Source organism: Corynebacterium sputi DSM 45148, from assembly GCF_000427865.1.
Lineage (GTDB): Bacteria > Actinomycetota > Actinomycetes > Mycobacteriales > Mycobacteriaceae > Corynebacterium > Corynebacterium sputi.
Genome location: NZ_ATYV01000017.1, coordinates 1 through 56,158 on the forward strand (window position 1 = coordinate 1; position 56,158 = coordinate 56,158).

Genomic DNA, 56,158 nt, shown 5'->3' on the forward strand with positions numbered 1-56,158 from the left:
TCGACTCGTAGTCTGCGGTTTTCTGCTTCCAGGTCGAGGGATTCAGCGGGGCTGTCGGCGCCGGATTGTTTGTGGTTGCGGACCCAGACGCGCAGGGATTCTTTGCTGAGGCCGAGCTCATTGGCGATGCGGGTGACCGCGCCGTGGGCGGTTGCCGGATCGGCTTGGGCGCGGAGCACGAGTTCTACAGCACGCTGCTTGAGCTCCGGGGTGTACTTGACGGGCATGTGAAGGTTTCCTTTTCCAATTTCTTACCCTCCATTAAACCCGGGGCGAACCAGTGGACGTCGGGAAGCGTCCGGGGCACCACCCTGTTCCGCAGGAACAGATCAATGCACTGATTGTGGAACGGGCGCTGCGAGGACTGAACGTCGTAAGGCTTAAAGGTGGAGATCCCTTTGTCTTTGGCCGCGGTGGCGAAGAGGCGCTGGCATGTCGGGCTTTAGGGATTGATGTTGAGGTGGTCCCTGGCATTAGCAGTGCGATCGCGGCGCCGGCGGCAGCGGGTGTGCCCGTGACACACAGAGGTATCGCTGATGCCGTGCACATAGTCAACGGAACCCACGCCCCAGGCGAGGCAACACTGGCGGCACTGAGGGATCCGACGGTGACTGTCGTGCTTCTGATGGGAGTTGGCTTCTTTCCGACGTTCGCGGACACCGCACTGGCAGCTGGAGTTCCCGGCGAGATCCCCGTGGTCTTCGTAGAAAACGCTCACCACAGCAATCAGCGGACTACCTCAACGGTCCTGGCCGATGCAGCCCAGGCGCTTGTTGAACAAACGGTGAAGAGCCCGGCTGTCATTGTCATCGGTGACGTTGCGGCGCTAGTAGACTCTGGATTGAACAACCTGGTTAGCAGTGGAACCAAGGCTGGGGCCCATAACCACGAAACCGCAGAAACGGGACCGCGGTGAGGGCGAAGCGCACTAGGCTGCGCGAGCAACGAGGCTCGGGAGCTCGGCAGATCTCCGAGGCGCTCTCTGGGTGTGACATCCTGCTACCGGTCGACCGCCGCTCCAGTGAACTGGCAGGAGCCTTGCAACGACACGGGGCTCTGACCACCGTGGCACCGGCGCTGACAATCATCCCGCACTACGATGATCGCGAATTGTTAGAGACAACCCGAAGCATCATCGAAGATCCACCAGACATCGTCATTGCCACAACGGGCATCGGATTCCGTGGATGGATGGATGTCGCCGAAACTGACGGACTTGGCGAGGACCTTCTCGACGCCATCAGCATGGCCCAAATCGTCGTCCGCGGTCCGAAAGCACGAGGAGCAGTCCAACAGGCGGGCCTGGACGTGGACTGGGTCGCAGAATCGGAAACCTCCCGTGAACTGGTTGAATTCCTCATCACCGAAGGTGTCGCTGGATGCAACATAGTCATCCAGCACCACGGGGATGGCGACACCCGGATGGAAAAGATGCTCACCGACGCCGGAGCACAAATCCGCGGGCTGACTATCTATCGCAACGGCCCACCCGCAGATCCTGACCTGGTGGGACGTACCACCGGGATGGTCGCAGCTGGAGACTTCGATGCGGTGCTGTTCACCTCCGCGCCGGGCGCGAAGTCCTGGCTGCGTCACGCCGAAGAGCTCGGGACACTTCCACAGGTTGTGGAGGCCGCCGCTGATCGCACGGTATTTGCAGCCGTAGGCTCGGTAACCGCTGATCCCTTGAAGCTCTGCGGCATTGAACCAATTACACCGGAGCGCTTCAGGTTGGGCGCGCTGGTGCGAATCGTCGTCAGTCACTTGGCTGGCGAGGAGACCGGCACCGCGACCCAGTTCGGACTGATGCACGTCCGAACAGGTGGGGTCCTGTTGGACGGTGCTTTCTATGAACTTGGCCGGACAGCGACTGATCTACTCCGACTGCTCGCCGAGGATGCCGGTGTGGTGCTCTCCCGGGGTGATCTCGCTGAGCGTGGGGGCCTGACTGAGCGGGCGGTGGAAGTAACGATCGCGAGAATCCGGGAAGCTCTGGGCATTCCAGAGATCATCGAGACTGTGTACAAGCGTGGCTACCGGCTGGCGGCAGAAGAACGTCCGTTGACGGCAGTGGGATAAGTAGAGAGCTGCGGCCACTCCTTCAGATCGACGAGCATTTTCCGGTCGTGAGTTGCCACGATGACCGCGACACCGGTGTTCTTCAGGCCGTCCGTTAGATCGTCGACGAGGCTGGTGGACAGGTGATTTGAGGGCTCGTCGAGGATCAGCAAGTCAGGCGAGCCGGCGAGCAGCTCGGCGATCTGCAGTCGCCGCCTTTGGCCTTCGGACAGACGACTCACTGGAGTTCTCATTGCGGTGGAATCCAGCAGTCCCATCGATGATGCGGCTGGGCAGATGGTGCGGGGTGTGGCATCGGAGTTCTGTGGGTCGGTCCAGTTAGGGGCTTCCTGGGTGAGGTAGGCGATCTGGGCGTCGGGCTGGCGGGTGATGGAGCCGGAGGTTGGATCTAGCCGTCCGGTCAGCAGGTTCAGCAGCGTGGACTTGCCTGAGCCATTGGGGCCGACCAGGAGGAATTTGTCTCCCACAGAGATGGATAGGGAGATGGGTGGGGTATCGGGGTGGAAGTGGGCGTCGGAAAGCAGGTTGGAAGCGGTGACCACGGACTTTCCGGTGCGCGCTGGCAGCTCCGGGAAGCGGAAGTCAAGGGGAGGCGGCGGCACATCGACCGCGTGTTCTTCCAAGTCGCGGACTCGGCGGTTGAAAGCTTGCACGACACCGGCGGTGCGGTTCGCTCGCTCGTGTCGGCCGTGACCTTTCTCTGGACGCCAGCCGGTGCTGAGCCGGCTGCGGGCGTCGTCAACTGCTGACTCCAGGCGCTGCGACTCGGCTTGTTGGTCCGCGAAGCGTTGCTCCCAGTCGGCACGATCGCGACGTCGGCCCTCGCGCCACCCGTCGTAGCCACCGGAGTAGGACCTGGGTCGCAGGTCGATTGAGGGGTCGAGGTCGAGGAAGGTGAGGGGGACGTCGTAAAGCAATTGGCGGTCGTGGCTGACCACAGCGACGGCTCCTGGGTGCTCGCGCAGGCGCGCGGTGAGGAAATCGATTCCGTCGGCATCAAGGTGATTGGTCGGCTCATCGAGCAACAGGATGTCTGGGCGGGCGCCGAGCACACACGCCAGGCGCACGCGGTAGCGCTGCCCGACGGACAGGGTCGTCAACACACGCGCACGCTCCGTGCAGGCATTGAGTCTGGCCAGCGCAATATCGACGCGTCGCTCGGCATCCCAAGCGTCGAGGCGAGTGGCGTGGTCGAGGGCGTGAGAATAGGCGTCGTCGGAACCAGGAGTGCCCTCGGTGAGAGCAACAGTGGCGTGGTCGAGAGCGATGAGAGCGTCGAGAGACTCGCGGATGTGACTACTGATCAGATCGCCCACGGTGCGGGCGGTGCCATCGAAAGAGTGGGAGCCCAGCTCCTGCTCGGCGACGGCGATTGAACCTGCTCGGGAGACGGTTCCGCTGTCTGGAATCAGTTCGCCAGCAAGGACTTTGAGAAGTGTGGATTTGCCGCGGCCGTTCTCGCCGACGATGGCGAGTCTGGTCCGATTCGCCGCAGAAACGGTGACACTACTGTCCGTGAGCACCTGTCGATCGCCGAGCATTACGTTGATGTTGTCGGCCCGGATGTGGGCGGCGCTGGAAGTGGGTTCAGTGGGCTTGGGGTGGGTGTTTCGCATGGTGTCCTCGTGGGATGAGGACGGCAGGGGGCGACTGCGCGCTATCGCATGGGCCGAAGATCATTCGGGCATGCGGAAACTGCCGTCCGGAATGGATGTTTTTCCGGGACGGCTGGCGAACTACAAAAATGTACGAGTTAGAAGATCAACGTATGGTCCGCCGCCGTCAGCGGAGGGACCAGATACGGATCGCGGGGTTCGTTACCCAGATGTTGCACTGCATGTCAGTGACCATAGGCAGGGACGAGGGAGCAGCGCAAGGTCCTGATCATCCTCGTGGCCTCCTACGATGGCAGCCATGACCAGTTCGAATTCCACCGCCCGCACCAATCAGCCACGCATTGTTGCGGATGTCGACACCGGTATCGACGACATGCTCGCCCTCATCTACCTGGCTAAACGTCACCTCGCGGGGGAAATTGAACTCGTCGCGGTCACGTGCACCGCGGGCAACACCACGGTGTGCCAGGCGGCTCGGAACTCACAGTGGATCCTCGATCTGTGCGGCGCGAGCGACATCCCCGTCGCCGCCGGTTATGGAGCGCCGCTGTCCGTGCCGTTGACCACCACCCCGGAGACTCATGGCGAGTTCGGCCTCGGCTTCGCCCGCCCGCCGTCAGCCAGCCTGGGCTCCTGCGACGCCGTCGGCGCCGCGCCAGGGTTGTGGAAAAACTCGCTTCCCGACGCCTCCCTCCCCACACCTCACCTCCTCATCACCGGACCCTTGACCACAGCTGCCCGGCACCTGGACCTTGCCAGCGAATTCAGCGGAGTGACAGTGATGGGAGGTGCGGTGAATCACCCAGGGAATACGACTCCCACCGCCGAATGGAATTTTTGGGTCGACCCGGATGCTGTGAAAACCGTGGTGGATTCAGACCTGGAATTCACGCTGTGCTCGCTGAAAGTGACCGAGCAGGTCACGGTTGATCCCACAGATGTGGAGGCCTGGGCCATTCCTGGTGAACTTGGCGAGGTGGTGGAGCAAGCCCTGCGCTTCTACTTCGGGTTCCACCGCTCGCAGGGCGAAGGTTATTTAGCGCAGGTCCATGACCTGTATGCGGCGATGGTGGCGTCGGGTGGGGTTGGGGACGTCGGGAAGCGATCTCGTCTGGTTCGTTTGGAAAGCGTTGAGGGCGCGCGCGGAACAGTGCAGGTGGCGGAGGTCGTTGAAGGCGAGGTTTCACGGGGAACAAACGTGAGACTCATCGAGGACGTGGATCCGGCAGAAGTCCACGAAGAGCTGAGGCGGGTCCTAGCGTTGTAGCTCGGTGTGGAATGCCGTGACCAGCGGGAATCCGGACGATCCTCGTTTTCCGGTAACCTCCGGCGATCTAACTGTTATTCAAAGTTTCAGGACAACTTCAGGAGGATATGGACCGGTGAAGGATCAGATCAAGATATCGATGGCATTCCTGGGACTACTGGTCGGTGCGGGCTTTGCCACCGGCCTCGAGGTGATCCAGTACTTCGTGTCCTTCGGTTTCTATGGTCTGTGGGGCGCGCTGCTATCCGGCGTGGTGATGGCGGTGGCCGGCGCGGTGATCCTGCACTTGGGCAGTTACTTCCTCGCGGATGAACACAACAGCTTCTGTCGGCGGATCTCGCACCCGGCACTGTCCAGGACGCTTAGAGTCCGGACATCGCGACATCATCAGAGACCTCACCGAACAGCGAGAAAACGGCGATGACTTCAGCAGTGACGACGAAGACAAGCTCAGCCATGAACTCAACGAATCCGACGCAGATTCCGACGAGCTAGGGGTGCAAGTCTCCGGTGAAATCAACGGGAATTCATGAGTCCCGTTCCACGGGGAGCCAGAGCTCGGAGTGGGTGTGGTGGCCGTTGGCGTCGAGAAGCGTAGTGACAATCTCTGGGCCCGGCACCGTGCTGTACGGGTTCGCAGGGAACCACTTTCCGTAAGCGTCAACCCATAGCTGCTCGATCTGCTCGGTCTCCGGACCGTCGGAGGTGAGCACGAGCCAGGTGTGGGCGGGGACGTTAAGGACGTCGAAAGGCTCATTTCCAGCCTGCGGGTTCGCAGGCGCTGCGTCGGTCGCGGCGCCAATCCAGTACTCGAGAGTACTGCCCTCGGCGCGGTCCTCCGCGATGTCCGTAGAGACGCTGAGAACTCCGGCCGGTTCGATCGTGGAGAAACCCGCGATCGCGCGCGTGGTGTTTAAGCCGACCTCGCGGTGGAACTGGATCATCTCCTGATTTGGCCCCTCGCACACCAGATGGATGCGCCGGCTACGTCCGACCACGGTGAATGGATCTTTGGTTTCTAGGCGGTAGTTCACTTGTTCTGCTCCGTCGATGGTGAGTGTGATGATCAGGCGAGGTTGCGCCCACAGCGTGGCCCCGGTCTCCCGGGCCTGGGTCGGGCCGATTCCGTGAATGACACGAAAAGCCCGGCTGAACGCATCGGCGGAGGAGTACCCGTACTTCACGGCGATGTCCTGAATCGCGTCGTCACCGTCGACAATCTCAGCGGCGGCGACCGTCAGCCGACGACGCCGGATGTACCCAGACAACGGCATCCCAGCAAGAGACGAGAACATGCGGCGGAAGTGATGCTCCGTCGTGAAAGCGGTGCGGGCAAGATCGTTAATGTCCAAGTCGCCATCGGCAACCGTGAGGTGTTCTTCGATGAGCCCCATGGCGGTGTTCCAGCTGTCCATTGACACTCCCTCGTCGCAAGCGGCGTGCTTGACGCGGTACCTGATCATCATCGGGGCGTTTGTCCCCGATGCACCAAAACTACGATCAAGCCTAGGGGTGATGTCCGACTATTCGTGCGCCGTTCTGTCGGGTGCTCCTAACGGCTGCTGGGCCTCCTCTGGCCAGGCATTTCCCCTGGTAAAGTCGCTTTTATCGGAACCGTTCCACCAGCCAGGTTGAGGACGCGACTTACAGTTCCTCGCGGGTCTCGATCACCGTGAGTGTGCCGTCGCCTCGCGCTTCCGCCTCGGGAATGACATCGTCCGGGTCGATCAGATAGACGTCCTTGCCGTCCGCGCAGAGTCGTTCGAGGATTTCCAGAATCAGGGTCTGCGCCGCGATGTCGATCGCATGCACCGCCGTCAGGTCGAGCGCAATGCCCTTCTCCGTGAATTCACCGTCGTTGACTCCTTCGTAGACCTGCCGCACCAGCCGCTCAGCGCCAGAGAATCGGATGCTGCCCTGGACCTCGACGACACGAACTTCACCGCTCGACCCTGATGCGCCTCCGCTCGCGTCGATCACGGTGATGTCGCGAATCACCGAGCGGTCCATCGCCGGGACGTGCATCAGGTGAAGTCCCAGATCCGCGGACATCCGCTCGAATAGTGCGACGCCGCGCACGCTGTTGCCGTGTTCGTCGAGACGCGGTGAGAACGTCGCGATGCCCAGCTGTCCCGGTAGCGCGCCGATCACACCGCCGGCGACCCCGCTTTTCGCAGGGATACCAACCTGAGTCACCCAGTCACCCGCCGCGTCATACATGCCGCAGGTGGTCATCACGCTCAAAACCTGCTTTACGACGTCCCCTCCAATTACCCTCTCTCCCGTCACCGGATTCACCCCGTCATTGGCAAGCGTCGCTGCCATGACACCCAGATCGCGAGTGGTCACGAGCAGAGAGCTTTGTCTGGTGTAGCCCTCGACAACGTCGGTGGCTTCTTCCTCGAGAGCTTCATATCCGCTGAGCATGTGGGCGATCGCGAGGTTGCGGTGCGCGTGGTCAAGTTCAGAGCCACAGACTCGTTCGTCGATTGATAGTTCTCGCCCGGCGAACGCGGATAAGCCCTTGATGACCCGGTCGAGTTTCTCTTCGGGGGAGGCCTCTGGTCCCACCAGCATCGAGTGCACGGTGATGGCGCCGGCGTTGATCATCGGGTTGTAGGGGCGGCCCTCGCAGTCCATGGAAAGTTCGTTGAAGGCTTCGCCGGAGGGCTCCACGCCCACCTTGGAGTGGACTTCGTCCCAGCCGCGGTCCTGGACTGCCAGCGCGTAGGCGAAGGGTTTGGCGATGGACTGGATCGAGAATTCTTCGTCCGAGTCGCCACAGGCGTAGATCTCGCCATCGGTCGTCACGATTACTGCGGCCAGCCGGTCTGGTTCTGCATCAGCTAGTTCCGGGATATGGTCGGCCCGTTCACCACCGTCGCCGTCAGCGCGAATGTCGACGAGGACTTTGTCCAGGTAATCGGGTATCGGTGACTTCATGTGACATTGGTACCAGAGTTCGGGGAATACACCGCCACCACATGTTGTTGACATGTCATGTAAATGGAAGAGTAGTTTCAGCGGTACCAACCACGGCGGTACCAACCAGGAAAGAGAGCGCAATGGACTTCGGAATCTTCACCATCGGCGATGTCACCCCGGACCCCACTACAGGCCGCGCACCCAGTGAGCATGAGCGCATCGCCGCGACCGTCGAGTACGCAAAGAAGGCGGAAGAGGTTGGCCTCGACGTCTTCGCCACCGGCGAGCACCACAACCCGCCGTTCGTCGCTCCGGCCAACCCGCCGATCCTGATGGCGCACCTGGCCGCCCAGACCGAGAAGCTCCGCTTCTCCACGGCCACAACCCTCATCACCACCAACGACCCTGTCCGCCTCGCCGAGGACTACGCCTACGCGCAGCACCTATCTGGCGGCCGCATCGACCTGATGCTTGGCCGCGGCAACACCGGGCCGGTGTACCCGTGGTTTGGCCAGGACATCCGACAGGGGATCCCGCTCGCAGTGGAGAACTACCATCTGCTGCGGACTCTCTGGCGGCAGGAGAACGTTTCCTGGAAGGGGCAGTTCCGCACGCCGCTGCAGGGATTCACCTCGACGCCGCGTCCGCTCGATGACACCCCGCCATTCGTCTGGCACGGCTCCATTCGGTCTCCGCAGATTGCTGAGCAGGCTGCCTATTACGGAGACGGCTTCTTCCACAACAACATCTTCTGGAACATCGAGCACACTCAGAAGATGGTCAATAGCTACCGCCGTCGCTTCGAAGCGCACGGCCACGGTGCCGCCGACCAAGCGATCGTCGGGCTGGGCGGTCAGGTCTTCATCGGCGACACCGAGCAGAAGGCTAAGGAGTACTTCCGCCCCTACTTCGACAACGCCCCCGTCTACGGCCACGGACCGAGCATGGAGGAGTTCTCCCAGATGACTCCGCTGACTGTCGGCACCGTCGACCAGGTCATCGACCGATACCTCGGATACGCCGATGCCGTCGGCGACTACCAGCGCCAGCTCTTCCTCGTCGACCACGCGGGCCTGCCCAAGGAGGTTGTCTTGGAACAGATCGAGATCCTCGGTACCGAGGTCGTCCCGGTCCTGCGCAAGGAATTTGAGGCCCGTCGCCCCGCGCACGTCCCCAGCGGCCCGCCGACGCACACCTCCCTCGTCGCCGACGGCCCGCACACCCCGTACCACCTCATCGAACCGGCAAAGAAGGAGAACTAACTATGAAGAACCTCGTCATCGTTAACGCTGGCCTGAGCACCCCATCGACCACCTTCGATGTCGCCTCTGGCGTCGCCGCTGCCGTCGAGCGTCAGATGAACGTCCAGGTCGAGGTCATCGACCTGCGCTCCCTCGCAGGGGATCTGGCCACCTTCATGACCACGATGATTCCCTCTCAGGCGCTCTCCCAGGCCCACAGCCTCCTTGAATCCGCCGACGCCATCATCGCCGCGACCCCCACATTCCAAGGCAGCTACTCCGGACTGTTCAAGATGTTCTTCGACACCGTGGACAAGACCGCCATCGCGGGAATCCCGGTCACCCTTGTCGCTACCGCAGGAACCGCACGCCATTCGCTGGTCTTGGATTTCGCTATGCGACCGCTGTTTGCATACCTGCAGGCCACAGTCCTCCCGACCGGTGTTTTCGCCGCCACCGACGATTTCGGTGGCGCGGACAGCCTCACCACACGCTATGAGCGCGCTGCCACTGAGATCGTCGCTGCCCTTGCTGGTGCCACTGGCTCGTCGGCAAGCAGTGCCACCTCGGCCTCGCCGTCGCTGTCCCCGGGGCCGAGCCCGGACACTGACTCAGCAGGTGCCTTCGGAGCTGCCTTCGACGACGCCTTCGAACTCGACGGCGACACATTCCACTCGCTCCTGAACAACCACACCGGCGCCACCTCCTGACCTGACCCGGCCCCGCTACTTCCTGTCCCGCCCCTGACTCCCCGACATCTCGACGATCCGATACCTCAGTTCGTAGCTGGGTAGGAGCATTTCCCCAGGTAGCGCCTACCCATCAGCTACGGGACGAGGTACCGCCTCCTACGGAACAGGGGTCAGCGCCCTACGGACTCCATCAGGGCGACCAGTACCTCTGGATCGTTGTTCTCGACGAGCATCCCGACATATCCAACTGGGTGTGCTCCCGATTTTTCGAACCTGACCGAGAACCTCAGAGTTCGAGTCATCGGGGCATCGCCCTCAGTAATGAGGACCCTCCACCGGCCGTTGTGTTCCCGGATCATCCCCTCGCCTAGGAACGCGCCTAACTCTTCGATCGTGAACTCGACGTCGTCATCGAGGTAGCGGGCCCCGACCGACCGTAGAGATTTCGCACTCCAAGGCGAGTCAGAGTCGATCCCGTAGTGCTCGGCACGGGAGATCATCCAGTCAACGGTCGTCCGAGCTTCTGATGCGAAGTCTTCGAGGATTTCGCTGATGTCAGGCAGATCAAACATGACTCCCTGGCTACCAGAGGTGACTGATCCCGATCGCTCGGATTCGCATTTCCCCAGGTCGCGGAATATCGAAGTGATCGGAATCAGTCATCACTGGGGCGATGAGTGTCCAGCGGAGGTTCCGAGCAGGCAACCGCGAAGCATCGGCCGCTGCGGGCCCGATGAAATGGTCAGAAGAACCCGACCAGCGCATCGCCCCATTGATCCCAACTGAGTTTGGCGGCCATCACCACAACCACGGCCAGCAGCACGATCCGGACGAATCCCGCGCCTCTGCCGATCACCATCCGTGCTCCGATCTGAGCGCCGGCGATGTTCGCCATCGCCAGCGCTAGGCCGAGCAACCACAGCACGTGACCGCCGAGTGCGAAGACAATGAGCGCACCGAGGTTCGTGGCAGTGTTTGCGACCTTCGCCAACGTCGAGGCCATGAGGAACGTCCTCCCCAGAATCGCGGTTAGGGCGAGGATGAGGAAGGTGCCGGTGCCAGGGCCGAAGAAGCCGTCGTAGGTTCCGATCGCGGTAGTGGCCAACGCGGCAAGCGCGACCATTCGCCAGGTCAGAGGCAAGGAATCGTCGCCGGTAGTGCCGAAGCTCGGGGTGAAGGCCACGAAGATTCCGACTGCCACTAACAACACAATGACGGCGGGGCGGAGCATGTCGCTGGACATCAATGTCGCCAGCAGCGCGCCGAAGGCAGAGCCGATACCGGCGACGGCGGCCAATAGAACGACCAGTCGCGGCTCCGGTCGAACCTTCCGGACAAGTGTTATTGCCGCGCTTCCGGTGCCCCATACCGCAGCCAATTTGTTCGTCGCCAGGGCATTAACCGGTTGGAATCCCGGGGCTACTGCCGGCCCAAACATCATCAGCAGGGGGACCAGAATGAGTCCGCCACCTCCGACGATTGCGTCGACCCAGCCGGCGAAGGCTGCTCCAAATAAGAGGATTGTCCAGTCCACCTCGACCATGATCCTCCCGGAAACCTGTTGGCGCCAGCCATGTTGACTAGTGTTTCTAAGGAAAGGGCGTGGATTGAAGGCGCCGTCGTTAAGCAAAGTCTCTGAGGGAGCTCAGGAATGTTCATTCCGACAACCACGGGCACGCCGTACACCGAATCAGCGCTGCGGGTGCTGCTACTGGGGTCCGGTGAGCTCGGCAAGGAAGTCGCGATCGCGTTCCAGCGCCTCGGGGTTGAGGTGCATGCGGCGGATCGGTACTCGCACGCTCCGGCGCAGCAGGTCGCGCACCAGTGGTACCAGGTCGATATGACCGATCCGGAGGCGTTGACCGCGCTGGTGGAGGAGGTGCAGCCGCACTTCATCGTCCCGGAGATTGAGGCTCTGGCGACGGACGCCCTCGTCGACGTTGAGGCCGCCGGCACTGCCACGGTTGTTCCGACCGCTCGCGCTGCTCAGCTGACGATGAACCGTGAGGGCATCCGGCGTCTTGCCGCCGAAGAGCTCGGCCTCCCGACGTCCCGGTTCGGCTTCGCCTCCACTTACGAGGAATTCCGTACGGCAATTGACCTCATTGGACTGCCGTGTGTGGTCAAGCCGGTGATGAGCTCCTCTGGCAAGGGCCAATCCACGATCAAGACCGAGGACGAGATCGACGCCGCATGGGATTACGCGATGAGCGGTGGGCGAGTGGCCTCCGGTCGGGTGATCGTCGAGGGCTTTGTCGACTTCGAGTACGAGATCACCTTGCTGACGGTTCGATCCATCGACCCGTCCACCGGTGAGAGTGCCACCTGGTTCTGCGAGCCGATCGGGCACCGCCAGGAGAACGGCGACTACGTGGAGTCCTGGCAGCCGATGCCAATGTCCAGCATTGCGCTGGATAATGCCCGCTCCGTCGCAGCGCGTGTCACCGGTGCACTGGGTGGGCGCGGACTGTTCGGTGTGGAGCTCTTCGTCCGTGGTGATGACGTGTGGTTCTCCGAGGTCAGCCCCCGTCCGCACGACACCGGTCTGGTCACTATGGGAACTCAAAGGTTCTCTGAGTTCGAGCTGCATGCCCGTGCGATCCTTGGACTTCCGGTTGATGTCACGCTGACCTCCCCGGGTGCCTCCGCTGTGGTTTACGGCGGTCGCGACATCGACGCCCCGGCGTACGCAGGCCTGGCCGCAGCGATGGAGGTTCCGGAAGCGGATATCCGGTTGTTCGGAAAGCCCTTTGGGTCTGAGCGTCGTCGATTGGGAGTTGCAGTGGTGACGGCCGAAGACGTTGAGTCGGCGAGAGTCCGCGCTGATCAGGCGGCATCTTCCATCGAGGTGCTGACCCACGACGAGGCACGTGATCGTGCCTACGCAGCAGAGGCCACCGAGGACCAGTCTGCGGAGTCCTAAGACTCCGCCGCCGGCGTCCCCCTACGTCGACACTAAGGCGTCGGCAGTGCTCTGAACAGTTACTAGGGCCGTTGTCGCCATGCTGACCAGCGTGAATGCGTTGTCGCCGCCGGCGCTGCGGTTTGCGCTGAGTTCGCCGCAGGACAGGCATTCGTGGATGATCAGCCATTTGCCATCGGCCCGTGAGCTAAGCGCGATCGGAGCCATTCGGCCTCGGCAGTCTGATGCGCGGTCGCCGGGTACACGTGCATCCACGTGGAGGCTGGTCAGGCAGGTCGGGCAATGGTTGCGGTGGGTCGTGCCTGGAGCCTGCCAGGGGATCTCCAACTTGCACCCGACGCACCGGAAGTTCGCTCCGCTTCCTGCTATTTGGTGCCGCAGAGGCGTTGTTGTCCGTCGCCGGCTCCCTTTGCTGTGATCCGGATGGTTTTTGCGTGGCATCGATTTTCTCCTTTCTTTAGGGTCGGTCGAGCATGTCGAGGGGGAATGGCGGATTCGACATCGGGCCGATCGCCGTGCGGATGAGGATGTACCGGTTGTCGTCCTCTCGCACTGGATGGGCCCTGAGCTCATCGCAGGCGGTGCATCGGTGGATGAGGTTCCACCCTCCGCTTCTCGACGGAGCGATAGCTATGACGATCGTCTTGCCGAGACAGGCACTGTCATCCGGGGCGTGCGGGTCGACGGCGTGGACGCCGTCGAGGCACGAGGGGCAGTGGGTGCGCGCGTGCGCGCTGTGCTCCATAGATTCTGGCGTGAAGCCGCACCATGGGCAGATGAATGAATGGTCGTGTGGTGTGTAGTGAGACACCTGTGCTCCCGAAAAAGAACATTGAATTAATGGCAACGAGAGCAGGCCGAGTGGGTTCGCCTGATGTCTCCACCCGCGCGTGGATGGGGGTCCGCGTTAGACAGCGGTTGTGTGGAGCGCACTCGGCGCTAGCCGGGACATCAAACACCTTTTCGTGAGATCACCATGGGGAAACCACATGGTCGACAAGATTTTATGCACATCACGGTAGCAGGTGCCCCCGATGAGGAAAAAAGCTTTCGACCGACGCGACGAGCCGTAGTGAACGGTGTATGCAGCGTACGCGGTACTTCTTGTGACCTGGGAGAATTTTGGATTACACCGGAGTTTGTCAGATATTTCACAGGCGCTAATCAGGTGTTGTGTATGTTACGTCACACCAGGTAGGTTTGAACCGGAAAGCGAACGATCGTGCGCATTGCGAACAATCGTTGTTGGTTGAGACCGAAGGACACGTCAATGAGTGGACAGATCCCAACGCAAGTGACAAGGGCGGGCGCCGGAAGGGTGAAAAGACGAGCTACAGCGGCGGTGGTATTGACCAGCGCACTAGTGCTTGCTGCTTGCTCCGACGAGGGCTCGCAAGGAGAAGAAGGCGCATCAACGGCAGGTGGGGGGCCGATTAACCTAGTCGTTCCCTTCGACCCGGGTGGATCGGCGGATGGCACAGCCCGTCAGCTGGCCGTGTACGCGGAGCAGGCCTGTGGCAGGGACATCATCGTTCGAAATGAGTCCGGTGGCTCCGGAACCGTGGGATTCCAGTCTGTGGCGTCATCGCCGGCAGACGGAAACACCATCGGGATCGCGACGATCGAGCTATCGATCCTCCCGCACCTCGGAGTGTCCCCGATTGGCCCGGATGACGTCCGCGGAATCATGCAGTACAGCGAGCAGCCCGTCGCCTACGCGGTGCTGCCGGATTCCTCCATTGAGGACATCGACGAGCTGTTGACGACGGACGAAGATGTTCCGTTCGCGACCTCTGGTACCGGTTCGATCTACCACATGGGATTCGCGGGCATGGCCCAGGAATCAGGTCAGGACGAGAACCTTCGCAACGTGCCGTACGGCGGTGCAGCCGGAGCGCTCCAGGCAGTGCTCGGTGGTGAGACTCGTGCAGTCTCCGTCGGTGCTGCCGAGATGGCCCCATTCGTGGAGAGCGATCAGCTTCGCGCCCTCGCCATCGCAGGTAACGAGCGGATTGAGGAATTCCTCCCGGGTGTGCCCACCTTGCAGGAAGCCGGTCTCGATTGGGAGAGCTACGAGATCCTAGGCCTGTTCGCGCCGGCCGGAACTCCGGATGCGGCGATCGAGGAGCTCAATGAGTGCTTCAACGAGGCACGTCAGTCAGAAGGGTTCTCCAACTACATGCAGAACCTGGGATTCACCGAAGAGTACAAGGACGCCGCCAGTTTCGATGAGTTCCTCTCTGAGGAATACGACCGATACCAGGCAGTGGTCGACGCAGCTGGTCTGGGAGGAAACTGATGACACAAGCATCTGACATGAAAAACGGCGGGGATGCGACAGGTACGGAAGTGCCTGATGCCGCTCTCGTCGACGGCACCGCAGTGGAGTCTGACACGCAAGGAACGAAGCTGGGTGACCGCATCATCGCCGCGGTGTCCGTCGTCCTCGCACTGATTCTCCTCTATCTTGCATTCGGCTTCCCGGATCCAGGCCAGCCCGAGGATCCGGGCACTGCAGCACTGCCGCAGCTGATCGGTTTCGGCCTGTTGGCCCTGGGCATCATGCTCTTCTTTAATGCGGAGAAAAATATCTTCCTCCCGGAGAAGGGTGCCAGGACACGCACCGCACTCATCGTCGTCGCCGGCATTGCTTACGCGCTGGTCTTGACGCCGCTGGGCTTCTTGCTGTCGACCTTGATTTTCATGGTCGCCGGTCTGCTGATCATGGGAGTCCGTAGCGCACTGCGACTTGTTCTTGTCCCGCTCGCGGTGTCAATCGGTGTCTACTACCTGTTCACCGGAGCGTTGGGCGTGTACCTGCCCTCCGGCATCATCGAGGGGATCATGCCATGAACAACTGGATAGAAGGTTTCAACGCCCTGGCGGACCCCCAGGCGATAATCATGCTGGTGCTCGGCGTGCTGGTCGGAATCGTGGTCGGTGCCCTTCCGGGTATTTCCGCGACCGTCGGTGTGGCACTGCTGCTGCCGTTCACCTTCGCGCTTGAGCCACTGACCGGCATGATCCTGTTGCTCGGTATCTACGGTGGTGCGGTGTACGCCGGTTCAATTCCCGCCATCTTGATCCGAACACCAGGTACACCAGCCTCCGCGGCCACAGTCGCGGACGGCTTTGCAATGACCCAGCAGGGCAAGGGCATTCAGGCCCTGAAGATCTCACTGCTGGCATCGTGTCTCGGTGGTTTTGTTGGCGTGCTGCTGCTGGCGTTCTTCGCGCCGGTCATTGCAGACTTCGCCCTCGGATTCGGTTCGTCCGCCAACTTCATGCTGGCACTGTTCGCACTGACCATCATCGCCTCGATCTCTGAGGGGCGAATGGTCAAGGGCCTGGTCGCCGGCCTGATCGGTCTGGCCATCGCGATGATCGGCCTGGACACCATCCAGGGCTTCCCGCGCCTGACCTTCGGCAACTCTGATCTGATCTCCGGTATCTCGTTCATCCCGCTGATGATCGGTCTGTTCGCCGTGTCTGAGGCATTCCTCCAGGTGGAGCGCATCACCAAGCTGAACCTGAAGATGAAGCCGGAGAAGTTCCGCGCTACCCCGTCCTGGTTCCGCAAGATTGCACCCTCCGGTTTCGGTGGTTCGATCGTCGGCTTCGTCATAGGCATTATCCCCGGTGTCGGTGGAGACATCAGTGCCTTCGTTGCCTACAACGAGTCCAAGCGACTGGCCAAGGATAAGTCCCAGTACGGCAAGGGTGAGCCCCGCGGTATCGCGGCGGCGGAGTCCGCCAAGAACGCTGGTACCGCCGGCGCCATGGTGCCGACCCTGACGCTGGGTATCCCCGGCGACGTCACCACTGCCGTTCTGATCGGTGCGCTCACCGTACACGGCCTGCAGCCGGGACCGACTCTGTTCACCGGCTCCCCGGACCTGATTTACGGTTTGTTCCTTGGCTTCGCACTTGTCTACTTGGTGCTGCTGGTCTTCGGTTGGGTCGGCACCCGCTTCTGGGTCCGTCTGATCGAGTCGGTGCCGCCGCGTCTGCTGTGGCCGTCGGTTATCGTGCTCGCAGTTGTCGGCTCCTACGCAATGCGCTCCAACATCTTCGATGTCCTGGTCATGTTCCTGGCCGCGATCCTCGGTTACATCATGGTCAAGGGCGGCTACCCGCTGGCTCCGCTGATCATCGGTGTCATCCTTGGACCCATCGCAGAGAGCGGCTTCCGCCGCGCAATGATCATCAACGACGGCAGCCTCGTCTGGATGCTCGAGCCGATCCCGCTGGTTCTGGGAATCCTCACCGTGCTGTCCATTGGCTTCGCCATCTGGCAGGCCATCCGCAAGCCGAAGGTTCTTCAGCAGGCTGAGCAGGCTCAGCTTCACGCCCACGAGATGCACGAGGTGCATGAGCACGAACTGCAGGAAGCCTCCGTTGCATCCGCGGCAGCAGGCTCCACCGGAGCCTCAGCAACCTCAACGACAGTGGCGGATTCGGAGGCGGCGGCAGACACCGCGGCAGGTAGACCGGCCACCCCGGAGTCGAACGGTGAGTCTCCACCGACGGTCGACGGGCTCTCGAACGACCACTCGGACACCGACCGTAGAGACAACCCGGGCACCTAATCCCGGTGCAGGGCTGGCGATGCCGGGCGACCGGTATTGTCAGTAAAATTAACTGAGAAGGCTGCACAACCAGCCGTAGTGAAAGGGAGACAATGGGAAAGATCATCCTGACCGGAGTCGATTCAAGCCAGACGGCGATCAGCGCAGCTCAGAAGGCAGCGGAACTCGCAGATGGCATTGGCGCCGAGCTGCACGTGGTCACCGCGTACAGCACGAGTACCTCGGATACCCTCCAGTCGTTGTCGATGAGGGATTCACATACCTCGACCTCCAATGCCTATGACAACCTCACCCAGAGCCAGGCAGCAGCGGCAAAGCAGATCGCCGAAGCGGTCGCTGCGGTGCTTCGCGAAGAGAACCCGGAACTGACCGTTCTAGCCACCGGTGCGGAGGGCTCGCCCGCGAACGCACTGCTCAAGCACGCCAGTGAGGTCAAGGCCGACACCATCGTGGTGGGTAACAAGAATGTGCAGGGATTCTCCCGAGTATTGGGAAGCGTCGCTCGCAAGCTCGTCGCTGAAGCACAGTGTGACGTGTACATCGTCAACACCGCACACCAGTGATCTGACTGACCTCTGTTGGTCCTGACAACGGGGCATCCCGGCTTCGCCGCCTGGGGTGCCCCGTTCGCTTGTCTAGGTCCCCGGATGATTCGGTATTCACTGTAGATTCGAATAAGCAGGAAATGAGCAAGGCATACAGCGAAAGGGACATAATGGGAAACGTCATTCTCACGGGAGTCGATGCAAGCCAGACGGCGCTCATCGCCGCGCGTAAGGCCGCGAAGATCGCTGCGGGTACGGGCGAAGAGCTGCACGTCATTACGGCGTATAGCACCGCCACCTCGGACAGCCTCCAGGCAATGATGGTCAGGGACCGTAGCGCCTCGGCTGCCGCTGCGTACGAGACGCTGATGTCGAGCCGTGCCCAGGCCGCTCAGCTGATCGCGGATGCGGTCACCGGAGTACTCACTGAGGAATACCCGGATCTGGCGGTTGTGTCCTCAGCAGTCGGTGGACCTCCGGCTGCGGCCCTCCTGCGGAAGGCCAATGAGCTCAACGCCGACACCATCGTGGTGGGTAACAAGAACATCAAGGGCATCGGTCGCGTCTTGGGCAGCATCGCCCGCAAGCTGGTGGCGGATGCTCCGTGTGACGTCCACATTGTGAATACCGCGCAGCAGCAGGCTTAGTCCTCGCTGGGGACGTCGTTGAGCAGTTCCTTCAGCGCGGCCTTCGGGTCGGCGAGGTACTCGCGCGTGTCCTGCACCAACGGGTGCGTGGACCACGGCACTGGCCGGACGCCCTCATCATCGATCAGGAGAATGCGGGCGCCGGGCAGGGCCAGGAGGATGGGCGAGTGCGTCGCAACGATGAACTGAGCTCCCTCATCCACCAGCCGCGCCATCTCCGCCAATAATTGCATCTGCCGGGTGGGGGACAGCCCTGATTCTGGCTCGTCCAGCACGTAGAGGCCTTCGCCGAAGCGCCTGCGAACTATCTCCATCGTGCTTTCACCATGAGACATCAGATGCAGGTCGAGGTAATTCACATCGCCGAGCTCCTCGTACTCCGTGGCCACCGTATGTTGTGTCTCGGACCGGAGGAAAAATGTATCCGGCGGATTCTTCGCGCGGGTTAGTTTCAGCCGGTTATGCAGGACGGATTCCGAAGCACGGTTGCTGAAACGGAAGTTCTTCGAGCCACCCTCGGCGTTCATTCCGGCGGCAATTGCTATCGCTTCCACCAGCGTGGATTTGCCCACGCCGTTCTCCCCGGTCACAAAGGTGACGGGAGAATCGAAGGGAAAAACGGGAAAGCGCCGAAGATGCTTTACGACGCCCAGCTCCCCTACATACTCATCCTCAACCGACCTATCCGGTTCGATGAGTGTGAAGGACGTGAGAAATGGCGCCGCGGACATGCAGTTAGGAGGTCTTGGTGACCGGCTCCTCGGCCGACCACGGGAAGACGATCCACTCGTCGGTGCGCTTCCACACGTAGCTCGGGTCAACCTCAGAGGCAGACTTTGCGTACAGCACGGCGGAACGGACCTCGGCGCCGTGGGAGGCCAGCAGGTCCAGGACCAGGGCCAGGGTACGGCCGGAGTCGGCGACATCATCGACGACCAGCAGCTTCTTGTTGCTGATGGAGTTAATGTCCAGCAGCGGCTCCAGCAGGACCGGGTCCGGAAGAGTCTCGTGGACGTCGGTGTAGAACTCGACGTTGATCGCGTCCGAGAGCTTCACTCCCATTGAGTACGACAGGGCGCCAGCCGGGAGCAGACCACCGCGGGCGACGGCGATGATGATCTCCGGCTCATAACCGCTGTCGACAATGCTCTGAGCCAGTTCGCGCTGCGCCGTGCCGAAGCCCTCCCAGGTGAGAACTTCCTTCGTGTCCAGGTCTGTGGAATCCGCATGGTAAGCCATGAAGGGATCATACGTGCAGTGTTATTGACGGTGAAAAAGCGGAGGTCTGGTGGGCGGGAAGGGGCAGTGGAGATGGGGGCGTCGGGAAGCGAAAACGGCGCCGTCCCCAGAGGGGACGACGCCGCTAACGACGAAGAAAAGCGGGCTGACTAGACGGTCACGCGAGCCTCATCGTTGGAGTGCTTGACCATGTCAGCCCACTCGACGACCTTCTTGCGCTCGCGGCCCTCAGCCTCGCCAAGCTCGCGCTCGTGGGCGTCCAGGCGGTACCAACCCTCCCAGGTGGTGTACTCGATGCCCTTGTCCTCGAGGAAGGAAATGACAGCGTCATTGTCGCCCTTGCCCTCGGCCGGAGCCGGCAGCACGCCGCCCTGGAAGTCCTTGACAAGGTTTCCGACGACCTCATTGGCATCACCCTTGGTGTTACCAATCAGACCGACCGGGCCGCGACGGATCCAACCGGTGGCGTAAAGACCGGTGATAGCGGAGTCGTCCTCGCGCAGCACGCGGCCACCCTCGTTGGGGATGGTGTGGGTCTGGTCGCTGAAGGGCACGCTGTCGATGGCGTCGGAGCGGTAGCCCACTGCGCGGTAGACGGCGCCAACCGGCCAGTCGGTGAACTTGCCGGTGCCAACGACGTTGCCGTTGCCATCGAGCTCGGTGCGCTCGGTGCGGATCGCGACAACGCGGCCCTCTTCACCAATGAGCTCGACCGGGTTCTCGAAGAAGTGCAGGTGCAGCTTGTGCGGGGCGCCCTTCGGCTCGCGGATGGCGTAGTTCTCGATGATCGTGCAGACCTGGTCAACGATCTTGGAGCTGCGGCGCTCTTCCTCAGAAGCGGCGTCGTAATCGATGTCCTCCGGGTTCACCACAACCTCGATGGTCGGGGAGTGGTCGAGCTCCTTGAGCTCCATCGGGGTGAACTTCGCCTGGGCGGGGCCACGGCGGCCGAAGACGTGGACGTCCTTGGCCGCGTTCTGGGCCAGGCCCTCGTAGACGTTGTCGGAGATCTCCGTGACCTTCAGCTCATCGGCGGTCTTGGCCAGCATACGTGCGACGTCCAGGCCGACGTTGCCGACACCAACCACTGCCACGGACTCTGCAGAGAGATCCCAATCGCGGGAGAACTCCGGGCTGGAGTCGTAGAAGCCCACGAACTCACCGGCGCCGTAGTGGCCCTTGAGCTCCGAGCCCGGGATGTTCAGGTCGCGGTCGCCAACGGCGCCGGTGGCGAACACCACGGCGTCGTAGTGCTGTGCGAGCTCGTCGACGCTGACGTCATTTCCCACGTCAATGTTGCCGAGGAGGCGAATCTCCGGCTTGTCCATCACGCGGTGCAGGGACTTGATGATGCCCTTGATGCGCGGGTGGTCCGGGGCGACGCCGTAGCGGATCAGGCCGAACGGAGCCGGCAGGCGCTCGATGATGTCGACGGACACGTCCTGGCCCGACTTCAGCAGAGCATCAGCGGTGTAGACGCCGGCAGGGCCGGAGCCCACGACGGCAACCCGCAGAGTGCGAGCCGGAGTTTCAGGGGTGTTGGTCATTCGATCGCTCCTGGAGGTCGAGTCTGTCGCGTCCGGTCGTCTCCGGAACACGGGATACATCTGGTCTTTCGGGCTTCAATCATGGGCAGACCGGTGCAGAGAAGGCTACGTGGGGCGGCCCGTAACACTTCCCGGCGGTCTTCAGGGGGCACCGTGTGGCCCTCCGTTGACCGAACCGCACCGCTCAGTCTAGTGTGACAACAGCCGAATATAGACTGCCCGGTCTGTACGGTGCAAGTGCTTAGCCCAAGTACATCAAGGTAACGGTCCCTCGGGGTCGTGCGGCCCGCGTAGGCCAGTAAGACAGGTCAATCACCCGGACCGTGGAAAGGCAGCCCCGATGGAGAAAATTCTGATCTTCGTGTTCATCGGTCTCGGCGCGCAGCTCGTCGACGGCACGTTGGGCATGGCGTTCGGAGTTACGGCCACCACGCTGTTCATGCTCTCCGGCACCGGTGCTGCCACCGCGTCGGCGGTTGTGCACGTTGTGCAGGTCGGTACGACTTTCGTCTCTGGCGTCTCTCACTGGCGCTTTGGAAACGTGGACTGGAAGCGCGTCATTCGCCTGGGTGTTCCCGGTGGTGTCGGCGCATTCTTGGGAGCTACGTTCCTGTCGAACCTGGACACGGACGCCGCTCGGCCGGTGACCTCGTCGATCCTGCTGTGTCTCGGACTGTGGGTGCTAATCCGCTTCGCGTTCCTGCATGGACGTAAGCGAAAGAGCCCTGACCTGGGATCCGGCAAGCTTGGCGCCCTCGGTTTCACCGGCGGCATGCTGGATGCGACCGGCGGTGGAGGCTGGGGTCCGGTGACCACCTCGACCCTCTTGAGCGTCGAAGCCGATCAGCCTCGCAAGGTGATCGGTACCGTCTCCGCCTCGGAGTTCATCGTCACCTGTGCTGCGGTTGTTGGCTTCTTGCCGATGCTGCGCCAGGAGTTCATGGAGCACACCGCACCGATCATCGGACTGCTCATTGGCGGCATTGTCGCTGCTCCGCTGGCCGCGTACCTGGTCGGCAAGATTAATCCCCGGTTCCTCGGAATCGTCGTCGGCGGTGTGCTGGTGTCCCTGAACATCCTGACGCTCCTGAGCGACCACGTTCCGACCTGGGCTCTCGCCACGATTCTGGGCACCTGGGCGGTCATCGTCATCAGCATCCTGATTTGGGCGATGAACTATTCCACGCCGAAGTCTCTGCGTGAGCGCGTGGAACTGGCGGCCGCTGAGACTGCCGACGAGGCCGAAGATTCGGACTCGGATCGGGCAGTGCGCGCCGGTGTAGAGACCGTCGACGACGCGACCAAGCAATAAATAGTTCACCCTGATTGCAATAGACAGCTTGGTATGTCTAGGGTTGTCCACACGAGAGAATAGACTGACTGGTTCACAGGTCGGTTCATACGATTCAAGGACGTTTCATCCATGACCACAGCAACTCAGTCGGGATCCGACGAGCGGCCGGCCCGCCGTTCCCGTCCCGCACGTAAGCCGAAGCCCCAGGGCCAGTGGCTCATCGACGGCCGTGAGCCCCTGAACAACGACGAGCGGATTAAGCAGGAAGACGCTGGTCTGGCAGTCAAGCAGCGAGTTATCGATTGCTACTCCAAGGAGGGTTTCTCCTCGATTCCCGCCGAGGACCTGGCGCCCCGTTTCAAGTGGATCGGTCTGTACACCCAGCGCAAGCAGGACATGGGCCCGGAGCACACCGGTGTCGCAACCAACGCGGAGCTGCAGGACGAGTACTTCATGCTCCGAATCCGCCTCGACGGCGGACAGACGTCCACCGCAGGCTTGCGCGCTATCGGTGAGATCTCTCGCGACTTCGCACGGGACACGGCGGATTTCTCCGACCGTCAGAACGTGCAGCTGCACTGGATCCGCATCGAAGACATGCCGGCGATCTGGGACAAGCTCGAAGCAGTCGACCTGGACACCCACTTCGGTTGCGGTGACGTCCCGCGCGTCATCCTCGGCTCCCCGGTTGCCGGTGTTGCCGAGGACGAGATCATCGACGGCACCAACGCGATCCGTCGGATCAAGAATGAGTACCTTGCCGGCGATGAGTTCTCGAACCTGCCGCGCAAGTTTAAGTCCGCTGTTTCCGGTAGCCCCCGCCTGGATGTCACTCACGAGGTCCAGGACGTGGCCTTTGTTGGTGTGAACCACCCGGAGCACGGCGCTGGCTTTGACATCACCGTCGGCGGTGGCCTGTCCACCAACCCGATGCTGGCCGTCCGCCTGGGCGCCTGGGTCCCGGAGGATCAGGTTCCGGAGGTGTGGGCCGGAGTGTGCCGCATCTTCCGTGACTACGGCTACCGCCGCCTGCGCAACCGCGCTCGCCTGAAGTTCCTCGTCGCCGAATGGGGTGCTGAGAAGTTCCGCCAGGTGCTCGAGGACGACTACCTCGGCTACAAGCTTATCGACGGTCCCGCTCCCGAGCCTTGGGAAAAGGACCGCGACCACATCGGCGTGCACAAGCAGAAGGATGGCCTGAACTACGTCGGCGTTAAGCCTGCCGTTGGTCGTGTTGTCGGCTCTGACATCGTGAAGCTCGCGGACATCGCTGAGAAGTACGGTGTCTCCCGCATCCGCACCACCGTCATGAAGGAACTGATCCTTCTCGATGTTGAGGACGAGAAGGTTGAGCCGCTGATGGCAGAGCTCGACGAGCTCGGCCTGTCGGCCAATCCCTCGGCCTTCAAGCGCGGCATCATCTCTTGCACCGGCCTGGAGTTCTGCAAGCTGGCTCTGGTCACCACCCGAGAGCGCGCGATCACCCTGGTCGACGAGCTCGAAGAGCGCATCGGCGACCTGGACACCCCGATCTCCATCGCACTGAACGGTTGCCCGAACTCCTGCGCCCGCACCCAGATCGCGGACATCGGACTGAAGGGTCAGATCGTCGTCGATGACAACGACAACCGCGTCGAAGGTTTCCAGGTCCACCTCGGTGGAACTTTGGGCATGGACGCGAACTTCGGTCGCAAGCTCCGCGGACACAAGGTGACCTCTGCAGAACTCGGCGACTACGTCGAGCGCTTGGTGAGCAACTTCAAGGAGCAGCGCGAGGACGGAGAACTCTTCCGCCAGTGGCTGGTCCGCGCAACCGACGAGGACCTGCAGTGAGTGACTCCACTTCAGACAACTCTTCACCGGTAGATCTCTACAGTGCCCCGGCCGCAGATCAAGGCCTGGGCATCGGCGGCAAGTCCGCACACCCGAACCCCAACCGCGGCGCGGTCATGCACTGCCCGTACTGCGGTGGGGAGAACCTGTGGCCGGACGTTGAGACCGGCTACGCGTGGAACTGCCGCGAATGTTGCCGGGTTTTCACGGTAAAATTGCACGGCCATAAGCCCCGGAACGTGGATGTCAGCTACAGCGACAGCCGCGCTGACGATTCCGCCGATACCCGCTCGACGGATGAGCGCCGGAGCTACCAGAGCAACCGACCCGGAAAGGAGTCGGGACGATGACCAACGTCACGATCAATACGACCCAGGCGAACGCGCAGGATGATGTGCTGGGGAACCCGGACGTCGCAAAGCGTCTGATGGGCTTGGCCCTGGACTGGACCGGAAAGCTGGAGACCTACAGCGCCGGCGAGATCCTCGCCTGGGGCGAGGAGCACCTCCAGACTCCTCTGGCGGTGACCCTGTCTATGCAGGACACCGTCCTGGCGGAACTGGCGTCCCGGCACGCACCGGGTGCGGACCTGGTGTTCCTGGACACCGGCTACCACTTCCCGGAGACTCTCGACGTGGCCGACCGTGTGTCGCACCGTTACCCGAACCGGTTGCTGACCATCACCCCGGCTCGCACCCGTGCCCAGCAGGACGACGAGGAAGGCCTTGACCTGTACAAGACCGACCCCGCGCGCTGCTGTGGCCTGCGGAAGGTTGACCCGCTCAATGCGGTCAAGCGTCCGTACGAGGGCTGGGTCACCGGACTGAAGCGTGTCGACGCTCCGACCCGGAAGAACACTCCGGTTCTGGAAATCGACCGCACTGGCCGGATCAAGCTCAACCCCCTCGCTGCGTGGACCGACGAGGACATCGAGCGATACATCGAGGGCAACGACCTCATCATCCACCCCCTGACGCACGCCGGTTACCCCAGCATCGGCTGCGCCACCTGCACGGCCCGCGTTGAAGCGGGCGCCGACCCCCGTTCTGGACGTTGGTCCGGAACCGAGAAGACTGAATGCGGACTTCACCTGTGAGCACTCCCACCACCACTCAGAATGCCCCAGACGCCACCGGCGCCCAGGCAGTCCTCGATCCACGCCTGGCAGCGCTGGAGGCCGAGGCCATCGACATCATTCGGCAGACCGCCGGGCAGTTCGACAAGATTGCGCTGCTCTTCTCCGGAGGCAAAGATTCCGTCCTGGTTCTGGAGCTGGCCAAGCGCGCTTTCGCACCGGCACCTCCGCCGCTGGAGCTGCTGCACGTCGACACCGGACACAACTTTCCGGAGGTCATCGAGTTCCGTGACTCCGTCGCCGCTGAGCCGGGCATCAAGCTGCACGTCGCCGAGGTCCAGGATTGGATCGACCGCGGTGTGCTGAAGGAGCGTGCGGACGGCACCCGCAACCCGCTGCAGACCGTTCCGCTGGTGGAGACCATCGCAGACCGCGGCTACGACGCCGTGATGGGCGGCGCCCGCCGCGACGAGGAGAAGGCCCGCGCTAAGGAGCGTGTCTTCTCTGTGCGTGACTCCTTCGGCGGTTGGGATCCGCGCCGTCAGCGCCCGGAGCTGTGGGGCCTGTACAACGGCCGCCACGCTGCCGGCGAGAACATCCGCGTCTTCCCGATCTCCAACTGGACCGAGGCTGACGTCTGGGCCTACATCGAAGCTCGCGACATCGAGTTGCCTCCGATTTACTACTCCCACCAGCGCGAAGTCTTCAACCGCGGTGGCATGTGGCTCGCCCCGGGCGAGTGGGGTGGCCCGAAGGACGGCGAGGAGCTTGAGACCCGCACCGTGCGCTACCGCACCGTCGGCGACATGAGCTGCACCGGCGCCGTTGAATCTGACGCCACGACCATCGACGAGGTCATGGAAGAGCTCCGGAAGTCGAAGCTCACCGAGCGCGGTGCTACCCGCGCAGACGACAAACTGTCCGAGTCCTCGATGGAGGACCGCAAGAAGGAGGGCTACTTCTGATGAGCTCCGCCATTGCTACCCCCGGCGACGCCACCACTGACCTGGTTGATCCGTCCCGCCCGCGTCAGCGCCGCACCCTGCGTCTGTGTACCGCCGGTTCCGTGGATGACGGTAAGTCGACCTTCGTCGGTCGTCTGCTGCATGACACCAAGAACATCCTCGCGGATCAGTACGACGCAGTGAAGGCCACCTCTGAGGCCCGCGGCCAGGAAGACGTTGACCTGTCCCTGCTGGTCGACGGCCTGCGCGCTGAGCGTGAACAGGGCATCACCATCGACGTGGCGTACCGCTACTTCGCTACCGATGTCCGCTCCTTCATCCTCGCGGACTGCCCGGGTCACGAGCAGTACACCCGCAACACGGTTACTGGCATGTCCACCGCCGAGGCCGTTGTGCTGCTGATCGATGCCCGCCACGGAGTCGTCACCCAGACCCGTCGCCACGCGACCGTCGCAGCCCTGCTGGGCATTCGCCACATCGTCTTCGCCGTGAACAAGATCGACCTGGTCGACTTCGACGAGTCCATTTACCGCCAGATCGAGTCCGACGCACTGGCGCTGGCCGGCCGTTTGGAGCTCGGCAGCGTCCACGTCGTCCCGGCTTCGGCCAAGCAGGGCGACAACATCGTCGACCGCTCGGCGAATACCCCCTGGTACGAGGGCCCCTCGGTGCTGGAGCTCCTGGAGAACTTCGACATCGCCTCCGACAAGAACGAGGATGCGTCGCTTCCGCTGCGCCTGCCGATCGACTTCGTCATCCGCGACTACGAGACCGAGTACCGCGGCTACGCCGGCCGTATCGCTGCCGGTTCCGTCGCAGTTGGGGACACCGTCGAGGTCAACGGTGGCTCCACTGCGACCGTCACTGCGATTTCCATCGCTGGCGATGAGGCACAGTCCGCATCTGTCGGTCAGTCCGTCTCGGTGTCCCTGGACTCTGAGTTCGACCTGGCCCGTGGCGATCTGATCGCCGTCAACGCTCCGCAGAAGACCCGTCGTTTCACCGCCACCGCGGTGCACCTGGCAGATGCTCCGCTGGCCGTCGGCCGTGTCGTCGAGGTTCGCTATGGCCCCGCCCTGGTGCGCGGTCGTATTTCCTCCGTCGACGCCCTGATCGACATCGAGACCGGTGACTCCACCGGATCGACCGATCAGCTCAAGGTCAACGACGTCGCCGAGATCACCGTTGAACTCGCCGCCGACCTGGAGATCGAGCCGTACCGCACCGGCGGTCGCGTCGGCGCATTCCTCCTGGTTGAGCCCGGCACCGGTGATTCGCTCACCGCAGGCCTGGTCAAGTAACCAGATCGCAGTGCCACAGGACCCCGGGACCGATCCGATCGGCCCCGGGGTTCCGTTATTGCTCGGCTAGCCGAAGGCAAATAGTCGATGACCCCATTCCGTGAGAAAAAGCCCCTTGATTGGCCCGAAATGTCACCGACCGGGGTCACCTCAGGCGCTGCTGCGAGGACTGCCCGAAGTTCCACACCACATCACTGCACACCCCACCGACCGGAGGAACATGACCGCGCTTCTTCTCGTTGCCCACGGATCTAGGCATCCTGGCACCGCCGCGGTGCTCGAAGGATTGGCTACCAGTGTCCGCCAGGCGCTGTCTTTCGCGAGCCCTTCCGGCGGTCTCGCTGCCAACGGCTACGACGACCAGACACCATCTTCCGTCCGCGTCGTCTGGCTGGAACTTATCGAGCCATCCCTTGACCAGGCATGTCGTGACCTGAAGGCAGAGGGCGAAGACTCAGCCATCATCGTCCCGTTGCTGTTCACCGAGGCCTTTCATCGCACGGTCGATCTGCCGGAGCAGGTTGAGGCCGCCACCCGTGACACTGGAATCTCCCTGGAGACCCGCGATGGCCTCGGCCTGGGCGAAGGCGTCCGGCGCGCCCTCCTGGAGCGAATCGGAAACACCACCGACGACGTCCTCATCATGGCCGTAGGCTCCTCCAACGCTGAGGCCAACGGTGCAATTCATGCCTTCGCCAGAGACGTCGACTCGGTGATCCCAGGGCAGGCCACCGCAGCCTTCACCGTCGCTGCGCCCCAGCCTTTGGGCATTGATGCCGTACTCGCCGCCGCACGTCAGGCTGCCAGGATGGGCCGCTCGCTCAGGGTCGTTCCACTCTTTACTGCGCCCGGGCTGCTGTGGGACAACGTGGTCAATCGCGCTGCGGAGCAGTTCTTCCCCTGCGAGGTCACCTTCGCGGATCCCCTCGGGGACCTTCTGTCGAATGTCGTCATCAACCGTTGGAGCGCCCAATGAAAGCCGTCGTCATCCGCCACGTTCTCTTCGAGGATCTCGGCACCTTCGCGACGCCGCTGCGTGACCACGGCTATGACATCCGGTACCTCGACGCAGGCGTCGAGCCCCTCGATAAAGATCTGCTTTACGACGCCTCCCTCCTCATCATCCTCGGCGGCCCCATCGGTGTCTCCGATGCAGATTCCTATCCCTTCCTGTCGGAAGAAATGGAAGCGATTGCCCGCCGGATTGAGGATGGACGTCCGGTACTAGGTATTTGTCTCGGGGCCCAGCTGATCGCGAAGGCACTCGGCGCCGATGTCGCCGCGACCGGAAAGGTCGAGATCGGCTACAGCGCACTAACGCTCACGGCAGCGGGGGAGTCCAGCCCGTTGAAGGCTCTTGACGGGGTGCCGGTTTTGCACTGGCACGGCGACCAGTTCGAGATTCCAGACGGCGCGGAGCTCCTCGCATCGACGCCCGGCTTCCCGAATCAAGCCTTCAGGATCGGACACCGGATCCTCGCTGTGCAGTTTCACCCGGAGGTTGATCACCGTCGGATCGAGCAGTGGCTCATCGGTCATTCCGGGGAACTATCTGGACATGGGCTTTCCCCAGATCCAATCCGTCGTGATGCTCAGACATACGGACCCGACCTGGAGCACCGCTCCGCAGAGGTCCTCGGCCTTTGGTTGCAAGAAATCGCCTAGATTCTTGCCTTAACTTTCTGGACGTATCCGACTTGCGGGTGCGCTAGTGAAGAGAGGACGCGGGACGGCTTGCGGCCCACACCACTCACTCCTTGCGGGAGCGCGCGACCATCTCGTCCCACTCGACGACCTTCTTGCGCTCGCGGCCCTCTGCCTCTCCGAGTGCACGCTCATGCGCGTCGAGTATCTGCCAACCCTCCCAGTTGATGAACTCGACACCCTTTTTTCGCAGCGTCTCCTCGATGTCGTCCAGGCCAGGCGCCTCCGGGTCATCGCCACGGCCTGCTTCGTGGTCCTCGATGAGACAGGCGACGGTCTCATTGGCATCGCCCTTGGTGTTTCCGATCAGGCCAACGGGACCGCGCTTGACCCAGCCGGTTGTGTAGAGACCCTCGAGATGAGCACCTTCGGCGTTGAGAACTCGGCCGGCCTCATTGGGAATGACGTGAGTAACCGTGTCGAAGGGAACTTCAGGAAGTGCTTCGGAGCGGTAGCCAACAGCTCGGTAGACAGCACCGACCTCCCAGTCGCGGAAGGTGCCGGTACCGACGACGTTCCCGTTGCCGTCTGGTTCGGTGCGCTCAGTCCGCAGGCCGGTGACCTTGCCGTCCTCGCCGAGGATTTCCACCGGGGATTCGAAGAAGTGAATGAAGAGCCGGTGTGGAGCGCCCTTCGGTTCACGGATGGCGTACTTCTCGATGATCGTGGCGACCTGGTCCACGACCTTGGACTCACGGCGCAGAGCCTCGGACGCCTCGTCGTACTGAATGTCCTCCGGATCAACCACGACCTCGATGGTCGGGGAGTGGTCCAGTTCCTTGAGCTCTAGGGGAGTGAATTTCGCCTGCGCCGGACCGCGGCGGCCGAAGACATGGACCTCGCGGGCTTGGTTCTTCGACAGTGCCGCGTGCACGTTGTCGGGGATCTCGGTGACCTTCAACTCGTCGCCAGTCTTGGCCAAAATGCGTGCGACGTCCAAAGCCACATTGCCGACGCCAATTACTGCGACCTTCTCCGCAGACAGATCCCAGTCACGCTCGAAGAGTGGGTTGCCGTCGTAGAACCCGACGAACTCTCCGGCGCCGAAGTGACCTTCTAGTTCCGCGCCGGGCACAGTCAGGTCGCGGTCGGCGACGGCTCCAGTGGCGAAGATGACAGCGTCGTAATGCTTTTTGATGTCTTCGACCGTCAGGTCGGTGCCGAACTCCACGTTGGAGAGCAGCCGCAATTCCGGCTTGCTGAGCACTCGGTGCAAGGCGTTGACGATGCCCTTGATTCGCGGGTGATCAGGGGCGACGCCGTAGCGGATCAGGCCGAACGGCGCCGGCATTTTCTCAAAAAGGTCGATCTGCACCTCGCGCCCCGACTTCATCAATGCGTCCGAGGCATAGACACCGGCGGGGCCGGACCCAATCACGGCGACTCGGATGGGGCGGTTCTGGCGATTCGACATTGCTCGGTACCTTCCTTGCGGCTCTTTGCTTCTGGGCCTTCGTCTCCGTTTTACGCCTGGGTGGTGGCGTGGCGGGATTGGGACGTCGCGTGGTTCTCTTTCCACTGTAGATGCAGTACAGGTTAGGGAACCCATACTCGTTGCGCAGGGGTGCTTCGGGGGAGTGGTGAGCGCCGTTAACCGCTGGAAACGGCAGGTTTGTCCCCCCCCACAAATGTTTTGATCCGTGATTCATCTGTAATATCCGACACATATCCAACCGGATTATGAGCCAGCACTCACCCATGCGAATTTCCGTGTGACGACATGGTTCACGGAGGAGAGGAACTGAAGCTGTGAGCGAAACCGAAACCAGAGCCACCTCAGTACTTGTGACCGGAATCGACAGAACCGCCGTCGACGAGAACGTTATTAAGGCTGTGTCAGACGCCCTCGGTGGTGCCAACCACGTTGAGGTTGTCGGAACCCCAGGCTCTGCCACCGTCGCCGAAGCTGTGTCATCGCCCGATATCGCACTGGCTCACATCGTGGCCAAGGTTGAATCCGGCCGCGATGAGTCCAATGTCCCGCAGGTCCTCACGGCCGTTGGCTTCCTGGACTTTGATGCTCGCGTCGCCGCAGCTACCGGTTCCGGCGTCGTTATCACGGTGAACGGCTCCACCTGCGACGATCCGATTGTCGTTACCCGCCTGCGCATGGCCGTCTCTGCGGCCAAGGCCAGTCTGGCGACTCCGCTGGCAGTGGTCGTCGTCGGCGACAACGCCGCTGACTCTCTCGACATCGGCATTCCGGTTATTCAGCTCGACGATGAGGCTTCTCTGAAGGATGCGCTCTCGCGCCAGCTCGAGCCCGTCATGTCCCCGCAGCGTTTCCAGTGGTGGCTGATGAAGAAGGCGAAGGAGGCCCGTCGCCACATCGTGTTGCCCGAGGGCGAAGACGATCGCATTCTCTTGGCTGCCTCGCAGCTTCTGGAAGAGGATATCTGCGACCTGACGATCCTCGGTGATCCCGAGGACATGCGCTCCCGGGCGAAGATGCTTGGTGCAGATATTTCTGCGGCGAATCTCTCGAACCCGAAGACCTCGGAGCACCTCGACTCCTTCGCAGAAGAGTTCGCTGAACTGCGCAAGTCCAAGGGTATGACCGTTGACGAAGCCCGCGAGACGATGAACGACATCTCGTACTTCGCCACCATGATGATCCACAAGGGTCAGGCAGATGGCATGGTCTCCGGCGCCGCCAATACGACGGCGCACACGATTAAGCCGTCCTTCCAGATCATCAAGACCCGCCCGGGCGCATCGACGGTGTCCTCGCTGTTCCTGATGGTCATGGACAATCGTCTCTGGGGCTTTGCGGACTGTGCAGTCCTGCCGAACCCGACCCCGGACCAGCTCGGTGAGATCGCGGTTGTCTCCGCAGAGACCGCCGCCGCCTTTGGCATCGATCCCAAGGTTGCAATGCTGTCGTACTCCACCGGCGCTTCCGGTGCAGGTGAAGACGTCGAGCGCGTTGTCGAAGGTCTGGCCAAGGCTCGTGAGCTGAACCCGGATCTGGCCGTCGACGGACCGCTGCAGTTCGACGCCGCCATCGACAGTGGTGTCGCTAAGAAGAAGATGCCGGAGTCGGACGTTGCCGGTCAGGCCACCGTCTTCGTCTTCCCTGATCTGGATGCCGGCAACCTCGGCTACAAGATCGCACAGCGTTGCGGTGGTGCACTGGCCATCGGACCGATCCTGCAGGGACTCAACAAGCCGGTCAACGATCTGTCCCGTGGCGCATCCGTCGCGGACATCGTCAACACCGTCGCCATCACCGCCATTCAGGCTGGAGGAAACTAATATATGTCGCGCCACGCACTCGTCATCAATTCCGGTTCTTCGTCCATCAAGTTCCAGCTCGTTGACCCGGAACGTGACGCCACTGAACCTCCCTATGTCTCCGGTCTGGTTGAGCGCATCGGTGAAGAAGACGGCAAGATTGTCCTCAAGACGAACAACGAGAAATACGAGTTCACCGGACCGATCTCCGATCACGCAGACGGCCTGGACAAGGCTTTCGAGCTCATGGATGAGCACAACTGTGGACCGAAGACCGTGGACATTGCCGCGGTCGGGCACCGTGTTGTGCACGGCGGCAAGTTGTTCTCCGCTCCGGAGCTGATCAACGATGAGATCGTCGATATGATCCGCGACCTCATTCCGCTGGCTCCGCTGCACAACCCGGCGAACATTGTCGGTATTGAGGAAGCACGAAAGCTGCTTCCCGACGTTCCCCACGTCGCAGTCTTCGACACCGGCTTCTTCCACAACATGCCGCCTGCCGCGGCCCTCTACCCGTTGAACGCCGAGGTCTCTGCGGAGTACGACATCCGCCGCTACGGCTTCCACGGGACGTCCCACGAGTACGTATCCCAGCAGACGCCGAAGCTCCTGGGTAAGGATGCCGGTGACGTCAATCAGATCACGCTGCACTTGGGTAACGGTGCCTCGACTTCCGCGATCCGCGGTGGAGAGGCGATCGATACCTCGATGGGCATGACGCCGCTGGCTGGTCTGATGATGGGCACCCGTACCGGTGACATCGACCCGGGCATCATCTTCCACCTGTACCGCAATGGAATGTCAATCGATGAGATCGACACCATGTGCAACCGCCAGTCCGGACTGAAGGGCGTCTCCGGGGTCAATGACTTCCGTGAGCTGCAGCAGCGCATGGACAATGACGACCCGGATGCTTGGGCCGCTTACGAGATGTACGTGCACCAGCTGCGTCGTTACATCGGCTCCTACATGCTGGCGCTGGGTAACCTCGACGCCATCGTGTTCACTGCCGGTGTTGGCGAGAACCATGTCGGTATTCGTCGTGACGCTCTGGCAGAGCTGGAGAACTTCGGCATCAAGATGGACGAGGAGCGTAACTCCGGTCCCAACGATGGCCCGCGAGTCATCTCCACCGATGACTCCGCTGTCACCGTGATGGTCATCCCCACCAATGAGGAACTGGCCATCGCCCGCTACTCAATGGAGTACGTCGACTAGTTCGCGCGGAGCTCCCGTTACGAAAGTGCCCCCATTGATTCGAAAGAATCGGTGGGGTCATTTTTCATCGTGCTGACCGAAAGCTGCGTCTGAGGCGAAAAATCCTTTACCTTAGTGAAAAGTATCAATTAGGATAACGACCACCTAGTTTTCCTAGGCAGGATTTACTCAGTTCCACGTGATTGATCAGCATCTGGCTCCAGAAAGGGCTCTGCCATGTCGAAGACAACCACCGTTGTTCGGACCGCCGCAATCATACTTGGTTCAGGACTCATCGCTGCGACGCTGGCACCTGCTGCCGGCGCGAGCACAAACCTGGACTTCACAGACGGCGGACGGATCGCGTCGGGGCTCTCCAATATCGAATTGCCTGACGGACTCTCTGCAGGCTCCATCGGCGGGCAGGAGCTCAGCCAAGTCGACCAGTTGGATCCTGAGCGGTACTCAGGTCGCTGGTATCAGGTCGCCGCGATCCCTCAGCCTTTCTCCTTGCAGTGCTATTCCGATACGACTGCTGATTATGGAGTCCTTGATAACTCAACAATCTCAGTGACCAACTCATGTTCCACGGTGTGGGGAGGCGAGTCATCGATCTCTGGCTCTGCGAAGATCCAGGACCCTAATCAGCCCGCTTCTTTGCGAGTCGCATTCGACGACACTCCCGGTCAGTCGCTCGACGGCTCGGTGAACTACCGAGTCACCTACCTCGACGATGACTATTCGTTGGCCGTCGTCGGAGATCCCGATCGACTCTCCGGCTTCGTGCTCAGCCGAACGCCCTCGATCAGCGCTGAACAGTGGCAGAACATCAATTCCGTGGTCACCGACCGGGGTTGGTGGAGCTGCGCCTTCCTAACGACCCCGCAGACCGACGGCCGCCAAGACATCACCCCGCTCTGCCAGGCGTAGAAATCAGCGAGTTTCGGACGTAACTGGCCTCCTCATCCGTCGACCGTCTCGACGCGGGATGTAACGTGAGAAAATGACTGAGAACCAGACGGCGCTTCCCATCGACGGACAGCGAGTGGACGAGTGGATCGCAACTTTCGCCGCCCTGACCGACGAATCCGTCGTCACCCCGGGAGTGACTCGTCTGGCCTACACGCCGCTAGAGCGTGAGGCGCATGCGCTCTTCACGGACTTCATGGCGAACCTTGGTCTGAAGGTCTGGACGGACGCCGTCGGCAACACCATTGCCGAGATCCCGGGTACCGAGGATGATCATCCGGCCGTCGGTACCGGTTCTCACCTCGACAGCGTGCCGTCAGCGGGCAGGTTCGACGGAGTCGTCGGCGTTGTCGCTGCAATGCTCAGTGCTGAGGCGATTGTGCGCAGCGGCATCACCCATCGTCATCCCATTCGGTTCGTTGTCTTTGCCTGTGAAGAAGGCGCGAGATTCGGCCAGGCCTGTATCGGCAGCCGCATCGTTGCTGGTCTCACGACCTCTGCCGACCTAGAACGACTCAAGGACTCTGACGGCGTCAGTGTCGCCGAAGCTATGTCGGCCCTCGGCTTTGACTCGAGGGCCGTCGAGGAAACGCTCTGGAGCCCGGAGGACTGGGCCGGCTTCATTGAACTGCACATCGAACAGGGCTCTGTCCTTGAGTCTGAAGGCATCCCCATCGGCATCGTCGATGTGATCTCCGGAAGCAGTCGGTTCGAAGTCGAGCTGACTGGCATTGCAGCGCACAGCGGTGGAATGCCGATGCATCTGCGTCGCGACGCCCTCGCCGCAGCAGCAGAGATCCTCGTCGAGTTCGAGAAATTGGCCAACGATGAGCTTCACGACGGCACCCGCATCACCGTCGGCCGCCTGGACGTGCAACCCGGTTCCATCACGACGATCCCTGGTCGTTGTGTCTTTTCCGTTGACGTTCGCGATACCGATGAGGAGCGGCAGCAGCAAACGGTCCGCGATGCGATCGAGATTGCTACGGCCATCGCAAACAAACGATCGGTCGCGATTGCTACACGCAAACTTGCCGATGCAGCACCGCGGGAGCTCTCCTCTGAGGTCCGCCAGGTTCTGGCCGAGACGTGCCAGGATCAGTCAGTTCAGTCGCGTTCACTCCCCAGCGGGGGAAGCCACGACGCACAGATGGTCAGCACGATCTGCCCGACCGGCATGCTCTTCATTCCCAGCGGCAATGGCGGAGTTAGTCATACGCCAGATGAGTTCTCAAGCACCGAGGACATCGTGAGAGGAGCGGAGATTCTCGTCGACGCAGTGCAGCGACTTGCTGGAACTCAGCGCTGACGAAGATTGCCCCGGCCGGCAAAGAGCTTTCATGGTGGGACGGTGAGTGGTCAGGCACAGATATGGTCCCGAGCGCAGCAGATAAAGCTCCGCCCGGTACACAATCCGAAGACTGTGTACCGGGCGGAGGGGAGCCACGTGGAGGTGGCCGGGCTGATCGGATCAGCCGGAGGGATTAGTAGATGAAGACCTGGTCTCCGACCTGGAGGTAGTCGAAGAAGGTGATGGCGTCCTGCTGCTGCAGACGGACGCAGCCGGCGGACTCGCCTTCGAGGGAACCCTCGTGGAAGGCGTGGCCGTTGTTGGTGAAGTACACGGCGTACGGCATCGGAGCCATGTCGTAGAGGTACGAAACCTCGTCCTTGACCTTGCGGGTGACGTTGAAGTCGCCGCGCGGGGTCTCCTCACCGGGCTTGCCCGGCTTCATGGCGACCGGGCCGTGGCGCAGACCGTTCTCGTCCTGCAACCAGGTGCGCTCACCATCGACATCGACGCAGACCTTGGCGGTGACGGGGCAGGGGCTCTCCGGGAGGGTCGCCACTGCGTCATCGACTGCTGCCTCAGCAGGAGCCTCTTCCTCAATGACGGGCTCCGGTGCCGGCGCGGGGGCTTCCGGGGTGCCGTTCGGCAGGAAACGGTCCAGGGTGTCCTGGACGTCCTGCGGCACCTGGATGCCCGCACGCTCGAGGGCGTCGGTCGCATCGGTGTTGCTCAACACCGGCTGTGCTCCGGCAGCGGCCGGATTGGCCACGATTCCAAGTGCAACGGCGACCGGGGCCGCTGCGTACAGGGAACGACGGAGTCGGTTAGGTCGTCTGTGCTTCGCGCTCATGGAACAACCATAAAGGCTGAACACAGGTTATGAACAACGGAAAATTACCCCCGAACACAGTGGTGAACCTCAGATTCATGCCCGGAAACTATTGTCCGAGAACGTAATCGGCCGGACATGGCCGCTTAATGTGCGGCGGTGTCCGAACGAAGTTCGTGAATACCGGCTACAGCAGCGTCGCCGGGCGGATCTTGTTCGCCATATCCACCAACCGGTACCGGTGCCTGGTGAACGGCGAGGAACGAGCCAATTGCCGTAGTCCAGTTTCTAGTCCGGTGCGGAGGCCGTAGAGGGAGAAGGGGACGTCGAAAAGCGCGTTTGGGGAAGCGGCCCGATCCAAGTCATTAGCGCGCAGCCAGTTCAGCGCCGAGGTAAGTACAGCGATGCGCAATTGCTCAAAACGAGGCTCGTTGGTGGGGATTTCGCCGAGCCGTCGAGCAGCGCGGTGAATGCGCGACTCGGTGAGCTGGGTGGCAGGGCCAGAGACGAGCAACAAGATCGTCGTGAGTTTTGCCATGCGCTGGTGCCGGGAGTTCATCGGGACCCGGTTGAGCGTCGTGATGGCGGCCTCACGCTGCTTCTCGGCAGCCAACTGACGGGCAAGACCGAAGGCCGAGGAAATCGTGGTGCGGTTGGTCGTCCACACCATCGCGTACAGGCGGATCGCGTGGAATCGCACAGCAACAGGATCGTTGGCCTCCGATGTCCAGCGATCGTTGATCTTCGACAGCATCGACTCGGGCAGATCCTCGTAGGTCTGGTCTAGTTTCGCCAGCGAGTGGGCAACTGACGGCTCCAGGAGCTGGCGCTCACTGAGCCCGTCCTGCTGCAGGATCAGCTCTAGTGTCGCGGCCAGCGCCAATTTTGGAGCCGGCTCACCCGGCAGCATGCTCAGCACGTGGTTGAAGTCTTCGAGGGCGGAGGCGTAGTCGTCGAGAAGCAGATCGGTGATGCCCGAGTACCAGTCGTAGCGCCAATTCCGCAGGCCATGGATCGGCGTTTTCTTCAGCATCGCGCGGGCGTCCTCGACATCGCCGAGGTCTAGATGCGCACGAACGATGGCCAGGGGTATCTCGGTGGAACCGGAAAAGTCCGGGTTACCCATCGCCGCGGTGAGGGTCTCAATCAGTTCGCCGGGCTCGGTGTAGGACGCCGCAGACAGCAGCCGCGCGCCAGGATCGCCGTCATCGACCAGCGGCACCGGAAGGGCCGCAGTGATGTCCGGGGGAGTGATCATGACCTCGCGGGCGATGCCGTCCACGAGCTGATCGGTGCGGAACACCAGGTGCTTCGTACCGTAGGTCGAACGCTGCGGGGAGAACAGCGACCCCAGATGCGGGTACTGCACACCGTCGCGGATGGCGAGGATCTCACGCAGCACGCCGGTGAGCTGATGCGACATCTCCTCGGCAGAGTGGAATCGCTCTTCCGGATCTTCGGCACAGGCGCGCAGCAGCAGGCGGTACAGCGAGAGGTTGCGGCGGAACAGCGGCTCCTCGGTCGGCGTCGGAAGGCCGTGGTCGAAGACACCGTCGGTATGCGGCAGGTTCACCGTCAGCGACGCGAGGGTGCGGCCCACCGTGTAAATGTCCGATGCCACTGACGGTCCCGTACGAGAGACCTCCGGTGCCTGGAAACCGGGCGTGCCATAGATGTGCCCATACGCACCGATGCCGGTGACAGCACCAACGTCGATGAGCTTCACGTGATCCTCGGTGAGCAGCACGTTGTCCGGCTTAAGGTCGTTGTAGACCACGCCACGCGAGTGCAGATAGTCCAGCGCCGGAAGGATTTCCAGGATGTAGCCGATGGCCAGATCGACCGGCATCAACTTGTCGGCGTAAATCCGCTTGCGCTGGCGCATCGAGGGGCCACCGACGTACTCCATGACGATGAAGCCGGTCTCGTCCGCGTCGCTATCGACGTCGATGAAGTTGATGATCTTCACGATTCCCGGGTGGGTGATCTCCGCGAGGAACTCACGTTCTGCCTGCACGATCGTGTTGTCGCGCTGCTGCGGGCTGCCGAACAGTCCCTTGAGCACGACCCAGCGGTCGGAGACGTTGTGGTCCACGGCCAGGTAGATCCAGCCGAGGCCGCCGTGCGCGATAGGGCCGGCGATCTCGTACTGGTCGGCGACGATGTCTCCGCGGTGCAGACGCGGCGGGTTTTTCCCGGTGGAGTCGATCTGCTCCTGGGTCATCAACGCATCCCGCGGGTTCGTCGGCGGGATGTACGGCACTTGCACCATGCCGTCGGCGACGAGGCGCCCGGGGCGCTCGCGGGTACGCCGCTCGCGGAAGGTGGTCAGTGCCTGCCGGTGTGACTCGGCAGAGGGATCCGGGCGGGTGGAGGAGACGCCGAGAAGCTCGGCGATCTCGATGGACTCGGCGAATTCGTCGTCATCGTCGTCGGCGAACGGGTCATACGGCACCGCTTCGGTGCCTGGCCCGGTCGCCGCGGACATCGGTACCGAGTCCTGGTCCAACGGGTCCGGCGATGCGGTGGGTGCGGTGGCGGGGCCACCCGCGGTGGGTGCGGAATCAGGATTCTTGCTTCCCGACGTCCCCGTCCCACCCCGCACCGTCTCCGCCGTCGACCCACCCGCGACATCATCAGCCGGTGCCTGCGAATTGGTGGTTGTGTCCCGGTCAGAGGTGTTGTCGGCCATGGCTACGAATCCTCTTGGTCGGCGCTGTCACCGGAGTTGGTGCCGGACCCGGAGTCGGCGTCCGACTCGGTCTCGGTAATGAAATCTGACGGGGGCTGGGCCTTGGCTGGGAGGTAGGGGCCGAGCCAGGTGTCGAAGATGCTGTTCCAAGAACCGTCGCCACGCATGCGCTCCAACGTCGAGTTGATCTGGCGCACCAAACCCGTGTTGCCCTTCTCCACGGCAGCGGCGAAGTTCTCACTGGTCAACTGCTGATTGACGATCTGCAGGCTGGAATCTTGGGCAGCGTAGCCGGCAAGAATCACCGTGTCGGTGATGACCGCGTCAGCCTGGTGCTGCTGAATCGAGGTGAGGCAATCGCCCCAGTTCTGCACGATCAGCAGCATGCTGTCAGAGGCGATTTCTCGGGCAACCTCTTCGGAGGTGGTGTTCCCGGATACGCATACGGTGCGACCTCCCAAGTCTTCGGCAGACTCGATTCCGGAGGTGGTTGTGGACAACAGTCCAGTCGACGAGGTGAGATACGGCGTGCTGAAGTCAACGACCTCATTGCGCGAGGGCGTGGTCGTCATGGTTCGAATGACCACGTCGACGGTGCCGGATTCGATTGCTTCGCTCCGCTCACCGGAGTTGATGTACCGGAAGTCCACCCGATCAGGGTCGCCGAAGATGTCTCGGGAAATCTCCCGGGACAGATCGATCTCGAATCCGGACAGTTCGCCGGTGGCATTGCGGAAACTCATGAGGTTCAGCGAGGGGTCAACTCCGACGATGATTCGTCCCCGGTCGACGATCTCTGGGATGCGGTCTTCAGCGGTACCTGTGCCTGGTGCGTACGAAGACGTCGCTACACTCCGGTCGCCTTCCTCCGGGGCGCGGCTGTCCGCGGCTTCGTAGTACGCGCCGGGCGGAAGTGGGCGATTGCCGGAGGCGCTGTTGATGATGTCCGAGAAGGGGTCGTCGACAAGCGGCTCATTGCCAGCGCACGCGGTCAGAGCAAGTGCAGCCACGGTGATCATGGCAGCCGAGCCCGCAGCCCGACGGCGCAGGCGAGGACGAGGTCGAGGCAGCGGGCGCGGCATCACAGGTACTCCAGCATCGGTTGGCGGAACCCGAAGGCGACGCAGGTAGTGGACACGATGGAGATCAACACCACGATCGAGGACAGGGCAGCGGTAGCTGCTCGGGCGTCTTCAATTCGGGCGCGCAGGTCCGCGCGTGATTCGGCGATGGCGATCTGCAGTGATTCGTCCAGTTCAGAGAAGGCACTGGCGGAGGAATAACCCCGCAGACCGTCCCCGGAAGCGATGGTCGTGGCAGCGTCGTAATTGCCGGCGTCGCGATAGTCGACCATCTGGTTGTGGGCAGCGCGCCATTGCGTCAGGGAACTGGAGGCGTCCAAGATCGCTTGGTCCCGCAGACTCTCGCGGGTGTCGCCGACGATTCCGGCGGTGTCGGCGGCTTCGGCGATGAGGGTGTCGACACGCGTGGTGGATTCATTGAACTCACCGCCAGTGTCGCTACGGCGGTTGACCAAGTCGAGGGTCTCCGCTGCGCGGGTCTGCTGCGCGGTGATGCGCGCCTCGGTGAGGAGCTCCACCGGTGGCGCCTGCCTGATTGAGTCGGCACCGCGCCAGACGGTGACCGGCATGATGCTGATCGCCCCCAACGCGGTGATCATTAGTACCGTCGCTGAGGCTAGGCCCGGATTGACCAACCTGCGCGTGCGGCGAGTCAGCCACAATTGCGTCCCCAACAGCATCAATACAGCGGCGAACAGACCGGAGATCGGAACCCACGGCAGACTGGTCTGAATCAGTCTCTCTTCAGCGACCTGGACAGATGAGAGCCGATACAGTTCCGCAGCAGCCGGCAGGATCGAACTCTGCATCAGTTCAGAGGCCTCGATCAGATACGTGACACCGACCGGATTGCCCTGCTGAGAGTTGGTGCGGGCAGTTTCAATCAACCCTGTATACAGCGGAACCAAGCGTTGGACCTCAGTGATCGCCTGCATTTGTTCGCCAGTGACGTCATTAACTCCGGCGGCCGCACGGGTGCCGGCGATGGAGGCCTGCGCAATCGCGTCGTCGTAGTCTGAGCGCAATTCACTGTCATTGGTGCCAAGGCCGAGGCTGAACGCGGTATTCGCCGCAGCATCGGCCACCGACAATGCGGAGTACAGGTGCTGCGTGGCATTGGCCATCGGCTCTGACTGGGCGGACAGATCCGCCAGGGCAGTCTGCCGGTTGTTGGTATTGCCGGCCACAGCAAGACCAGCCGCGAGGATTGCGATCACCAGAATGAACGCCACCAATGTGATCCGCCCAGGGGAAGTCCACATGAAGGACATGACCTGACGGGGCCGCTCGAAGGCAACGAGGAACTGATTGACCAAGAGGCCGCGCTGGTGGCGCAGCCCCAAATTGTCGACGTGAGCGTCTTCCTCGGTCACTGCCGCGGGATCTTGTGGCTCAACATCAATGTCGGAAGTGTGGTTTTGGCCCACACCGGTTGCCACGGGGCTGCCCCCTGTCTCGACGGGCTCGGAAGTGCCCGCCGCAGCTGCTGCAGTGGGGGTCTGGCCGGCGGAATCAGGATGCTCGGAAAGTCCGGTGGCATGGTCTGTTCGGCCGGAGAACCTGCGCCGACGAGGTCGACGACGAGGATTCTCGCCGGAGTGGGCACCTGCCGGGTCGGCCGGGTTCGATTTCCCGTCGACCATGCCTCACCTCCGGAGCATCGGGCTGCGGTTATCGCAGCTAGTTTTGCACGGTTTCTATGCTAGACCTGTTCTCCTGTGAGGGAAAACACAGCATGTGACAGAAGTGGTCAATTGAGGTTGCAGGTACCCGTTTGCAGCGGTGACACGTGCCCCTCGACCACGGCAACCACTCGCGTAATGTGAAGGCCATGCTCAATGACGGGAATGGTTGGTCCGCAGGCCCCAACGGGCTTCGGCTGTGGGGTCGTTTCGGCGCAGCGGGCCTATTGGCTTTCACCCGGGACGGCCGGGTTTTGATGCAGCACCGCGCGGATTGGACCTCCCAGCCTTTGACCTGGGGTCTTCCCGGTGGCGCGCGTGACTCCCACGAATCTGCGGAAGAGACCGCGCTGCGCGAGTCTTTCGAGGAAACAGGGATCACCGGCGCGGATGTGACGGTCCTCCATGAGGAGGTCACTTCCGGGCCATTCCCGGAGGACTCGGACCGACCGGACCTGTCCGGCAACTGGACTTACAGCACCGTCTACGCCTTCACCGAAGATCCGGTGGACACCATCCCGAATGAAGAATCGCTCGCGCTGGTGTGGACCCCCATCGCCGAGATTGAGGCCTTGGAACTGCATCCGGGCTTCCGCATGAGTTGGGAGAACGGCGTCCGGCAGACGCTCGAGCGTCTGCTCGACGAGCAGTCTTAAAAAAAGCTTAACGACGTCCACGTGGAGGCACTGCGGCCTCCCACTAGGACGTCGTTAAGCAGTGGTGAGTCTTTTTATGCGCGGTCCGCGACAGCGGCCGCACCGGCAGAGACAGCGGTGACAGCCAGGACCGACGGCCACGGGCCGATCTTCTTTGCCAGCGGGTGCGAGGCACCGAACGCACCGACGTAGGTGGCGACGAGACCAGCGGTAGCAGCCGCGCCATTGCGGGCAGCCCACGTGCGGGCGGCATACCCACCAGCGGCGGCGAGAATGACACCGCCGAGGGGACGGATTCCGGTTTCGCGTGCGGTGACCCAGCCACCGATGAGGCCGACCGCGATGAGCGGTGCGGTCTGGACGTCAGTGGCCTTCTTCAGCTTCATTTCCATAACCATCACCGTACTCACCTGGACCGTTTCTGTCCGGGATTGCCCTCAGAGCGGTCGGTGGCACACTGGGCCGCATGATTGAAGTATCTGGATTGACGAAGCGGTACGGAAGCGTCACCGCCGTCGACGACGTCAGCTTCGCTGTGAAGCCCGGTGTAGTCACCGGCTTCCTCGGGCCGAATGGAGCTGGCAAGTCGACGACGATGCGCATGATTCTGGGACTCGACCGCCCAACAGCGGGTACAGCGACCATCGCAGGAAAGGAATTCGCGGAACTGCGCCGCCCGGGCACCGTGATCGGCGCCCTGCTGGATTCGAGGCAGGTGCATCCTCGGCGCCCTGCCGCAAAGCACTTGCGGTGGGTGGCTGCAGCCTCCGGGCTGCCGGCCTCACGCGTTGACGAGGTCCTGAACCTCGTTGGCCTCACCGACGTTGCTGGCAAGCCCGCCGGCGGCTTCAGTACCGGCATGGCCCAGCGACTGGGCTTGGCTCAGGCACTGCTGGGTGACCCGGAGTACCTCGTGCTCGACGAGCCGACCAACGGCCTCGACCCCGAAGGTATCCGGTGGAACCGAGATCTACTGCGCTCCCTCGCCGATGAGGGCCGCACCATCCTCATGTCCTCCCACCTCCTGTCGGAGATGGCAATGACGGCCGACAACCTTGTCGTCATCGGCCGAGGCAAGCTCATCGCCGACACCACCGTCGACGAATTTGTTGACGGCACCGAACAGAGCTCCGTACTCGTCCGCGCCGCGGACCTGGAAGCTCTCGCTGCGGTTCTCGGCACTGCCGGTTTCACTCCCTCACCGGCCAATGACGAGCGGGGCCGCCCGGTCCTGCGCGTCGCCGGAGCCACCGCAGACCGGGTCGGTCTGGCCGCATTCGACGGTGGCATCGCGCTCACCGAACTGCTCACCGAGCACCGGTCCCTAGAGGATGCCTACATGGCCTCCACCGGCGACGACGTCCAGTACCAGGGAGGTAACCGCTGATGCTCACTGACGCACTCCGCGCAGAATGGTCCAAACTCCGCACCACTCGATACCTCTGGTGGATCTCGGGCATCGTGTTGCTCGTCTCCGTCGGTGTGGCTTGGGTGATGGCCTTTGGAGCCTCGAACACCTTCCGTGGCCTGGTTGACCAGCTCTCCATGGATCCAGCCTTCGCCGAGGGCCTTGCTGAGAGCCCAGAGCAAGCCGTCGCTCAGATGATGAGCCTCAATACCGAGGTGCTGGCCTCTGGCTTCCTTGACTTCGGTATTTATCTGATCGCTGTCATCGCGATCATCACCGTCACCGGTGAATACGCCAATGGGCTGATCGGCTCGACTGCGATGGTCGTGCCCAAGCGCTCAGTCATCGCCTCAGCCAAGGCCATCGTCGTTGGCGTGTGGTCCGTCCTGCTGGCGGCTGTGTCCACCTTCGCGGCCGTCGCTGTCGGTTGGGCAATGCTCCCGCCGGAACTGTCCGAACAGATCGCTATCTTCGGCTCCGGTTCCCTGTGGATCTACCTCACCGCCGCGATCACCGCGCTGGTGATGACCCTGGTCGGCGTTGGCCTCGGATTCCTGCTCCGCTCGACCGCAGGCGCCATCGTTGTGCTGATCTTCTGGATCGTCATCGTCGAGAACGTCACCCCGTGGATCCCCGAGCTCGGCGACATTTTGGCGCCGTGGCGCCCGATCAACGCACTCAACATGTTCATCACCGGCGAGGTGCCGGCATACGGCGTCAACCCGCCGTGGGAGTCCCCGTGGCTCAGCCTCGCCTACGTTGCAGTGTGGGCCGTGGTCATTTTCATCGCGGGCCTGCTGACCTTCCGCTCCCGGGATATCGACGCAGCAAAGTAACCAATCTCCCCTCTCCCGGTCATGAGTGGGGGAGAGGGATGCCGACCAGGACGTCGGGAAGCGAAGTTTTTCGCTTCTAGACGTCCAACTGGCGGCGCTGGTGCTCCTCGACGTAGCTCTCGGAATGCTCCGAGAGCTTCAACATCGCCGGCACCGCCTTAATCAGCGCGCGGACATCATGGGCCTCCATCGTCGAAACGATGCTCGTGATGATCTCGCCCCAATGCTCGGTGACATGCTCCAGCATCTCCCGACCACTATCGGAGATGTAAAGATCCTGCGCGCGGCGATCATGAGCGTTGTTCTCACGATTGAGCAACCCGCTGTCCAGAAGACGACGAACCGTCGCCGACACATTGGACGGACGCAAGAAACGCATCCGAGCGATATCGGAAACGCCACACCCGGGGTGCAGTGCAACAAAGTGCAGCACCTCCATCTCCGACTGCGAGATGTCTAGGCGCTGGTTCGGACGCTCCCCCAAACGGCGAGTTGCCGCGAGAAAGTCGTACAGTCCCGCGGCGATCCGCCGGACATCTCCCTGCGTCGTCGGATCGAGACTGATCCTCTTCGCGGCAGGGTCGAGGCCGGTTGTGGATCGGTTCCGGGACGTGTTTACGGAAACCATGCGGTAGCCTTTCCTCTTCGTGCCGTGTTAGCCGTCAAGCTGGCCCGTCCGCATGCTGCGGCCGGTGGGCGCGTCGTATCTATTCATTAAACTTTATCTGTTCATCGTAGAAAGTCAGCTATCCGAGAATGCCGGAATCACGGAACTTTATTGAAGGAAAGCACAGAAATCCGCTTCCTCCTGGGATTTTGATCGCACTGTCCCTCGCCACGATGGCCGGGCCAATTTCCATCGACACGTACCTTCCCGCGTTTCCGGTGATGGCGGAAGCGCTTGGCGCTACTGATGCACAGATACAGTTCACGCTAACAGCGTTCATGATCGGCATGGCTGCAGGCCAGTTCTTCATCGGTCCGATCTCCGATGCGGTGGGTCGGCGCAAGCTCCTCATCGCCAGCCAGGGCATCGCCGCAGTGGCCGCCGTAATCTGTGCGCTAGCACCGGTTGTCGAACTTCTGATGGCCGGACGTTTAGTACAGGGGCTCGCCGGTGGCGCCGGTGTTGTCCTTGCTCGAGCGGTCGTTGCGGACATGGCGGTGGGCAACTCCGCGGCCAAGGCCTTGTCGTTGATGATGACGATCAATGGCGTCGCCCCGATTTTGGCGCCGGTCATCGGCGCGGCCCTGTTGGAGCCGTTCGGCTGGCGCTCAATCTTCTGGTTCATCGCGGCGTTCGACATCATCGCGATGACTGTATTGGCTATAGCGATCCGTGAGTCGTTGCCGGAGGAACGACGCAGCGCCGGTGGCCTGCGCGGCCTTATTGGTGGCATCGCCTATGTGGTTCGGGTGCCTGGTTATCTCGGGTACGTGATGGTCTTCTGGTTCGGCTTCGGTGCGATGTTCACCTACATCTCCGGTTCGCCGTTCGTGATCCAGAATCAGCTCGGACTTACCGCTGGGCAGTTCTCGATGACCTTCGCCGCAGCATCAGTGATGATCGTGGTCGGCAACCTGCTCAACGTGAAACTGGTGGACCGGTTCGATCCGCGGACGATTCTCGCCGCCTCACTCGGGATCGTGATCGTGGCGTCGGTGCTGATCCTGATCGATTCGATGACTCATCCGACCCTTGCAATCATCCTCGCGCTAATCATGCTTTTCATGCTTGGCATGGGCATGCTGATGGGCAATGCCGCGGCGCTGGCCACCGGAATCGCCCGGGAGCGCGCCGGTGCCGCGTCTGCTCTGCTTGGTGCTGGCCAGTTTATTGTCGCGGCGATCGTGTCCCCGATGGTCGGACTTGGCTCCGATCCAGCCCGAACGATGGGCGCGGTGATGGTGGTATCCGCAGCCATCGCCGTTGGTGGTTATGTCTGGGCTCGAGTCAGCGAACGCCCCAGGCCCTCCGCAGCGCAGGCCCTGGATAACTAGCGACACCCCGTCGGTCGAAGGACCGGACGGGGCGCGGAGGCGGTGGCAGAGCTGAGTTGGCGACTACACGTCGTAGTCGACGATGACCGGAGCATGGTCGGACGCGCCCTTGCCCTTGCGCTCTTCCCGGTCGATGAAGGCATCGGTGACCGTGGAGGCCAACGCCGGGGTGGCCAACTGGAAGTCGATGCGCATGCCCTCGCGCTTCTGGAAGCGCAGCTTCTGGTAATCCCAGTAGGTCCACTCGCCCTCGGTGTGGGCGCGAGTGACCTCAGCCCAGCCGGCTGCCTCTAGCGCGCGGAATGCTTCGCGCTCTGGCTCAGTGACGTGGGTCTTGCCCTCGAATGCGGCCATATCCCAGACGTCCTCGTCCAGCGGTGCGATATTGAAGTCACCGACGTACGCAGCTTTCAGCTCCGGGTCAGCCTCCAGCGATGCAACACCTGCGGTCCGCAGCGCCTCGAGGAAACGGAGCTTGTATCCGAAGTGCGGGTCGTCGATCTCACGTCCGTTGGGGACATATAGGCTGTGCACACGCACACCACCGCACGTAGCGGCGATATGGCGGGCTTCCAGAAGCTGCTCAGCCTCCTGATCCTTGGTGAATCCGGGTTGATCGGCGAAGGATGTTGCGACGTCCTCCAGCCCGACGCGAGAGGCGATGGCCACGCCATTCCACTGGTTGAGCCCGAAGTGGGCAATCTCGTAGCCCATCTCCTCCAGCTGGGCGCCGGGGAACTGGGCATCCTTGCATTTGGTTTCCTGCATTGCCAGGACGTCGATCGAATGACGTTCCAGTACCGCAGCGATGCGGTCGATCCGGGTGCGGGCGGAGTTCACGTTCCAGGTGCAGATGCGCATGGGTCACAAATCTACTGGCAAGCACATTTCGCTGCACCGCCGCATCGGAACAATCAGCACTGATCAGCCGTTGTTACTGGCGTGAGCCCTTACGCTTCCGGAAACCCGCACCAGCCCGGCGACGACCCTCGCTACGGGCCGTTCAACGCTGGGCAGGACCCGGTAAGCCCCTGGCCGGAGACCTACTGGGAAGGCCGGCAAGCACTGAACCCTTACGCTCAGGAGCCGCGGCGCACCGAGGAAATGCGGCGGCCGCCATCGACCTACGCCCCGCCGGTGCCGAGTAGTCCCCGCATTACCCCGCAAACTGTCGCGGCAGCCGAACAGCTCGGCTATGACCCGACGGTCGTCAATGCTCCGATCGTTCGTCGATTCTCTGCGCTGCTGATCGACATGGCGATCTATTTGGTGGCTGTCGCTGGTCTCATCGGTATCTCCGGAATCGCTGGTGGGGCAGAAGGTGCCCTCATCGCTTCGATCGTCGCCGGTGTCCTTGGCCCGGTGGGCTTTTACGGTTACCGCTCAGCCGGCGACGCCATCTTCGAGGGCAGCCCCGGCAAGCGCATGCTCGGACTTTCGATGGGTGGACCGCACAACCTTCCGGTCAGCGGTGGCGCCGGGTTCAAGCGGAACCTGTGGATGCTCACCTCAGTCGTCCCGGTTTTCGGCCTATTCGTCTCGCTCGGCATGATGATCTGGATTGCTGCCGGCATCAGCAATGATCCGCTCGGCCGTGGTCCGCATGAGCGGTGGGTGGGAACCCGAGTCATCGAGACACCGCCGAAGCCGATTAAGCCGGTTGGACAGCCGAAGTCGAGTAAAAAGAAGTCCGTTAAGAACAAGAAGAACAAAGCCATAAAGCGCGGGTCCTCGCGGAATTAGCGGTTCAACTGATTGGCGCGCTGTGAGGTGAATGCTGGGAGCGGGCTATTTCTTGCCGGTCAATTTTGGTTAAGCAAACCTTTGCCTGGTGAAAAATAATGGACTCAAAGTTCAGCGGACCGCCCGTGGTGTTGGTTCTCTCGTAATCGCTTCGCTTCTAGTGTTGGGGTGCTCATCCACAGAGGGGTCGGAGAATACGGCGCAGGTGGCGGAATCGCGCGAAATTTCGCATGCTCGGGGAGAGACATCCGTGCCTGCGAATGCCGAGAGGATCGTTGTTCTCGAGCCAGTCCAGCTGGACACGGTAGTGGCCCTTGACAGGATTCCGGTGGGCGCTGCGGTGCTCAACGAAACCCTGGGAGTGCCTGATTACCTCGGTGACGATGCCGGAGATATCGCCTCCGTCGGAACAGTGACTGAACCCAATGTTGAAGCGATCGCCGCCCTCGAGCCCGACCTGATCCTCGGCACGGAAAGCCGCCATTCAGAGATCTACCAGCAGCTCGAAGCTATCGCTCCGACGGTCTACCTCACCGATCACACCAATCCGTGGCAGGACAGTGTGCGGATGGTAGCGGAGACCTTGGGTGAGACGGCCAAGGGCGAAGAGGTTCTCCAGAAGTACGACGATCGCTGCAGCGAGGTGGACGAGGCACTGGGCGACGAGCCGCGCACCGCTCAGTTGATTCGACCTCGTGACGACAGTTTCAGCCTCTATGGTCCGGATTCCTTCGCGGGATCGACTCTCCTGTGTGCAGGTTACGAACTTCCGGAGCGTGACTGGGATGACATTCTTGTTGATGTTTCCGAGGAAAACCTGGGTTCTGCCGCAGCTGACCTCGTTATGGTGACCTCTGTCGACCCGTCGGATCAAAGCACCATGCCTGAAACAGTGACGAGCAGTGTTGAGCGCTCTTCTGACACCGGACAGGTGGAGCTCGTGGATCAGTCCCCATGGATCACGGGCGTGGGGCCGCTCGGAGGTCAGGCCGTGCTGGATGATCTAGAAGCGATCGGAACCGGCGCAGGGCAATAGCTGACCTCTGCGTAATTGTTGTTCGATAACTTGAGCTGCGACAAGCTCGTGACGTGTCGGTGGTGTGAAAGTGAGAAGCGTGAATCGCAGTTCTAGGCCATGGCAGTACCGCGGCTTCCCGGTCACCGTACGGGCCAAGTCTTGCCCCGCCCCGAATTTTGTGCGGATCACCTTCGCCGGTGAGGAATTGGCGATGTTTGCTCCAGTTGATTCGGACCTACGGATCAAAATCGTTTTCCCGTCTCCTAGCGGGGGATTCGATGATTTTGGACTTTTGGACGAGCCGACACCGGAGCCTCATGTCTGGAAAAAGCGGCTGCGCCAGATTCCCCCTGACAGAAGGGCGATTCTGCGAACCTATACCCCGGCTGCAGTGCGCAATGAGTCAGCTGAAGTTGATGTGGACTTCTATCTTCATGAGCCCTCCGGACCCGCACTTCGATGGGCGAGCATCTGCGAGGTAGGCGACCAGGTAGTCATTACCGGCCCCGACCTGAGGGCGTGGGCAAACGACTACGGGGTCCACTACAGGCCCCCAGCTTCGATATCGCAGGTGCTACTCATTGGTGATGAAACGGCACTACCGGCAATGTCGAACATCATCCGCACAGAATCCGGAAAACCTGGTGTGTCTACGTCGGCGATTGTGGAACTGGCAGACGCTGGTTCTGCAGATTTAATCGACCTACCTGAGCCGACGATCATTCTGCGAGGGGAGGATCCCCAGCGGACTCTCGAATCCGAGGTCGGACGGTGGTTTCTCCGCAACGAGTGGCACCCCGGAGTATTTGTATGGCTCGCGGGAGAAATCCGGGACGTATCTGATCTTCGCCTTCTGATGGAGACACAGTATGGAGTGCCGGATACCCATATGAGCTACCTGGGGTACTGGAATCGCGAAGGTCGTCCTTCGTAGCTAGCCGGTTCACGAGCCGCGTCCCACCAGTCACTTTGACCCCGCCCCCTTTTCGTAACCGGCCCCAAACACGGACCCCTCTTCTTTATTCAGGCGATTGTGCAAAATGCCAGGTAGGGGCGTTTTGGGCCGCCGTAGGTGCTTACGAAAAGGGGGCATAGTGCCTGGTGCGAAAAACGAAAAGAGGGTGCAGTCGATTTGTGGTCCTGCGCCCACCCATCCGCCGGTAGGCGTCTAGCCAGTCCACTCCGCGTAGCGGTGCCGGTGCTGCTCGGCGAAACCGAGCCCTTGGTACATGGCCAGGCCAGGCTCGTTGGTTGCGATGACCTGCAGGTACACCGCGTCCGCGCCGTGCTGCGCGCCCCAGTGCATCATGTGCAGGCCCAGAGCTGTGCCTAGGCCTTTGCGTCGCCAGTCAGGTGCGACCTCAACAGCGGAGAAACCCATCCACGTGCGGCCGTCATCGGAGTCAGTGAGAGTTCCGCGAGTAATAGCAACCGTCTGCCCGTCGACCACCAAGCGCCCGAACGTCATGCGTCCGTCGATTTTCGTCATGAGCAGCTCCAGCGCCTTGCGCGGAAGGGCCTGGCCACGGAAGTGGTAGAGCGAAAGCCACTCATCATCGGGCTGGTCGAGGGATTGGAAGGTGGCGTGGATGAGGGAGACGTCGGGAAGCGGAAGGTCTTCCACATCCCGTGTCATGACCACGATCTCGGGCCCTCGGGTCCACCCATCGCCGAGGATGAGCTGCTCGGCGGGCTTGCAGAGCCGGTCCGGCACGGCGATGCGCACGGGAAGTTCATGGCGCTCGTAGAACTCGGTGATGTCCTTCAGCGGCACCGGGGTGGTGCCAGCGGAATGGCCGAGCGGGATCGCTGAATTGGAGCGTTCAGTGATGCCATCGCCGGCGCGCATGAGCCAGCCACCGGCCCACGTGTGCTCGATGCCAGGGAACGCCTTGGCGGTGGCAACTTCCACGGCGCGGATGTCCGAGTTTCGCACCGGACGGTCAGGCAACGCCTTAATCACCAACACCTCGTGCTCGGAAAAGTCCACGACCGGTGCATCCGCCGCAGCACGCTTGCCACCTGGGAGCTGCGGGCGCACCACAAACGGCTCAGTGGAGACGACATGGCCGATCACGTCAGTGGCGAGCTGGGAGATTCCCCCAGAGCGCTCTTCCTCGGTCAGGGCACGACGGACCACGACACGTCGGCCGACCTCCACCGGAACTGTGTTCCAGCGGGCGGCTGAGTACTTGCCTGGGCCTGCCGACCCGTCAGTCATCCGTGTCATCCTCATGTCCGAACGGATCCGGGTCCACGCCCGGAGTCCACGTCTTGCCTGCGACGGTCCAACCCGAGCGCTTGATTTCCTTCTTCGCGGCTCGCTTCCAGCGGCCGATCAACGTGTCGGTGTACAGGAATCCGTCGAGATGCCCGACCTCATGCTGCATGCAGCGAGCGAGGAAGCCCTCGGCCTCAACGCGCTTTTCCTCACCGTTCTCATCCAGGCCAGTGACCACAGCGGTGGCGGCTCGACCGGTCGGGAAGCTAAGTCCCGGCACGGAGAGACAACCCTCGTCGTCGTCGCCGCCGTCGTCCGGCATCGTCTGGGGGATCTCGGAGGTCTCCAGCACGGGGTTGACGAAGCAACCGCGGTGCCACTTTCCCTCGTCATCGGGGCAGTTATAGACAAACAGTCGCTTCCCGACGCCCACCTGATTCGCCGCCAGCCCCACACCATGCGCGGCATCCATGGTTTCGAACATGTCCCGGATAAGATCCGCGAGGTCAGAGACAGGTTCGGTGACCGGCTCGGTCGGGTTGTGCAGTACTGGGTCGCCGGCGATGACGATGGGAAGAATGGCCATGGGGACAGGGTAGTTCAGGGTGGCTAGAAGTTGAGCCACAGATGCCGGTTATCGTTGCCGCCATGAACGGTGAGGAAGCGGAACCTCGGATCGAGGGGGATACCGCGGGGATTGATGCGCATCTGGCGTGGCGGATGTTGCAGTTTGAGCGGACCTGGATCACCGACCGGTCCAGCACTGTCTTCGGGCCCGCAGCGCGGGAAGAGGCGGTGCGCGCTGAGTTCGGGATGGATCCGTTGAGGTACCACCAGGTGTTAAATCGTCTGATCTCGACTCGTGGGGCTGAGGAGTCCGATCCGGTGACTGTGCACCGCCTGCAGCGACTCCGCGACGGTAATTCTTGAACACCCGGTAAAGCCGGTGTAGCGAGACGTTACGATGGGGCACGTGCCCGATCAGAACCTGAACCAGAACCCCGACTCCGGCCGACACCGCGTTGACGGTGACTTCGAGTACTACGAATCGATCGAGGAATCGACCCCTGGTGGCGCCGCCGCCGGGGCTGCTACTGCTGGAACTGCAACAGCGAGTGGAGATTCCAACGGTCCGATCCCGTTGCGTGGTCTGGCGATGGTCCTTATCTTCATTGCGATTCTCCTGGTTGGTTGGGCGTTCTACTCCATGTTCTCTGGCAGTGGTGACGATGCCGCGGCAGGGAACGAGACAGTTGTGGTTGAGGAAGAGCAGGCTCCGGCGCCCCAGGACCCGGCGCCCGGCGCAGAGGCCCCAGGCAATGATGAAGCACCGCTTCCCGACGAAAACGACACCAACAACGCCGACAACGACGCCCCCGCTGAGGCTCCGGAACCGGCTGGCCCGGCACCTGCTGACCGCGGGTCCACGAACGTGCTGGTCCTGAACAACAGCACCTCTCCGGGATGGGCCGATGAGACCGGTGGTGACCTCGGCCAGCAGGGTTGGGCGAACGTCAATGGCGGAAACCTGGCCCGCGATAACACCGGCATCACCGCACCGACTGTCTTCTTCGACCCGGGCAATGATGCCCAGCGTGTCGCCGCCGAAGAGATCGCCCGCGACAATGGATGGGTAACGCAGCCTCGCAATGACGTCCTTAACGACCAGCCGATGGATTCGGTCATCGTCGTCGTCGCCGGCGAGCGCTGACCACGCGCCGGGTGTGGCGGATGTGGTGAAATAGGACAATGACCGAGAATTTCACCGGATCGCCCCGCCCCACCCTTGGCGTGGAGTGGGAGCTCGTCTTTGTCGACCGCCAGACCCGTGACACGGTGCCGGTGGCGGAACAGGTGATGGAGATCCTCGACCGCGATCATCCCGGGCATGGGCTCCATCGAGAGTTCTTGGCGAACACGGTGGAACTGGTCACCGGCATTTGCGAGGATGTCCCACAGGCTGTGAAGGACTTGCAGGGCCGCTTGGACCTTCTCCGCAGTGTCACCGATCAGCTGGAAGTTGATCTCTGGTCCTCCGGATCGCATCCTTTCACCCGTGGCACGGACCAGATCGTTGGGCCCAAGCCTGCTCACCGTGAAATTCTCGAGCGCACTCAGTGGTGGGGCCGTCAGATGATCATCTGGGGCATCCACGTGCATGTGGGTGTGAAGGATGCGGACCGTGTCTGGCCGATCATCAACGCATTGCAGGTGCAGTTCCCGCACATCCTGGCCATGTCTGCATCCTCGCCCAGTTGGAACGGTGAGGACATGGGATACGCGTCCAACCGATCCCTGCTCTACCGGCAGCTCCCGACGGCCGGTTTGCCCCCTGCCATCGACACCTGGGAGCAGTGGCAGTCATACATGCATGACCAGTCGAAGTCCGGTGTCATCAACCACACCGGGTCGATGCACGTGGATATTCGACCGGCGTCGAACCTCGGCACCATCGAGGTACGAGTGGCGGACTCCACGACGAACATGCGTGAGCTCTCGGCCATCGTCGCCTTTATTCACTGCTTGGTTGTTCACTACGACCGGATGTACGAGGCCGGCGAAGAGCTGCCGTCAATCCAGCCCTGGCACACCGCCGAAAACAAATGGCGCGCCGCTCGATACGGCATGGATGCGCTGGTCATCACCGATCGGGACACCACCGAACGGTGGGTGAAGGATGATCTCGCTGATCTCCTCGTCACCTTGGAGCCGATCGCTGCGGACCTCAACTGCGTCGTTGAACTCCGAATCATCCACGAGATCATCAATGGTGGTGCCGGATATGAGCGCCAGCGCGCCGCTGCTGCGCGCGCAGGTGCCGCCCCGGCACTGGCAACCGAGGAAGAGGTCCGTGCGATCGAGGCTGACCTCGGGGCCTCTCCGTGGGCGGCTGCGGTGGATCTGGGCGTGCGCGAGCTGAAGCTCGGTCGCCCGATCCTGGACTAGCGCCTTCTAGTCGTCGTCGGTTGCGTCGGCCCCATCATGGAGCCAGTAACCGACCATGCGCAGGCGGTGGCGTTCGACGCCTCGCTCCCGACGCAACACCTTCGTTGCGGCGCGCATCTCTGCTGATTCGGCACCACCCCAGGCGTAGACGTTGCCGTCAGGGAAGGTGAGGTCGCGGAGGGCGTCGGAAAGCAGATGCGTGGTTCCCGCGTGAGCGGAACCGCGATGGAGCCAATGCACGTGGATGTCCGCGCGCTCAGGCAGGGGAAGGCGATCCCCGTCGTCACCGATCTCGATGAATGCGTGGGCCGGGGTTCCCTCCGGGAGGTTTTCCAGGATGACGCTGATCGCCGGCAGCGCGGTCTCGTCTCCTGCCAAGAGAACCCAGTCAGTGTCCGCTGGCGGCTCGTAGGCAGTCCGAGGTCCCCACATCGCGGCCTTGTCGCCGGGCTTGGCGTTCATGGCCCACTCGGCCGCCGTGCCTGGTGCAGGGGCGTGATTGTCGCCAGCACCATGGAGGACGTACAGCATGTCGATTTCGGCCTGCTCTGGGCGCCACGCACGGACCGTGTAATAAGCGCCGACCGGCTGGGTTTCCTCCGTGAAGGACCCGAAGTCTTCCCTGCGGAAGGAGCTGTCGACGCTGAGTTCCGACTTTCCATGCGGCGGATTCATCACATAGATGAACTGGTCCAGGCCGCCCGGCTCGAAGTGTGCCAAGTCGCCACCGCCGAAAGTGATTTGCCGGAAAGTGGGGGAGACCTGCTCAGTACGCACGACAGAGGTGACGTAGGTCTTGATCTCATTGACCTGCTGAGTCTGACGCTCAGGAGTGGTCAGCGTGGAGATGCCCAGCAATGAGCGAGCC

The 56,158-nt window shown here is 62.2% G+C and carries 55 protein-coding genes (1 of these 55 cut by a window edge); 33 read left to right on the forward strand and 22 right to left on the reverse strand.

Translation table 11 applies throughout. The features are described from left to right. A partial coding sequence (locus tag YWU_RS0109530; protein WP_034647558.1) for a transposase occupies positions 1-227 on the reverse strand: 227 nt, incomplete at its 3' end. Positions 228-280: 53 nt separating this feature from the next. Here YWU_RS0109530 and cobA point away from each other — a divergent pair. Then, positions 281-916: a uroporphyrinogen-III C-methyltransferase gene (gene cobA / locus YWU_RS16200; RefSeq protein WP_051260237.1), complete on the forward strand. Its 636-nt coding sequence runs from the start codon at positions 281-283 to the stop codon at positions 914-916. Further along, complete coding sequence (locus YWU_RS0109540; protein ID WP_205618320.1) at positions 913-2,079, forward strand: uroporphyrinogen-III synthase; 1,167 nt, start codon at positions 913-915, stop codon at positions 2,077-2,079. The genes cobA and YWU_RS0109540 overlap by 4 nt, the downstream gene beginning before the upstream one ends. Here the strand turns inward: YWU_RS0109540 and YWU_RS16205 are convergent. Next, positions 2,034-3,695, reverse strand: a complete 1,662-nt coding sequence (locus YWU_RS16205; RefSeq protein WP_034647644.1) for an ABC-F family ATP-binding cassette domain-containing protein — start codon at positions 3,693-3,695, stop codon at positions 2,034-2,036. The two genes, YWU_RS0109540 and YWU_RS16205, sit on opposite strands and share 46 nt — an antisense overlap. Before the next feature lie 298 nt (positions 3,696-3,993). Between YWU_RS16205 and YWU_RS0109550 the strand changes: the two genes are divergently transcribed. Further along, positions 3,994-4,962, forward strand: coding sequence for a nucleoside hydrolase (locus tag YWU_RS0109550; protein ID WP_027020291.1), 969 nt, complete (start codon positions 3,994-3,996; stop codon positions 4,960-4,962). 527 nt (positions 4,963-5,489) lie between these two features. On the opposite strand, the gene YWU_RS0109560 is transcribed toward YWU_RS0109550, so the two are convergent. Together YWU_RS0109560 and YWU_RS0109565 are read right to left on the reverse strand one after the other, a co-directional pair. Beyond that, positions 5,490-6,428 (reverse strand): AraC family transcriptional regulator, encoded by a 939-nt coding sequence (locus YWU_RS0109560; RefSeq protein ID WP_205618321.1) that lies wholly within the window; start codon positions 6,426-6,428, stop codon positions 5,490-5,492. A 178-nt stretch (positions 6,429-6,606) separates the two neighbouring features. Continuing rightward, a complete protein-coding gene (locus YWU_RS0109565) occupies positions 6,607-7,905 on the reverse strand; it encodes a glutaminase (protein ID WP_027020293.1) in 1,299 nt (432 codons plus the stop codon). Between the two features lie 122 nt (positions 7,906-8,027). Between YWU_RS0109565 and YWU_RS0109570 the strand changes: the two genes are divergently transcribed. Beyond that, complete coding sequence (locus tag YWU_RS0109570) at positions 8,028-9,149, forward strand: LLM class flavin-dependent oxidoreductase (RefSeq protein ID WP_027020294.1); 1,122 nt, start codon at positions 8,028-8,030, stop codon at positions 9,147-9,149. Between the two features lie 2 nt (positions 9,150-9,151). After that, complete coding sequence (locus YWU_RS0109575; RefSeq protein ID WP_027020295.1) at positions 9,152-9,838, forward strand: CE1759 family FMN reductase; 687 nt, start codon at positions 9,152-9,154, stop codon at positions 9,836-9,838. Positions 9,839-9,990: 152 nt separating this feature from the next. Here the strand turns inward: YWU_RS0109575 and YWU_RS0109580 are convergent, their stop codons facing one another. Both YWU_RS0109580 and YWU_RS0109585 read right to left on the reverse strand, forming a co-directional pair. Continuing rightward, positions 9,991-10,392: a hypothetical protein gene (locus YWU_RS0109580; RefSeq protein ID WP_027020296.1), complete on the reverse strand. Its 402-nt coding sequence runs from the start codon at positions 10,390-10,392 to the stop codon at positions 9,991-9,993. Between the two features lie 170 nt (positions 10,393-10,562). Next, a complete protein-coding gene (locus YWU_RS0109585; RefSeq protein WP_027020297.1) occupies positions 10,563-11,363 on the reverse strand; it encodes a TSUP family transporter in 801 nt (266 codons plus the stop codon). Between the two features lie 108 nt (positions 11,364-11,471). Here YWU_RS0109585 and purT point away from each other — a divergent pair, with 108 nt between their 5' ends. Continuing rightward, the gene (gene purT, locus YWU_RS16210; RefSeq protein ID WP_051260238.1) at positions 11,472-12,743 is read left to right on the forward strand and encodes a formate-dependent phosphoribosylglycinamide formyltransferase; all 1,272 of its coding nucleotides are present in this window, start codon (positions 11,472-11,474) and stop codon (positions 12,741-12,743) included. A 21-nt stretch (positions 12,744-12,764) separates the two neighbouring features. Here the strand turns inward: purT and YWU_RS17925 are convergent, their stop codons facing one another. Next, positions 12,765-13,316 (reverse strand): RNHCP domain-containing protein, encoded by a 552-nt coding sequence (locus YWU_RS17925; protein ID WP_338025284.1) that lies wholly within the window; start codon positions 13,314-13,316, stop codon positions 12,765-12,767. Further along, complete coding sequence (locus tag YWU_RS17930) at positions 13,201-13,554, reverse strand: RNHCP domain-containing protein (protein ID WP_205618322.1); 354 nt, start codon at positions 13,552-13,554, stop codon at positions 13,201-13,203. Before YWU_RS17930 ends, YWU_RS17925 begins: the two co-directional genes overlap by 116 nt. A gap of 531 nt (positions 13,555-14,085) precedes the next feature. Between YWU_RS17930 and YWU_RS0109605 the strand changes: the two genes are divergently transcribed. From YWU_RS0109605 to YWU_RS0109625, 5 genes are all read left to right on the forward strand, one after another. Further along, positions 14,086-15,042, forward strand: a complete 957-nt coding sequence (locus YWU_RS0109605) for a tripartite tricarboxylate transporter substrate binding protein (protein ID WP_027020299.1) — start codon at positions 14,086-14,088, stop codon at positions 15,040-15,042. After that, positions 15,042-15,596, forward strand: a complete 555-nt coding sequence (locus YWU_RS17620) for a tripartite tricarboxylate transporter TctB family protein (RefSeq protein ID WP_051260239.1) — start codon at positions 15,042-15,044, stop codon at positions 15,594-15,596. The genes YWU_RS0109605 and YWU_RS17620 overlap by 1 nt, the downstream gene beginning before the upstream one ends. Then, positions 15,593-17,332 (forward strand): tripartite tricarboxylate transporter permease, encoded by a 1,740-nt coding sequence (locus YWU_RS16220; RefSeq protein WP_084142050.1) that lies wholly within the window; start codon positions 15,593-15,595, stop codon positions 17,330-17,332. Before YWU_RS17620 ends, YWU_RS16220 begins: the two co-directional genes overlap by 4 nt. Positions 17,333-17,424: 92 nt before the next feature. Continuing rightward, positions 17,425-17,895 (forward strand): universal stress protein, encoded by a 471-nt coding sequence (locus YWU_RS0109620; RefSeq protein ID WP_027020300.1) that lies wholly within the window; start codon positions 17,425-17,427, stop codon positions 17,893-17,895. A gap of 152 nt (positions 17,896-18,047) precedes the next feature. Beyond that, positions 18,048-18,524 carry a universal stress protein gene (locus YWU_RS0109625; RefSeq protein WP_027020301.1) on the forward strand — a complete coding sequence of 159 codons (477 nt, stop codon included), beginning with the start codon at positions 18,048-18,050 and terminating at the stop codon, positions 18,522-18,524. Here YWU_RS0109625 and YWU_RS0109630 read toward each other — a convergent pair. The 3 genes from YWU_RS0109630 to YWU_RS0109645 all read right to left on the reverse strand — a co-directional run bounded on the left by YWU_RS0109630 (position 18,521) and on the right by YWU_RS0109645 (position 21,310). After that, positions 18,521-19,255, reverse strand: a complete 735-nt coding sequence (locus YWU_RS0109630) for an AAA family ATPase (RefSeq protein WP_027020302.1) — start codon at positions 19,253-19,255, stop codon at positions 18,521-18,523. The genes YWU_RS0109625 and YWU_RS0109630 overlap by 4 nt on opposite strands. A 4-nt stretch (positions 19,256-19,259) precedes the next feature. Next, on the reverse strand, positions 19,260-19,763 hold the full coding sequence (locus YWU_RS0109635) for a phosphoribosyltransferase (RefSeq protein WP_027020303.1): 504 nt from the start codon (positions 19,761-19,763) through the stop codon (positions 19,260-19,262). A gap of 149 nt (positions 19,764-19,912) precedes the next feature. Next, on the reverse strand, positions 19,913-21,310 hold the full coding sequence (locus YWU_RS0109645; RefSeq protein WP_027020304.1) for an FAD-dependent oxidoreductase: 1,398 nt from the start codon (positions 21,308-21,310) through the stop codon (positions 19,913-19,915). Between the two features lie 340 nt (positions 21,311-21,650). On the opposite strand from YWU_RS0109645, the gene YWU_RS16225 reads away from it, so the two are divergent. From YWU_RS16225 to YWU_RS0109685, 8 genes are all read left to right on the forward strand, one after another. Beyond that, positions 21,651-22,622 (forward strand): sulfite exporter TauE/SafE family protein, encoded by a 972-nt coding sequence (locus YWU_RS16225; RefSeq protein ID WP_084142055.1) that lies wholly within the window; start codon positions 21,651-21,653, stop codon positions 22,620-22,622. A gap of 111 nt (positions 22,623-22,733) precedes the next feature. Continuing rightward, positions 22,734-24,437, forward strand: coding sequence for a nitrite/sulfite reductase (locus tag YWU_RS0109655; RefSeq protein WP_027020305.1), 1,704 nt, complete (start codon positions 22,734-22,736; stop codon positions 24,435-24,437). Then, complete coding sequence (locus YWU_RS17935; protein ID WP_084142057.1) at positions 24,434-24,787, forward strand: hypothetical protein; 354 nt, start codon at positions 24,434-24,436, stop codon at positions 24,785-24,787. Before YWU_RS0109655 ends, YWU_RS17935 begins: the two co-directional genes overlap by 4 nt. After that, positions 24,784-25,533 (forward strand): phosphoadenylyl-sulfate reductase, encoded by a 750-nt coding sequence (locus YWU_RS0109665; RefSeq protein WP_027020306.1) that lies wholly within the window; start codon positions 24,784-24,786, stop codon positions 25,531-25,533. Before YWU_RS17935 ends, YWU_RS0109665 begins: the two co-directional genes overlap by 4 nt. Further along, entirely contained in the window at positions 25,515-26,477 is a 963-nt protein-coding gene (cysD, locus tag YWU_RS0109670; RefSeq protein WP_027020307.1) for a sulfate adenylyltransferase subunit CysD, read from the forward strand. Before YWU_RS0109665 ends, cysD begins: the two co-directional genes overlap by 19 nt. Then, positions 26,477-27,778, forward strand: a complete 1,302-nt coding sequence (locus tag YWU_RS0109675) for a sulfate adenylyltransferase subunit 1 (protein ID WP_084142059.1) — start codon at positions 26,477-26,479, stop codon at positions 27,776-27,778. The genes cysD and YWU_RS0109675 overlap by 1 nt, the downstream gene beginning before the upstream one ends. Positions 27,779-27,998: 220 nt before the next feature. Continuing rightward, a complete protein-coding gene (locus YWU_RS0109680) occupies positions 27,999-28,754 on the forward strand; it encodes a sirohydrochlorin chelatase (RefSeq protein ID WP_027020309.1) in 756 nt (251 codons plus the stop codon). Then, entirely contained in the window at positions 28,751-29,443 is a 693-nt protein-coding gene (locus YWU_RS0109685) for a glutamine amidotransferase (RefSeq protein WP_027020310.1), read from the forward strand. Before YWU_RS0109680 ends, YWU_RS0109685 begins: the two co-directional genes overlap by 4 nt. An 85-nt stretch (positions 29,444-29,528) precedes the next feature. Here YWU_RS0109685 and YWU_RS0109690 read toward each other — a convergent pair whose 3' ends face one another. Beyond that, positions 29,529-30,896 (reverse strand): FAD-dependent oxidoreductase, encoded by a 1,368-nt coding sequence (locus YWU_RS0109690; RefSeq protein ID WP_027020311.1) that lies wholly within the window; start codon positions 30,894-30,896, stop codon positions 29,529-29,531. 494 nt (positions 30,897-31,390) lie between these two features. On the opposite strand from YWU_RS0109690, the gene pta reads away from it, so the two are divergent. From pta to YWU_RS0109710, 4 genes are all read left to right on the forward strand, one after another. Then, positions 31,391-32,737, forward strand: a complete 1,347-nt coding sequence (gene pta, locus YWU_RS0109695; RefSeq protein ID WP_420805306.1) for a phosphate acetyltransferase — start codon at positions 31,391-31,393, stop codon at positions 32,735-32,737. 3 nt (positions 32,738-32,740) lie between these two features. Further along, positions 32,741-33,937, forward strand: a complete 1,197-nt coding sequence (locus tag YWU_RS0109700; RefSeq protein WP_027020313.1) for an acetate kinase — start codon at positions 32,741-32,743, stop codon at positions 33,935-33,937. 216 nt (positions 33,938-34,153) lie between these two features. After that, positions 34,154-34,846: a lipocalin family protein gene (locus tag YWU_RS0109705; protein ID WP_027020314.1), complete on the forward strand. Its 693-nt coding sequence runs from the start codon at positions 34,154-34,156 to the stop codon at positions 34,844-34,846. A 73-nt stretch (positions 34,847-34,919) separates the two neighbouring features. Further along, the gene (locus YWU_RS0109710) at positions 34,920-36,194 is read left to right on the forward strand and encodes a Zn-dependent hydrolase (RefSeq protein ID WP_051260241.1); all 1,275 of its coding nucleotides are present in this window, start codon (positions 34,920-34,922) and stop codon (positions 36,192-36,194) included. A gap of 175 nt (positions 36,195-36,369) precedes the next feature. Here the strand turns inward: YWU_RS0109710 and YWU_RS0109715 are convergent, their stop codons facing one another. The 4 genes from YWU_RS0109715 to YWU_RS16245 all read right to left on the reverse strand — a co-directional run bounded on the left by YWU_RS0109715 (position 36,370) and on the right by YWU_RS16245 (position 42,422). Continuing rightward, a complete protein-coding gene (locus YWU_RS0109715; RefSeq protein WP_027020316.1) occupies positions 36,370-37,026 on the reverse strand; it encodes a L,D-transpeptidase in 657 nt (218 codons plus the stop codon). A 166-nt stretch (positions 37,027-37,192) separates the two neighbouring features. Beyond that, positions 37,193-39,697, reverse strand: coding sequence for a serine/threonine protein kinase (locus tag YWU_RS16235; RefSeq protein ID WP_240484109.1), 2,505 nt, complete (start codon positions 39,695-39,697; stop codon positions 37,193-37,195). A 2-nt stretch (positions 39,698-39,699) separates the two neighbouring features. After that, positions 39,700-40,779 (reverse strand): glutamate ABC transporter substrate-binding protein, encoded by a 1,080-nt coding sequence (locus tag YWU_RS16240; RefSeq protein WP_051260242.1) that lies wholly within the window; start codon positions 40,777-40,779, stop codon positions 39,700-39,702. Next, positions 40,779-42,422, reverse strand: a complete 1,644-nt coding sequence (locus YWU_RS16245; RefSeq protein WP_051260243.1) for an MCP four helix bundle domain-containing protein — start codon at positions 42,420-42,422, stop codon at positions 40,779-40,781. Before YWU_RS16245 ends, YWU_RS16240 begins: the two co-directional genes overlap by 1 nt. 188 nt (positions 42,423-42,610) lie before the next feature. Here YWU_RS16245 and YWU_RS0109735 point away from each other — a divergent pair, with 188 nt between their 5' ends. Next, a complete protein-coding gene (locus YWU_RS0109735) occupies positions 42,611-43,117 on the forward strand; it encodes an NUDIX domain-containing protein (RefSeq protein ID WP_027020317.1) in 507 nt (168 codons plus the stop codon). A gap of 74 nt (positions 43,118-43,191) precedes the next feature. On the opposite strand, the gene YWU_RS0109740 is transcribed toward YWU_RS0109735, so the two are convergent. Then, a complete protein-coding gene (locus YWU_RS0109740) occupies positions 43,192-43,509 on the reverse strand; it encodes a hypothetical protein (protein ID WP_027020318.1) in 318 nt (105 codons plus the stop codon). Between the two features lie 74 nt (positions 43,510-43,583). Between YWU_RS0109740 and YWU_RS0109745 the strand changes: the two genes are divergently transcribed. Both YWU_RS0109745 and YWU_RS0109750 read left to right on the forward strand, forming a co-directional pair. Then, positions 43,584-44,504 carry an ABC transporter ATP-binding protein gene (locus YWU_RS0109745; RefSeq protein WP_027020319.1) on the forward strand — a complete coding sequence of 307 codons (921 nt, stop codon included), beginning with the start codon at positions 43,584-43,586 and terminating at the stop codon, positions 44,502-44,504. Then, positions 44,504-45,361 carry an ABC transporter permease gene (locus YWU_RS0109750; protein ID WP_027020320.1) on the forward strand — a complete coding sequence of 286 codons (858 nt, stop codon included), beginning with the start codon at positions 44,504-44,506 and terminating at the stop codon, positions 45,359-45,361. The genes YWU_RS0109745 and YWU_RS0109750 overlap by 1 nt, the downstream gene beginning before the upstream one ends. Before the next feature lie 76 nt (positions 45,362-45,437). Here YWU_RS0109750 and YWU_RS0109755 read toward each other — a convergent pair whose 3' ends face one another. Then, the gene (locus YWU_RS0109755) at positions 45,438-45,989 is read right to left on the reverse strand and encodes a MarR family winged helix-turn-helix transcriptional regulator (RefSeq protein WP_027020321.1); all 552 of its coding nucleotides are present in this window, start codon (positions 45,987-45,989) and stop codon (positions 45,438-45,440) included. 128 nt (positions 45,990-46,117) lie between these two features. On the opposite strand from YWU_RS0109755, the gene YWU_RS16250 reads away from it, so the two are divergent. Further along, positions 46,118-47,362, forward strand: a complete 1,245-nt coding sequence (locus YWU_RS16250; RefSeq protein ID WP_084142062.1) for a multidrug effflux MFS transporter — start codon at positions 46,118-46,120, stop codon at positions 47,360-47,362. A gap of 63 nt (positions 47,363-47,425) precedes the next feature. Here the strand turns inward: YWU_RS16250 and YWU_RS0109765 are convergent, their stop codons facing one another. Then, on the reverse strand, positions 47,426-48,223 hold the full coding sequence (locus tag YWU_RS0109765; protein WP_027020322.1) for an exodeoxyribonuclease III: 798 nt from the start codon (positions 48,221-48,223) through the stop codon (positions 47,426-47,428). A gap of 81 nt (positions 48,224-48,304) precedes the next feature. Between YWU_RS0109765 and YWU_RS16255 the strand changes: the two genes are divergently transcribed. The 3 genes from YWU_RS16255 to YWU_RS0109780 all read left to right on the forward strand — a co-directional run bounded on the left by YWU_RS16255 (position 48,305) and on the right by YWU_RS0109780 (position 51,057). Then, the gene (locus YWU_RS16255; protein WP_051260245.1) at positions 48,305-49,105 is read left to right on the forward strand and encodes an RDD family protein; all 801 of its coding nucleotides are present in this window, start codon (positions 48,305-48,307) and stop codon (positions 49,103-49,105) included. A 250-nt stretch (positions 49,106-49,355) separates the two neighbouring features. Next, positions 49,356-50,141 carry an ABC transporter substrate-binding protein gene (locus tag YWU_RS0109775; protein ID WP_240484110.1) on the forward strand — a complete coding sequence of 262 codons (786 nt, stop codon included), beginning with the start codon at positions 49,356-49,358 and terminating at the stop codon, positions 50,139-50,141. A 79-nt stretch (positions 50,142-50,220) separates the two neighbouring features. Next, positions 50,221-51,057 (forward strand): siderophore-interacting protein, encoded by an 837-nt coding sequence (locus tag YWU_RS0109780; RefSeq protein ID WP_169718904.1) that lies wholly within the window; start codon positions 50,221-50,223, stop codon positions 51,055-51,057. Positions 51,058-51,291: 234 nt separating this feature from the next. On the opposite strand, the gene YWU_RS0109785 is transcribed toward YWU_RS0109780, so the two are convergent. Continuing rightward, positions 51,292-52,344: an N-acetylglutamate synthase, CG3035 family gene (locus tag YWU_RS0109785; RefSeq protein WP_051260247.1), complete on the reverse strand. Its 1,053-nt coding sequence runs from the start codon at positions 52,342-52,344 to the stop codon at positions 51,292-51,294. Then, positions 52,337-52,930, reverse strand: a complete 594-nt coding sequence (locus tag YWU_RS0109790; protein WP_027020326.1) for a peptide deformylase — start codon at positions 52,928-52,930, stop codon at positions 52,337-52,339. Before YWU_RS0109790 ends, YWU_RS0109785 begins: the two co-directional genes overlap by 8 nt. Positions 52,931-52,992: 62 nt before the next feature. Here YWU_RS0109790 and YWU_RS16260 point away from each other — a divergent pair, with 62 nt between their 5' ends. The 3 genes from YWU_RS16260 to YWU_RS0109805 are packed head-to-tail and all read left to right on the forward strand — an operon-like array spanning position 52,993 to position 55,290. Continuing rightward, entirely contained in the window at positions 52,993-53,274 is a 282-nt protein-coding gene (locus tag YWU_RS16260; protein WP_169718905.1) for a DUF3263 domain-containing protein, read from the forward strand. Between the two features lie 43 nt (positions 53,275-53,317). Continuing rightward, positions 53,318-54,055, forward strand: a complete 738-nt coding sequence (locus YWU_RS0109800; RefSeq protein ID WP_169718906.1) for a LytR C-terminal domain-containing protein — start codon at positions 53,318-53,320, stop codon at positions 54,053-54,055. 38 nt (positions 54,056-54,093) lie between these two features. Next, positions 54,094-55,290 carry a glutamate--cysteine ligase gene (locus YWU_RS0109805; RefSeq protein ID WP_027020328.1) on the forward strand — a complete coding sequence of 399 codons (1,197 nt, stop codon included), beginning with the start codon at positions 54,094-54,096 and terminating at the stop codon, positions 55,288-55,290. 6 nt (positions 55,291-55,296) lie between these two features. Here the strand turns inward: YWU_RS0109805 and YWU_RS16265 are convergent, their stop codons facing one another. Beyond that, on the reverse strand, positions 55,297-56,158 hold the 3' portion of the coding sequence (locus YWU_RS16265; RefSeq protein ID WP_051260248.1) for a siderophore-interacting protein. The gene runs 278 nt beyond the window's last position; only the last 862 of its 1,140 coding nucleotides appear in the window; the start codon falls outside the window, past its right edge — the gene reads right to left on this strand; it ends in the stop codon at positions 55,297-55,299.

What these genes read in the sequence shown, in the direction of transcription:
- YWU_RS16205 (WP_034647644.1), bottom strand. Translation starts at nt 3,695, where the DNA reads ATGCGAAACACCCACCCCAAGCCCACTGAACCCACTTCCAGCGCCGCC.
- YWU_RS0109550 (WP_027020291.1), top strand. Translation starts at nt 3,994, where the DNA reads ATGACCAGTTCGAATTCCACCGCCCGCACCAATCAGCCACGCATTGTT.
- YWU_RS0109560 (WP_205618321.1), bottom strand. Translation starts at nt 6,428, where the DNA reads ATGATGATCAGGTACCGCGTCAAGCACGCCGCTTGCGACGAGGGAGTG.
- YWU_RS0109565 (WP_027020293.1), bottom strand. Translation starts at nt 7,905, where the DNA reads ATGAAGTCACCGATACCCGATTACCTGGACAAAGTCCTCGTCGACATT.
- YWU_RS0109570 (WP_027020294.1), top strand. Translation starts at nt 8,028, where the DNA reads ATGGACTTCGGAATCTTCACCATCGGCGATGTCACCCCGGACCCCACT.
- YWU_RS0109575 (WP_027020295.1), top strand. Translation starts at nt 9,152, where the DNA reads ATGAAGAACCTCGTCATCGTTAACGCTGGCCTGAGCACCCCATCGACC.
- YWU_RS0109580 (WP_027020296.1), bottom strand. Translation starts at nt 10,392, where the DNA reads ATGTTTGATCTGCCTGACATCAGCGAAATCCTCGAAGACTTCGCATCA.
- YWU_RS0109585 (WP_027020297.1), bottom strand. Translation starts at nt 11,363, where the DNA reads ATGGTCGAGGTGGACTGGACAATCCTCTTATTTGGAGCAGCCTTCGCC.
- purT (WP_051260238.1), top strand. Translation starts at nt 11,472, where the DNA reads ATGTTCATTCCGACAACCACGGGCACGCCGTACACCGAATCAGCGCTG.
- YWU_RS17925 (WP_338025284.1), bottom strand. Translation starts at nt 13,316, where the DNA reads ATGAGCTCAGGGCCCATCCAGTGCGAGAGGACGACAACCGGTACATCC.
- YWU_RS17620 (WP_051260239.1), top strand. Translation starts at nt 15,042, where the DNA reads ATGACACAAGCATCTGACATGAAAAACGGCGGGGATGCGACAGGTACG.
- YWU_RS16220 (WP_084142050.1), top strand. Translation starts at nt 15,593, where the DNA reads ATGAACAACTGGATAGAAGGTTTCAACGCCCTGGCGGACCCCCAGGCG.
- YWU_RS0109620 (WP_027020300.1), top strand. Translation starts at nt 17,425, where the DNA reads ATGGGAAAGATCATCCTGACCGGAGTCGATTCAAGCCAGACGGCGATC.
- YWU_RS0109625 (WP_027020301.1), top strand. Translation starts at nt 18,048, where the DNA reads ATGGGAAACGTCATTCTCACGGGAGTCGATGCAAGCCAGACGGCGCTC.
- YWU_RS0109630 (WP_027020302.1), bottom strand. Translation starts at nt 19,255, where the DNA reads ATGTCCGCGGCGCCATTTCTCACGTCCTTCACACTCATCGAACCGGAT.
- YWU_RS0109635 (WP_027020303.1), bottom strand. Translation starts at nt 19,763, where the DNA reads ATGGCTTACCATGCGGATTCCACAGACCTGGACACGAAGGAAGTTCTC.
- YWU_RS0109645 (WP_027020304.1), bottom strand. Translation starts at nt 21,310, where the DNA reads ATGACCAACACCCCTGAAACTCCGGCTCGCACTCTGCGGGTTGCCGTC.
- YWU_RS16225 (WP_084142055.1), top strand. Translation starts at nt 21,651, where the DNA reads ATGGAGAAAATTCTGATCTTCGTGTTCATCGGTCTCGGCGCGCAGCTC.
- YWU_RS0109655 (WP_027020305.1), top strand. Translation starts at nt 22,734, where the DNA reads ATGACCACAGCAACTCAGTCGGGATCCGACGAGCGGCCGGCCCGCCGT.
- YWU_RS0109665 (WP_027020306.1), top strand. Translation starts at nt 24,784, where the DNA reads ATGACCAACGTCACGATCAATACGACCCAGGCGAACGCGCAGGATGAT.
- cysD (WP_027020307.1), top strand. Translation starts at nt 25,515, where the DNA reads ATGCGGACTTCACCTGTGAGCACTCCCACCACCACTCAGAATGCCCCA.
- YWU_RS0109675 (WP_084142059.1), top strand. Translation starts at nt 26,477, where the DNA reads ATGAGCTCCGCCATTGCTACCCCCGGCGACGCCACCACTGACCTGGTT.
- YWU_RS0109680 (WP_027020309.1), top strand. Translation starts at nt 27,999, where the DNA reads ATGACCGCGCTTCTTCTCGTTGCCCACGGATCTAGGCATCCTGGCACC.
- YWU_RS0109685 (WP_027020310.1), top strand. Translation starts at nt 28,751, where the DNA reads ATGAAAGCCGTCGTCATCCGCCACGTTCTCTTCGAGGATCTCGGCACC.
- YWU_RS0109690 (WP_027020311.1), bottom strand. Translation starts at nt 30,896, where the DNA reads ATGTCGAATCGCCAGAACCGCCCCATCCGAGTCGCCGTGATTGGGTCC.
- YWU_RS0109700 (WP_027020313.1), top strand. Translation starts at nt 32,741, where the DNA reads ATGTCGCGCCACGCACTCGTCATCAATTCCGGTTCTTCGTCCATCAAG.
- YWU_RS0109705 (WP_027020314.1), top strand. Translation starts at nt 34,154, where the DNA reads ATGTCGAAGACAACCACCGTTGTTCGGACCGCCGCAATCATACTTGGT.
- YWU_RS0109710 (WP_051260241.1), top strand. Translation starts at nt 34,920, where the DNA reads ATGACTGAGAACCAGACGGCGCTTCCCATCGACGGACAGCGAGTGGAC.
- YWU_RS0109715 (WP_027020316.1), bottom strand. Translation starts at nt 37,026, where the DNA reads ATGAGCGCGAAGCACAGACGACCTAACCGACTCCGTCGTTCCCTGTAC.
- YWU_RS16235 (WP_240484109.1), bottom strand. Translation starts at nt 39,697, where the DNA reads ATGGCCGACAACACCTCTGACCGGGACACAACCACCAATTCGCAGGCA.
- YWU_RS16240 (WP_051260242.1), bottom strand. Translation starts at nt 40,779, where the DNA reads ATGCCGCGCCCGCTGCCTCGACCTCGTCCTCGCCTGCGCCGTCGGGCT.
- YWU_RS16245 (WP_051260243.1), bottom strand. Translation starts at nt 42,422, where the DNA reads ATGGTCGACGGGAAATCGAACCCGGCCGACCCGGCAGGTGCCCACTCC.
- YWU_RS0109735 (WP_027020317.1), top strand. Translation starts at nt 42,611, where the DNA reads ATGCTCAATGACGGGAATGGTTGGTCCGCAGGCCCCAACGGGCTTCGG.
- YWU_RS0109740 (WP_027020318.1), bottom strand. Translation starts at nt 43,509, where the DNA reads ATGGAAATGAAGCTGAAGAAGGCCACTGACGTCCAGACCGCACCGCTC.
- YWU_RS0109745 (WP_027020319.1), top strand. Translation starts at nt 43,584, where the DNA reads ATGATTGAAGTATCTGGATTGACGAAGCGGTACGGAAGCGTCACCGCC.
- YWU_RS0109750 (WP_027020320.1), top strand. Translation starts at nt 44,504, where the DNA reads ATGCTCACTGACGCACTCCGCGCAGAATGGTCCAAACTCCGCACCACT.
- YWU_RS0109755 (WP_027020321.1), bottom strand. Translation starts at nt 45,989, where the DNA reads ATGGTTTCCGTAAACACGTCCCGGAACCGATCCACAACCGGCCTCGAC.
- YWU_RS16250 (WP_084142062.1), top strand. Translation starts at nt 46,118, where the DNA reads ATGCCGGAATCACGGAACTTTATTGAAGGAAAGCACAGAAATCCGCTT.
- YWU_RS0109765 (WP_027020322.1), bottom strand. Translation starts at nt 48,223, where the DNA reads ATGCGCATCTGCACCTGGAACGTGAACTCCGCCCGCACCCGGATCGAC.
- YWU_RS0109785 (WP_051260247.1), bottom strand. Translation starts at nt 52,344, where the DNA reads ATGACTGACGGGTCGGCAGGCCCAGGCAAGTACTCAGCCGCCCGCTGG.
- YWU_RS0109790 (WP_027020326.1), bottom strand. Translation starts at nt 52,930, where the DNA reads ATGGCCATTCTTCCCATCGTCATCGCCGGCGACCCAGTACTGCACAAC.
- YWU_RS16260 (WP_169718905.1), top strand. Translation starts at nt 52,993, where the DNA reads ATGAACGGTGAGGAAGCGGAACCTCGGATCGAGGGGGATACCGCGGGG.
- YWU_RS0109805 (WP_027020328.1), top strand. Translation starts at nt 54,094, where the DNA reads ATGACCGAGAATTTCACCGGATCGCCCCGCCCCACCCTTGGCGTGGAG.